The sequence below is a fragment of the Pseudolabrys sp. FHR47 genome, from assembly GCF_005153485.1.
In the GTDB taxonomy this organism is placed as follows: domain Bacteria; phylum Pseudomonadota; class Alphaproteobacteria; order Rhizobiales; family Xanthobacteraceae; genus Pseudolabrys.
This window is the reverse complement of the sequence record NZ_CP039740.1, coordinates 1,617,833-1,674,262: the sequence shown is the minus strand read 5'-3', so window position 1 is coordinate 1,674,262 and position 56,430 is coordinate 1,617,833. Positions and strand designations below refer to the sequence as shown.

Sequence of the window (56,430 nt, the reverse complement as noted above, 5' to 3'; positions counted from 1 at the left end):
GCCTCGCTGTGGTTTGCTGTGCGCGCCTGGATGGAATTCGCCAGCGAAATTCCGCTGTACGGCTATTTCGCCATTATCGGCGGCGTGTTTTTCTCCCTGCTGATCGGCGGCGGCCTGATGGCGCTGGCCTTCTATTCCGACCGCGCGGGCTATGACGACGCGCACGGGCACAACGTCAAGAAAGACTGACGGCGCGTTTGTAGCGCTTTTGGAAAAGCTGTCGCCGCAAAAGTGACATTTCGCCGCCGGGCGGAACCAGCTATGTAGGCACAAGTTCCCCCAGCCTACGGACGCCAGCCATGACCAAGACCCTGGTCCAGGAACAGTTCGGCAAGACCGCCGCTCATTATTTGACATCGAAGCCGCACGCGCTCGGCAAGAGTCTGGAGCGCCTCGTCGCCCTCACCTCTCCCCAGAAAGACTGGCGCGTCCTCGATATCGCCACCGGCGGCGGCCACGTCGCCTATACCTTTGCGCCGCATGTCGCGCGCGTCTGGGCCACCGACATCACCCAGGAAATGCTGGACATGGTCAAGCTCGAGGCCGCCAAGCGCGGCCTCGGCAATATCCGCACCACCTACGCCAAGGCGGAAGCCCTGCCCTTCGACGATGCCAGTTTCGATCTGGTCACCTGCCGCATTGCGCCGCATCACTTCGACTCGATCCCCGACTTCCTCGCCGAGGCCCATCGCGTATTGAAGAACGGCGGCACGCTCGCGATCGTCGACAACGTCGTGCCGGAAGGCCCGGTCGGCGATTACATCAATGCCTTCGAACGCTTTCGCGATCCGAGCCATTTGCGCGCATGGGCGATGGCAGAATGGCGCGTTGCCATCAAGGACGCCGGCTTTACGCTGGGGCATGAAGAACAGATCTACAAGATCATGGAGTTCAAGAGCTGGGCTCAGCGCTACGACGACACGATGAAGCGGTTGCTGCGCGCCATGCTCACGGAGACGACGCCGGCGGTCAAAGCGGCGCTGGAGCCGCAGGACGAAGGCGATGCCTTCACGTTCCGCCTGTGCGAAGGCGTATTCATCGCGGCGAAGAACTAGGGCGATAAACAGCCTGTCGGAAAAGATAACGCCGACGCCGCTATGACAGCGACGCCGGCGTTTCTGTTTCAGTCCGATCGGCTGGACTTACTTCTTCTTTTTCTTCTTCACGACCGCCGGCTGCGGCTCCCACTGCGGGTTGGCGTCGTAGGCAGCGTTGACCAGATAGCCGCCGATGATCGGAACCACGCAGGAGCCGATCATCACATGGCCTTCGCGCTGGGTCAGCGGACGGTTGACGACGACGGTGCCAACCATGGTCGAGACCGCGGCGCAGCCCAAAGTGGTGCCAGCAATGGTGCCCCACTGGGAGAACACGCTGCCGTGCTGCCACTTCCACTTCCATTCGTTGACCGCGAAATAGGTCGCGGTCGCGGCCGCACCCGTGGCCACCGCGACGACCTTGAGGCGGTTATCGAAGTGCTTGCGGCCGCCGGCCTCAGCGGTCTGCAGGGTGAAGGTCGTGGCCGCGATCAAGGCAGCGGCCAACGCAACGAAACGTTTCATGTCGATTGTCTCCCCGGGGAATTCTTGAAAGTGAAGCCTGCCCTTGTCCGCTGCTTCGCCCGACAAGTCGAGCGGGCCACAGATGGACCGCCGGCCTTATTCACAGGCCAGATGGCGCGGCGCAAGCCAATTAGCGGTACCCGGCCAGCAGCGCCACCGAAATTTAGACAGCGCCCCAACCCATTGATCAAAATAAGAGATTCTGGCACCACCGCGCTTCGTTAACCCCTCGTTTACCCTTCGTCGTTCACACTCTGTTAGGAATAGTAAACGATTTGATTCGTGCGTCGCTTTGGCCGGGCGGATCGGCGCATCAGGGGAATTCAATGAGCAAATTCGGGGGGTTGTTCGGCCGCAAGTCGAGTGCGGTGTCGAGCGCCATCGATGCCTTGGCGCAGCCATCGCCGACCGAAAGCGAGGCCATCGTCACAGTCGCCAACGGCCCGCTCGAACTCGACGAGGAGCTGTTCTCGGCGCTCGGCGCACAGATCGGCGGCGATAACGAAGCGCTGCGCAACCTGCTGCTCGATGCCAATGCCAAGATCGGCGAGCTCGACGCCATCAAGGCCGCCGTGGGCAAACTGGCCGATCCGGTCAGCAAGACGCTGCGGGCCCTCGAAGCCGAGAAATCCGAAAAGCTCAGCCTGCAGACGGTGCTCAACAACACTCGCACTGCCTACGGCAAGCTGCGCAACGAAGCCGCCGAAATCGAAAAGCGCCTGGAGATTGCCGAGCAGGACGCCGCGGCGTTGCGCCAGGAATTGACGGCGACACAGAACGTGCTGCGCTCGGTGGAAGCCACCAAGGCCGAGATCGCCATCGACATCGCCGCCCGCCGTGCCCAGATCGCCGATCTCGAAGGCAGGCTGGCGCATGAAGCCGGCGAGAATGCCGTGCTGCGCGACGAGAACCGCCGGCTCGACGAACGCGCCACCACCCTGAGCAAGCGCATCATCACGCTGGAATCCGACCTCAACGCGGCGCGCCAGCGCCTGATGATGGCCGACGACGAAAAGCGCGCCCAGAACGCGACGCTCGACAAGATGAGCGTCGAGGCCGCGCGCCTCACTCGCAAGATTTCCGAGACCGAGCAGGCGCTAAACGCCGCGCAAAGCCGGCTGCGCCAGGTCGAAGGCAATTTCGCCGAGCTCAACAATGAACGCGGCCGGCTCGCCGCCGCGCTCGACGAGGCGCATGAACGGCACGGCCACGAGAGCACCAGCCAGCGCATGCGCTACGAGGCGCTGCAGGCCCGCGCCGCGGCGACCGACAGTCTGCTCATCGAGGCACGCGATCATCTGCAGAAGCGCGCCGAGGACATGCGCGAACTCGACCGCCGCTTTGCCGACATGGCCAGCGAGCGCGACACGCTGCAGGCGCGCGTCGCCGACCTTGAAGCCGAGCGACTGCGCCGCGAATCCGAGTTCAAGGAAACCGAGCAGATGCGCGCCACCTTGATGGAGCGCAGCGGCGCGCTGACCCGGGCCTTCAATTCCAAGGAAGCGGCATTGGCCCGCGCCGAAGAGACTGTCGCCGCGCTTCAGGCTCAGATGGCCACGGTTGCCAAGGAGCGCAGCAACGACCGGGCCACGGCCGAGCAGGCCATCGAGGAACTCAAGGCCGCGCTCCAGCGCGAGAAGCTGGACCGTGCGGTGGTCGAAGGCGCGCTGGAAACCGCCCGCAAGGACTTCGCCCGGGTCATGCGCGAGGTGATGAGCCTGCAGCGCCAGCAGCAGGCGGCCGAGGAACACACCGACCCCAAGGCGGCCAACGCCGCCTGAGCACAAATCTTTCGGATTGCGATAAAGCGCCGGGCTCCCCGGCGCTTTTTTATTGCGGGAACTGAAACTTAAGCCCCCCTTACTTGATTTATCGCAAGGAGCCGCACCCGTCTTTCTCTAGCTTTCTTCGATGCGGCGGTAGTCCCGAAACCGCGAGCGAGTTCGCTTATGCCTTACCGCGCCAATCATGACCTGCCGCCTTCGGTCCGGTCGCACCTGCCCGATCACGCGCAGGACATCTATCGGGAAGCGTTCAACAACGCTTTCCGGGCGCATGCGGGTGATGCCGAACGCGAGCGCCGTGCGCACATGATTGCCTGGGCCGCCGTCAAGAAGAGCTATGTGAAGGACGGAGATCGATGGGTTCCCAATCAGCGCCAGAAGCTCGTGTCCTGAGCGGCGCGCTTGCGCTCGCCGAGCGTAATGTTCCGCGTTACACGTCTTATCCATCGGCGCCGCATTTCTCCGCCGCGGTCGGCCCGGCCGAGTATCGCGCATGGCTCGACGCACTGCCGCGCGGCTCGCGCGTGTCGCTCTATATCCACGTGCCGTTCTGCACCGAGCTGTGCCACTACTGCGGCTGCAACACCCGCGCCGTGCGCCGCGTCGAACCGGTCGATGCCTATGCCGAGCACCTGATCGCCGAACTCAAGCTGATCGGCTCGCTCAACGATGCGCGGCTCACGCACTTGCATTGGGGCGGCGGCACGCCATCGATCCTCGGCCCGCAATGGCTCGAAACCATCGCCGCCGAACTCGCCTCGCAGTTCGATCTTTCCGAAATCAAGGAGCACGCCATCGAACTCGACCCGCGGCGGCTGGATCGCAGCATCGTCGCCGCGCTGAAGCGGATCGGCGTCAACCGCGCCAGCCTCGGCCTGCAGGATGCTTCGCCGCACGTGCAGCAGGCCATCGGCCGCATCCAGCCCTTCGAGGACACCGAACGCGTTGCCTCTTGGCTGCGCGAGGCCGGCATCGAGAACCTCAATCTCGATCTGATGTACGGTCTGCCGAGCCAGACCGTCGCCGACGTCACGCGCACCGCTAAACTGGCCTGCGCGCTCAAGCCGCAACGGCTCGCGCTATTCGGCTATGCCCATGTGCCGTGGTTCAAGACGCACCAGCGACTGATCGACACTGCCTCCCTGCCCGGCGCCGCGGAACGCCTCGAACAGGCCACAGTCGCAGCCGACGTGTTCGCGCGCTTCGGCTATGAGGCAGTCGGCCTCGATCACTTCGCTCTGCCCGGCGACGAACTCTCCATCGCAGCGCGAGAGGGCCGGCTGCGCCGCAATTTCCAAGGCTACACCACGGATGATGCCGACGCGCTGATCGGCGTCGGCGCCTCCTCCATCGGCAAGCTGCCGCAGGGCTTCGTACAGAACGCGCCTGATGTCGCCGGCTATTCCCGCAGCATCGCGCACGGCACGCTCGCCACGGTCAAGGGCCTGGCGCTCAGCGAGGACGACCGCCTGCGCGCCGCCATTATCGAACGGCTGATGTGCGATCTGTCGCTCGATCTCGACTCGTTCGGCGGCGTCGCCGACTTTGCCGCCGAGATGACCGCGCTCAAGGACCTGGCGGCGCAGGGCCTCGTCACCATCGACGGGGCGCGCCTTAAGGTGACCGGACCCGGCCGCCCCTTCGTCCGCATCGTCGCCGCGGTATTCGATACCTATCTGGCGGCCGCGCAGAAGCGGCATTCCATCGCGGTCTGATGTCCCAAAGAAAAAGGCGGCCCACAGGCCGCCCCGGCGCGCGTGCTCTTGGTATGCGCGTTAGCCCGCGTCCACGGCGGGCTGGGGCTTCGTCTCGATTATCGGATCATAAATAACGCCGGGCCCGGAACGATCACTGACAACAGCCCGCGCGAGCAGCGGCCCGCTCGGCCACGCCGCGCGGTTGATCGCGGGCGGCTCGCCGGACTGCTTCAGCGGGGCTATTTCAACCCGCTTGTCCCGAATCGCGTTGGTGAATTGGCATCCCATGTTTTTAAAATAGAGAGCCGGCCATAATCCGCATTGATCCAGCACAATGGATGCGGGTACCGGGCGGCCGCGCGGCACGGTATGGCGATGCGATCTAGCCAGTGGTAGCCCGCATGGAGCGAAGTGCAATGCGGGGACGGCCGCTCCCGGATTTCGCTTCGCTCCATCCGGGCTACTATTTACCTCACCAACTCCCGCATCGCCCGATCGAGCCCATCCAGCGTCAACGGATACATCCGCCCGCCCATGAGCTGGCGCATCATGCCGATCGAATGCGTGAAGTCCCATTCTCGCTCCGGCACCGGGTTGAGCCACACGGCGGAGGGATAATTGCGCAGCACGCGGTCGATCCACACCGCGCCCGCCTCCTCGTTATTGTGCTCCACTGAGCCGCCCACCGCCGCAATCTCGTAAGGCGACATCGAGGCATCGCCGACGAAAATAACTTTATAGTCGTGTGGATAGGTGTGCAGCACATCGAAAGTCGGCGTCGTGTCCTGGAAGCGGCGGCGGTTCTCCTTCCACACCTTCTCGTACAGGCAATTGTGGAAGTAAAAATGCTCCATGTGCTTGAACTCGGTGCGCGCCGCCGAGAAAAGCTCCTCGGTCGCCTTGATGTGCCAGTCCATCGAGCCGCCGATATCGAAGAACAGCAGCACCTTCACCGCATTGTGCCGCTCGGGCCGCATGTGGATGTCGAGATAGCCCTTGTGCGCGGTGCCCTGGATGGTGCCGTCGAGATCGAGCTCTTCGGCCGTGCCGGTGCGCGCGAACTTGCGCAGGCGGCGCAGCGCCACCTTGATGTTGCGGGTGCCGAGTTCGACCTGGTCGTCGAGGTCCTTGAACTCTCGCTTGTCCCAGACCTTGACGGCGCGGCGATGCGTTGACTCGCCGCCGATGCGGATGCCTTCCGGGTTGTAGCCACCATTGCCAAACGGCGACGTGCCGCCGGTGCCGATCCATTTCGAGCCGCCCTGATGCCGGCCCTTCTGCTCGGCGAGACGCTGCTTGAGCGTCTCCATTAGCTTGTCGAGACCGCCGAGCGCCTGGATCTGTTTTTTCTCTTCTTCGGTCAGGAATTTGTCGGCGAGCTTCTTGAGCCATTCCTCGGGGATGTTGGCTTCGATCCCCGCCTCGCCCATGAATTCGAGGCCCTTGAACGTGTGCCCGAACACGCGGTCGAACTTGTCGAGGTTGCGCTCGTCCTTCACCAGCGCGGCGCGGGCCAGATAATAGAAATCCTCGACGCGCCGCGAGGCGAGATCGGCGTCCATCGCCTCCATCAGCGTCAGGTATTCGCGCAAAGTCACCGGCACGCCGGCGGCTTTGAGATCGTGAAAGAAATTGACGAACATGCCCCGCCTTATAGCACAGGCGGGGCCGTCGTCTGCTGGCTCCAGAGCCGGCCTATCGCGCCGCGGCCATCCCCGCTGTCGGCGGCAGTGCGTCGAACTTGTAGGTGAGCTGCGCTAGGATCGTGCGCCGAGAACCGAAGAAGCAGTCGCCGCGGCTCAGACACGCCGTGTAGTACACCTTGTCGGTCAGGTTGCTGCCGTTGACCTGGAAGCGCCAGTTCTTGTCCTCCCAGGACACCATCGCGTCCACCAGCGTGTAGCCGGGCGTCTGGATCGTGTCGGTGCCATCCCATACCGAGCCGACATAGCGCACGCCGCCGCCGACCGAGAAGCCGTCGATGCCGAACGCCGAGAAGCGGTGCTTGGCCCACAGCGAGGCCTGATGCTCCGGCACCGTATCGATGTGCTTGCCGGCGTTGTCGCCCTCCTCCACCTTGGCGTCGAGATAGGTGTAGGCGGCGATCAGATCGATATCGTGCGGCAACGTCGCCAGTACTTCGAGCTCGGCGCCGCGGATGCGGGCCTTACCGATCTGCGTGTAACCGAGATTCGAGGCGTCCCAGGTCTTGCGGTTCGTCTGCGTGATGTCGAACAACGCACCGTTGACCGTCAGGCTCTTCGACTGCGAGTACTTGAACCCGACTTCGTACTGCTTGCCATAGACCGGCTTGCATAGGCCGCTCGAGGAGTCGATGCAGCGGTCGTTGCCGTATGGCGCCGAGCCGAACTGCGGATCGAAAGAGCGCGCATAGGAAACATAGGGCGTCAAGCCGAACGGCAGTTCGTACATCAAACCTGCGCGCCAGGTGGTGGCCTTGTCGGTCTGCGCGTCCAGCCCGGCAATGTCGCTGGTCGCCGTATCCTGGCGGACACCGAAAACACCGATGAGCTGCCCCCAGCGCATCTGGTCCTGCGCGTAGAAACCGGTCTGCCGCTGCACCAGACGCGCCGTCGGCGTCATCGTCGGCTCCGTGATCGCCGTATAGGTCGGCGAGTAGAGGTCGAACGGCGTGGTATCGAAATGGCCGCCGGTCGAGCCGGTTTCGTGCATGCGGCGGTAGTCGAAGCCGACGAGAACCTTGTGCGAGACCGGGCCGGTATTGAGTTTCACTTCCGCGTTGGTGTCGGAGGTGAAGGTCTTGCGATGCGAATCCCACCAGTCGACATAGCGCGTGACGGTGCGCTGCGAGGCGTCTAGATAAGCCCAAGGATAGACATAGGCCGTGTGATATGTTCCGTCGATGTCCGAATAGCGCATGTTGTGCGAAACCTTGATGGCGTCGCCGAAGCGGTGCTCGAACAGGCTGGCGATCGAAGCCGTCTCCGTCTGGTAGAGATCGGTGTTGGGATCGCCGGCGAAACGGTTGATCGGAATCTGGCCGTTCGGATTGGAGAAGATCGTACCCGAATGCGGGTAGAAGCCGGTCGACGAGCCGGTCTTGTCCTTCTGATAGGTGGCGATCACGGTCCAGTCGGTCTGATTGGTCGGCTTCCACGTCAGCGACGGCATGACGACCAGGCGATCGTCTTTGACGTAGTCGGTCTGGTAGTCGCTGTCGCGCACGATGCCCACGAAGCGGTAGAGCCACTGGCCATCGGCGGTGAGCTTGCCGGTGTGGTCGGTTTGAAACTGCTTGCGGTTGAAGCTTCCGTACTGAACGCCGAGCTCGTGATGTTCCTTTTCCTGCGGGCGCTTGCTGACCTGGTTGAGCAGGCCACCCACGGTCGTGCTGCCATACAGCACCGATGACGGACCGCGCAGGACCTCCATGCGCTCGAGCATGTAGGGATCGAGACGCTGCGAATTCCACCACGAATTCGTGGTGCGCATTCCGTCAAGATAAGTGTCGGCCGAGATGCCGCGGATCGTAAATGAATCGACGCGGGAATCCGGGCCGTAGGCATCGGCCATCACGCCGGGCGTATAACGCAACGCCTGCTGCACCGTCGTAACGCCCTGGTCCTTCATCTGATCGGCGGTGATGACGCTGATCGATTGCGGCGTCTCTTTGAGCGGCGTGTCGGTCTTGGTGCCGGTGGCAGCACGTTTGGCGGCGTAGCCCTGCACAGGCCCGGTGGCGGTCTCGCCTTCACCCTCGACCGTGATCGTATCGAGTTGCACGGCCGTGGATTGGGCGTAAGCCGGCGAAGCGAACCAGGCTGCAACGGCAGCAATCACGAATCCACGCTTGAAAAACTTCCGACGCTCGACACGATCCAGCATGCGCACCCCAACAACTTTGTTTCTTCGTCGGCCGGAGTTTTTCCGGCCGCGTTTTGTTGGTGTCGTTATGGGTGGCGGCGTTATGCGATGAAAACTCGAAAGTGATCGCGATCGCGGCGCGTGAATTTCAGTTTTGAATTGGTATGGTTGAACGCATTCCGATACCGGACATGGCTTCAAATGCTTCCGGGACCTTTACGGCTGAGACTAATTCAAAACTGTAGAAGATGCGGCAATATGTCGCTAGTTTGGCTCCGAAGCCGTTGATCCACCATGGGTTCTACACCGGACCACTGGAGTTCCCGGGCCTCACAGCCGTAACCCCAAAGCGGCCATAGATCAGCCCTAGTCCGGCTCCGGGGGAGCCGGTAAAAGCCGGTGCCGGAGATTTCCTCGCATGCGCAGCCGCGATCGCGCCCTTTGGGCGTTGAGTATCGTTCTTTCGACCCTGCTCTTGATCGCGCCCGCGCTCTGGAACGGCTTTCCGCTGCTCGAATATGACACTGGCGGCTATCTGGCGCGCTGGTATGAGGGCACGCTGCTCATCAACCGGCCGCTGATCTACGGCCTGTTGCTCACCGCCAATGTGCCCTTCGCCTTCTGGCCGGTCATTATCTTCCAGTCGCTGCTGACGTTCTGGATCCTCGCTGTCGCGCTGCGCACGCATGGATATGGCGGCCGGCCGATGCTGGTGTTCGGCATGATCGCGGTGCTGTCCGTCGTCTCGACGCTGCCCTGGATCACCGCGATCCTCCTGACCGATATCTATAGCGGTCTCGCCATCCTCGCCTTCTACATGTTGCTCGCGCGCTCGGAGCAGCTCACGCGCTTCGAGCACTGGACGTTCGTCCTGTTGATCGCCTGCGCCTGCGCCAGTCACAGCGCCACGCTGGCGGTGATGATGATGCTCTCGGCCGCGTCGATCGTGCTGACCTTGTTCGATCGCGTCCGGCTGCCGCGCATCCGCGTCGCGCAAGGCGTGCTCGCCATCGCGCTCGGCGCCGTTATCGTGCTCGGCACCAACTTCATGCTTGTGAAACGCCTGACCTGGACGCCCGGCGGCTCATCCATGTATTTCGGCCGCATGCTGCAGGCCGGGATCGTGACCAAGTATCTCAACAAAAACTGTCCCGATCCTTCGATCAAGCTATGCGCGATCAAGGACCGCCTGCCCGACAATGCAGATGACTGGTTTTGGGCCAATAAGGACTTCGACGCCCTCGGCCGTTTCGCCGGCATGACTGCCGAAATGCAAAAGGTCGCGTTCGGCGCCGCCGCCGAGTTTCCGCTCGACGTCCTTACATCGACCGTCGAGGCCACCGCCGCACAGCTTGTCGCCGTGCGCAGCGGCGAAGGTGTCGTCAACTGGATCTGGCACACCTACTTCATCGTCAAGGACTGGGCGCCGCAGTTGCAGCCAGCGATGTGGGCGGCGCGCCAGCAGAAGGGCGAAATCTCATTCACGGCGATCAATGCCGTGCACTACCCGGTCGCGCTCATCTCGATGGCGTTCCTGCCGGTGATCCTGATCATGGGCTGGAGCGGCCGCCTGCCCCGCGCCTTCGGCGACCTCGCTTTTGTCTGCATTCTGGCGCTGCTCGCCAATGCCTTCGTCTGCGGCGGGCTGGCCAATCCGCACGACCGCTATGGCGCCCGGATCGTCTGGCTGGCGGTATTTATCGCCGGTTTGGCCTTGCTTCGCCTTCACGAGCAACGCGCCGGATCGGCGGCACCTGCTACCGCCCGCGACATTCTGGCCACCTGATTTCCATAACGCCGTCGAACCAATTTGTTCGGGCCGCGTTCATGTCGCGGCCCATATTTTGCTTTTCATCAAGGATCGCGAGACAGGCGGGGACGTATCGTCGTTTCCGCTCTTGCATGGATCGCCGGCGTTTGGGGGCGTCTATGGCCGATATTCAGATCGCACGACCGGGGCCCCTGGCCGCGCGACGCCCGTTCGCCGGCACGTCGACCGGCGCGTGGATCGTCGCCACGGCCGGCATGATCGCCGCCATGCTGGCGCCGGCGATCTGGAACGGCTTTCCCATCATCTTCCCCGATACCGGCGGCTATTTCACCGCGCCGATGGTGCAGCATATGGCCAATGGCCGGTCGGCGCTGTACGGATTGTTTCTAATTCTCGGGATACCTTTGGCGTTCTGGCCTCCCGTCATCGCGCAAGCGGCGTTGATGGCATGGCTCGTCGTCATGACCTTGCGCGTCAATGGACTGGGCGACCGGCCTTATCTCGCGCTCGGTCTCGTCGCGCTGCTTTGCATCGGCACCAGCCTGCCCTGGTTCGCCGGACAACTGATGCCGGACATCTTCTTTCCAGCGGCGGCACTGTCGCTTTATCTGCTCGCCTATGCCGATGCTGCCGTGGCCCGTTGGGAGCGCTGGCTCCTCGGTGCGGTGATCGCTTTTGCCATGGCGAGCCACATGGCGGCGGCCGGCATGGCCGTCGCAGTGGTCGCCGCCATGGCGCTGACGCATATCCGTCGGCTCGCCTTGCCGCGCGCGCGGCTCGCTTTGGCCGCGGCATCGATCGCCGCCGGTATTGTGCTCGGTCCCGTATCCAATGCGCTGCTCACCGGCAGCTTTGCCTTCACGCCCGGCGGCTCGAGCTTCCTGTTCGGGCGCCTGGTCGAAGACGGCATCATCACGCGTTACTTGAACGAGAACTGCCCCGATCCGACGATCAAGTTGTGCGATTACAAGGACGAAATCCAGGAGGACGCCGATTCATGGCTGTGGTGGGGCGGCTCGCCCCTCTACAAGATGGGCGGTTGGCAGGCCTACGAGCCCGAGGCCAATCGCATCATCCGCGACACGCTCCGCGAATATCCGGCAATGCACATCAAAACCGCCACCGAGGCGGCCGTCGCACAGTTCTTCTCAATCCAGACCGAGGTCGGCATTGACGATAACGGTCCGACCCGCTGGGCTTTCGAAGAGTTTCTCCCCAGGCTCTACCCCATACTCCTCGCCGCCCGCCAACAGGCCGAGCCATTCGATGTTGAGCCGCTGAACTGGCTCCATGTGCCGGTCGGCTATGTATCGATCGCGCTGATGGTCCTGGCGATGATCTTCCGCCGCCGGCTCGGCCTGTCGGAGCGAACCTACGCGCTGTGCCTGACGCTACTTGCCGCGCTCGCCGCCAACGCCGTCATCTGCGGCGTGTTCTCGCATCCGGTCGATCGCTATCAGAGCCGGCTTGTGCTGCTCGCGCCCTTCGTCGTCGCGATCATCGCCGCGCGGCGCTTCATCCACAGCCCGCAGCCAGGCTGACACGGGCATGATATAAACCCCGGTCTTTCGGGGGTATTTCCATGTCGGTTTTTCGACTCGCATTCATCGTGATGCTGACGGCGCTCTTCATCGCGCCGGCCGCCGCGCAGAATTACATTCGCGAAGATTTGCGGGTGCCGAGAGACGGCACCAACGGCAAGGGCCTCGAAACCCTGTTCATCCGGCCCGCCGAAGCCGGACGTTATCCGCTCGTCATCATCAGCCACGGCTCACCGCGCAAGGCCGAAGAGCGCCCGACGATGACGCCTGCCGGTTTCTACATTCCTGCGCTTGAGTTCGCGCGCCGCGGTTTCGCGGTCGCCATCGTCATGCGGCGTGGCTACGGCGATTCCGGCAGCGATATGGCTGAGCACTCAGGCCCCTGCAACAATCCTGATTACATCAGGTCCGGCCGCGCCGGCGCAGCGGATATCAAGGCCGCCATTGTCGCGCTTGGCAAACGATCCGACGTCGATCCGACGCGCGTCATCGCTGTCGGTCAGTCGGCCGGCGGCCTCGCCTCGGTCGCACTCGCCGCCGACCCGCCGCCCGGCCTGGTTGCGGTCATCAATTTCGCCGGCGGCCGCGGCTCGCGCGCCGATTTCGACGTCTGCAAGGAAGAGCGGCTGATCGCGGCCTTCGGCGCCTTCGGCAAGACATCGCGGCTGCCGATGCTGTGGATCTACACCGCCAATGATCACTTCTTCGAACCGAAGCTGGCCGAGAAATTCCATGACGCGTTCAAAGCAGGTGGCGGTCGCGTTCAATTCATCCGCGCGCCGGCCTACGGCAAGGATGGCCATGGTCTATTTTCGATATCAGGCATTCCGCTCTGGACCCGTTACGTCGAGGGTTTCCTCGCCGACCACGATCTCACCCAGCGCGCCACCCCCGCGCCGCTGCCATCTTTGCCGACTCTCGCGGCGCCGCCTCAGTTCGGCGCACGGGGGCGGGAGGCTTTGGCTCAATATCGCCGCGCGCTGGACCCCAAGGCCTTTGCAGTGTCGAGCGATGGTGGTTATTTCGGCTGGCGTTCGGGCCGCCGAACGATTGAGGAAGCGCGACGCGACGCCCTGAAATCCTGTGAAGCCGACAAGAGACAGTGCCACATCCTCTACATCAACGACACCGCGGCGCCGTAGCGACTAAGCCTGCTTCTCCGGCGTGCGCACAACGAGGCCGTCGAGTTCGTCGCTGACCTTGATCTGGCACGACAGCCGCGAGTTCGGCCGCACGTCATAGCCGAAGTCGAGCATGTCCTCTTCCATCGGCGATGGCTCGCCGGTCTTTTCGCGCCACGCTTCCTCGACATAGACATGACAGGTGGCGCAGGCGCAGGCCCCGCCGCATTCGGCCTCGATGCCCGGAATGTTGTTACGGATCGCCGTTTCCATCACGGTCGCACCGTTGTCGGCATCGACGGTGCGCGCGGTGCCGGAGAAATCAATAAACGTAATCTTGGGCATGGGACGAATTCGAAACGCGTTGGGGGAAGCGCCCTGAGAGCGGGCGCGCCCCGTATATAGTCAATCCGGAATGAATGCCAGCCGTAGCCCCGTTACGCTTCGGCACGCTGGCTGAGCAGCTCGGCGATCATGGCGCGGGCCTTGTCCACGGCATCCGCCAGCCGGTCGATCGCGGCCGAACACTCCTCGGCCGAACCCTTGGCGGCACGTTCGGTCAGCTCCGCGGCGCGAGCGACTTCGGCGGCGCCGATACCGGCGGCCGATCCCTTGAGGGTATGAGCCAGCGCGCCGACGCCGGCGCCGTCACTTTTGCGCATGCGCAGGAGCAGGATTTCGGCCTGACGGTCGAATAGCCCGAGCACTTCCTGCTCAAGGCTGTGATTGCCGAGCGTCATGCGGGACAGATGCCCACGGTCGAGCACCACGTCGTTGACCTGCGCCGCGCTTTCCATGGCTGCCGCCTCCCTGACCATGTCGGCGCCAGCTTGCCGGCTCCTCGCAAAGGTCCGGTAAATGCCGGCCCTCGTCTCGGCCAAAAAAGGACGGAACCCGGCCCGGTGGTTAAGGCCAGCGTAACCGTCGGGCGAGCCTGGAGGCGGTTAGCCACGCCGCCGCCGCAATGCCGCTTCAGGTCGTCCTTGATCGACGATGGGAGGGCCGCCCGAGGTATCGCGAAAATCCCTGTCCGGTCCGCACCTTGGCACGTTCCGGGACACCGCCCGGACTGTGGTTAAGGCCCATTAACGATGATTAAAACATCCTTAGCGGTCCGGTTTCTTTCGCTTTGCCAATACGATAGGATGAATTTCTGGCGATTGAGGGGAGGCGGATGACGGTTCCGCCCCGGTATCTCTTGGCCCCGGCTCTAGGCCCCGGCGCGAACATGCGGCGCGGGTCTCAAAACATTGCGGCAAATTCGTCCGAATGGGCCGCAAGCTGACGTTTGAAGTGCGGCGTAAAACGAGGCGACCCGAAATGGCGAACAATCCGCAGCAGTCCAAGACGGCAACGGACCAGGCAATGGCCGCTCTCGAGGACGCGCTCAACGTCCATATCAGCGCCCCGCGCAAGGACACCGTCGCCGAGGGCCCTGCCCCGGCCGCCCCCGACAAGTCCGATACCTTCGAATTCGACGCGCCGCCGGTCACGCCGGACCTGTTCCGCGAACCCGAGCCCGCGCCGCAGTGGGCCGGCGAAGGCGTGCCGCGTCTGCCGGCCAATGACGATGCCGCCAGCATGGGCTCGATCCTGCAGACGCTGCGCGGCCGACGCGCCCGCGCGCCGTATGCCATCGCTACCGCCGCCGCCTTTGCGTGGACCGCCGGCGCCGCCGCGCTGGTCTATCTGTCACGCGCCGAACTCCTGCCGATGCTCGATGCGCCGAACCTCGGCGTTGCCACCGTCGCCGGCATCGCCAGCGCCGTGATCGTGCCGGTGATCTTCTTCTACGTCCTCGCCCACCTGTTCAGCCGCTCGCAGGATCTGCGCCTTGTCGCCGAGTCGATGGCGGAAGTCGCGATGCGGCTTGCCCAGCCGGAAACCGCCGCGCGCGACCAGATCGTCTCGGTCGGCCAGGCCATCCGCCGCGAAGTCACCGCCATGGGCGACGGCGTCGAGCGCGCGCTGGCGCGCGCCGCCGAGCTCGAGGCGCTGGTGCACAACGAAGTGTCGGCGCTGGAGCGCGCCTATAACGACAACGAAGTGCGCATCCGCGACCTGCTGTCCGAACTGAACAACCAGCGCGAAACGCTGGTCAGCCAGGCCGATCAGGTGCGCAAGGCGATCGGCGCCGTGCACCTCGATCTGTCGCACGACATCACCTCGGTCGGCGATCTGGTCGCCGAGAAGGTCAACGACGTGGCGCAGCGCGTCACCCGCTCACTCACCGAGAAGGGCGAACACATCACCTTGGCGCTCGGCCATGCCGGCGATTCCATGATCGACGCGCTCGGCGAGCGCGGCTCCACTTTGCTCGAGCGCCTGGAGACCACCAGCGACCGCGCCACCTCCGCCATCGCCTCGGCCAGCGACCGGCTGTCGGAGAGCTTGACCTTCAAGTCCGACCACATCCACGACGAATTCGCCGACATGGCGGCGCGCCTGCAGCAGATGATGGCCGCCCGCCTCGATCAGGTGGCGCAGGGATTCTCGCAGAAGACGCAAGGCACCATCGACGCTATGGCGACCCGCTCGCAGCAGCTCACCGATGCGATGTCGGCGCGTTCGGAGCAATACGCCGCGGCGCTGGCGAAGAATTCGGCCGAGATCGCCGATCAGCTCGCCGCCCGTTCCGAGCAACTGGTCGAGGCCATCAGCACCCGCGGCGGCGACGTCGTTGCTCGTATCGAACAGACCGGCACCGTCACCAACGAGACCTTGGCGGCACGCAGCCAATCGATCGCCGACACCTTCCGCCGCAATGCCGAGCAGCTTTCGGCGACTCTCGACAATCGCAACGAACAGACCGAAGCGATGCTCATCGAGCGTCTCAAGGCCTTCGAAGCGGTGTTCGATCAGAACGGCACCGCGCTGTCCGAAAAGATCGCGCGCGATTCCACGGCGCTCGGCGGCCTGATCACACGCCACGTCGCCGAGTTCGACCACACCGTGAAGACCTACGGCAGCGAACTCATCGAGCGCCTCGGTCAGCGTACCGACGATGTCGCCGCGGCCATGCGCGCCTATCTCGACTCGTTCGACGACCGCGTCACCGGCCGCACCGACGCCCTCTCCGCCACGCTCGACAAGCGCCTCGTCCAGTTCGAAGACCTGCTCGGCGTGCGCGTCACCGATCTCGCCAACACGCTCAACGACGGCGGCAACGAGATCGTCGCCGCGCTCGACAAGCGCATCGGCGACATCACCGGCACCATCAACACCCGCGGCGCCGAAGTCGCCGACGCCATCGGCGCCAAGATCGGCGAGATGGACAAGACGCTCGGCACCCGCGCGCTCGAGGTCACCGAAACGCTCGACGGCCGCATCAACCGCATCGAAGAGCTTCTGGTCGACCGCACTTCGGCCGTCTCCAGCGAACTCGAAAGCCGGGCCACCGCCGCGGCCGAGACGCTGCAATCCCGCGTCGAGGCGCTGTCGAACACCATCCGCTCCAACACCTCGGAGGCGGAGGCCGCGCTGACCTCGCTGTCCACCTCCACCGCCGACGCCATCCGCGACAGCGCGGCGAGCGCCGAAAAGACCCTCACCGGCCTGTCCGACGAGGTGGCCCGCAACATCACCGCGCGCACCGAGGAAATTGCCGAGACGGTTGGCAAGCGTACCGCGGAAATCACCGAGACCGTCAGCAAGCAGACTGCGGAGATCGCCGAGACCGTCAGCAAGCAGACCGCGGAGATCGCCGAGACCGTCGGCAAGCGCACCCACGAAATGGCCGAGGTGCTCTCGGATCGCAGCAGCGGCGTGCTCAGCGCCCTCACCGAGAAGAGCGAGCAGTTCGCCGCCGACATCACCCGCGCGGCCGATCAGGCGCTCAGCGAGATCAGCGACAAGGGCTTGGCTTTCAGCCGCACCGTCGCCGAGAACGGCGCCGAGATCACGCGCATGATCAACACCGCCGGCGAGACCGCGGCCAATTCGGTGAACCGCACGCTGAACGATCTGCAGGAGACCGCGGCCAAGGCCATCGAGCGCTCGCGCGAAACCGCGACCTCGACCGTCACCGAGATGATGGAAGCGCACAACATGCTGCGCTCCGACACCACCGCTTTGTTCGAGCGCCTGCGCGAAGCCAACATCATGCTGCAGGAAGTCCTGTCCGGCTCGCACGAGAACATGAGCGCGCTGGAAGACACCTTGATGCGGCGCGTTTCGGAGTTCGTCGACGCGATGGAGCGCGTCAACGGCTCGACCACCGACGCCACCGATCGCATCGAGACGACGATCTCCGGCTTCCGCGGCCTCACCGCCGACGCGCTGCGCGATCTCGGCCAGCTCGCCACCCAGTTCGATGCGCACGGCCGCGATCTCGCCAAGGCCGCCGCCATCATCGACGACAGCAACCGCAAGACCGAGGAGCACGTCAACGAACGCCGCGTGCAGCTCGACTCGCTGGTCGCTACCCTCGACATCCGCACCGAGGATATCGAGCAGCGCCTCAAGCGCTTCTCGGGCCTGCTCGACGAGTCGCTCGAAGCCGCGTCCGCCCGCGCCCGCGAGGTCGCGCGTCTGGTGTCGGAATCGAGCGCCGATGGCACCCGCGCCATCACCGAGCAGTACGAAATCGTGCGCGAGACGGCGGAAACCGAGCGCCGCCGCACGGTCGAGACCATGAACCAAGTCTATGCGCAGACCTCGTCGGAGGCGGAATCGATGTTCCGCGGCCTGCAGGACCGCTTCGCCGACGCCGCCAAGGGTGTGCGCCGCATGTACGAGCAGTCGTCAGAAGATACCGAAAGCTACTTCCGCGAGGCTGCCCAGCGCTATGCCGACACGGTTCAGGAAATGAAGCAGATGGCGTCGGAGATGCAGCGCGAGCTCGAGGCCACGCGCACCGAGCTCCGCCGCGGCGTATTCGAACTGCCGCAGGAGACCGCCGAGAACGCTGCGCAGATGCGCCGCGCCATCGTCGATCAGATCGAGGCACTGGCCGAACTCAACCGCATCGTCGCCCGCCATGGCCGCAATCTCGATGCCGTCGAGCCGGCCCAGCGCCGCTTCCGCGACGAACCGACGCTCGCTGTGATCGGCGGCCGCGAACAGGTCGCCCGCGCCGAACCGGCGCCCCGCCCGGCCCCGCCGCGTGACCTCGGCTACACGCCGTCGCAGGCGCCGCGCCGCGCCGAACCGGCTGCGCCGCCCAGCGCCGCGCCGTCATCCGGCGGCAAGACCGGCTGGCTGAGCGATCTCTTGTCGCGCGCCTCGCGCGAGGACAATGAGCCGCAAATCCGTGAGCCTGCCCGCGACTACGGACGGGAATCGGCCCGCGAGCCGGCGCGCGAGACCGGTCGCGACCGGGACAGCGCTCGCGGCGAGGACCGCTCCGCCCGGCATTCGATCGAGTCGCTCGACAGCCTGTCGGTCGATATCGCGCGCATGATCGATCACGAAGCCGCGGCCGATCTGTGGGACCGCTACAAGCGCGGCGAACGCAACGTGTTCACGCGCCGCCTCTACACCCTGCAGGGCCAGCAGGCCTTCGACGAGATCCGCCGCAAGTATCGCGCCGACCGTGAGTTCAAGCAGACGGTCGACCGCTATATCGGCGAGTTCGAACGGCTCCTCGAGGAGGTCTCCCGCGACGACCGCGGCCAGGTGGTGGCGCGCACCTACCTGACTTCGGAAACCGGCAAGGTCTACACCATGCTGGCGCATGCGGCGGGCCGCTTCGACAACGCGTAAACGCGGCGCACTGATCGCAAATCAAAACGGGCGCCCTCACCGGCGCCCGTTTCTTTAGATCGGTACTCGTTCTTTCTTCCCCTCTCCCCTTGGAGGAGAGGGGAGGAAGAGACTCAGCGCACCGCCGGCGTGCGCGGCTGTACAGGCTTCTTGTCGGCGTCCGGCGGCTCGCCGCCCCAGATGATGCGGCTCGGATTGGCGTCGAAGTTTTTGGCGGCCTTGTCGATGGTCGTCAGCGTGCGCGTGCCGGTCCGCGCCAGCCGCGCAATGTCGAGCGTCAGCGCCTCGGTGCGCTTGTCGAGATTGTCGGCCAGCGTCTTGATCGAGCGTGCCGCCTCGTTGATGTCGCCGCCCTTGCCGTCCGGCCCGCCGGTCAATCCTTCGAGCCCCTGCGCAATGCGGTCGATACGATCGGAATTGCGGCCCAGCGCGCCGGTGAAGCGCTCGATATTCGCCAGCGTCTTGTCGATGTTGTCCGAATTGGCGCCGAGCGCGGCGGTGAACTTCTCGATATTGGTGAGCGTCTGATCGATCTTCGCCGAGTTGTTCGCCAGCGTGCCGGTGAACTTCTCGATGTTCTGCAACGCCGCATTGAACGACTGCTGGTTTTGGGTGATGAATTCGTCAACCTTGCGCATGACGTCGCGCGCGACCTGTGTCACGTCTTGCGTCGCGCTTGCCGGCGCCACCATCACGGGTGGCGTTTCGCCGGCGTTGGCGCCGACGAGTGCCTTCGCGGCCGAACTGCCGCCGATCAGCGACACCGAAGCGATGCCGGTCAGGCCCTGAAATTCGAGACCGATCCGGGTGTCCTCACGAACCGTCACGGATTTGTCGACCGACAGCGTCGCAACCACCTGCTTGGGCTTCGACGGGTCGAGCTGCAGCCCGGTCACCTCGCCGACGCGGATGCCGTTGAACAGCACGGTCGCGCCGGTGCGCAGGCCGGACACCGAGCCGTCGAACACGATGCTGTAGCGAAGCCGTTCGCCGGTGCCGCCGATGTTCTGGAACCAGTAGATGAAGCCGAACACGCCGGCGACCACGGCCAGCGTGAACGCTCCGATCAGTACGTAGTTCGCTCGCGTTTCCATCCAACCCGCTCCAGTTCAGCCATTTCCCGACAGCGCCGCTTCGCGGGCGCCGATCGCCGCGCGCGCGCGCTTGCCACGGAAGTATTCCTTCATCCACGGATGCTCGGACTTGAGCATCGTTTCCATGGTACCGGCCGCTATTACCTTACCGTCGAACAGGACCGCGATGCGGTCGCAGACCGTGCTCAGGCTGTCGAGATCGTGGGTTACCATGTAAACGGTAAGGCCCAAAACACGCTGCAGCGTGGCGATCAAAGTGTCGAAATCCCCGGCACCGATAGGATCAAGGCCCGAGGTCGGCTCGTCCAGAAACACAATTTCCGGGTCAAGCGCCAAGGCACGCGCCAAAGCAACTCGTTTTGTCATGCCGCCCGACAGTTCCGACGGATACTTGCCGCAGACGCTGGCATCGAGGCCGACCATTTCCAGCTTGGCCACGGCCAGTTCGTCCATCAGCCGCTGCGGCAGATGCAGGTTTTCGCGCACGGTGAACTGCAGATTCTCCATCACGGTCAGCGATGAAAACAGCGCGCCCTGCTGAAACAGCACGCCCCAGCGTCGCTCGATGGCGCGGCGCTCTTCGTCGCCGAGCTGATCGAGATCCTGGCCCAGCACCTTGATGGTGCCGGCGCGCTTGCCGATGAGGCCGATGATGGTGCGCATCAGCACCGACTTGCCCGCACCGGAGCCGCCGACGAAGCCGAGGATCTCGCCGCGATAGACATCGAGATCGGCGCCCTTGAGTACGAGGCGGTCGCCGAAGCCGACTTCGACGCCGCGCGCCTCGATGATCGTTTCGCGTTTTCCGTTGCCGGCGGCCATCGCTCACATCCCGATCGAGGCAAAGAAGATGGCGAACAGGCCGTCCATCACGATGACGAGGAAGATCGCCTCGACCACCGACGCGGTGGTCTGGCGGCCGAGCGATTCCGCGGAGCCCTTCACCGCGAGGCCCTCGACGCAGGCGACCACGCCGATCACCAGCGCCATGAACGGCGCCTTGATCATGCCGACCTGGAACGTATTGAGCGCGATCGCTTCCTTCAGGCGCGACAGGAAGATGTCCGGCGCGATGCCGCCATAGAGCCAGCATACCAGTCCGCCGCCGTACAGCGCTGCCATCGAACCGATGAAGGTCAGGATCGGCACGCCTATGATGAGCGCGAGGATGCGCGGCAAGATCAGCACCTCGGTCGGATCGAAGCCCATGGTCTTGAGCGCGTCGATCTCCTCGCGCATTTTCATCGAGCCGAGCTCAGCGGTGTAGGCCGAGCCGGAGCGGCCGGCGACCATGATGCAGACGATCAGCACGCCAAGTTCGCGCAGCACCAGGATGCCGACCATGTCGACGACATAGACGTCGGCGCCGAACTTGCGGAAATGAAACAGACCCTGCTGGGCGATGATACAGCCGATCAGGAAGGTGATGAGCAGGATGATCGGCACCGCCCGCCACGCCACCATGTCGAGCTGATGCACCAGCGACGTCATGCGGAAAGTCTGCGGCCGCGTCAGCACGCGCAGGATCGCGGTGACCAGCGCGCCGAACATGTTGACGATGGCGAGCAGCGAACCGCCGACCGCGCTGATGTTCTCGCCGATCGACGACAGCGCATAGACGAAGGAGCCGGCCGCGTGGCGCTTGCGCAGCGGCTCGAGATCGACCTGGTGCATCTCGTCGATCAGCGCGCTGTAGTCCGCCTTGAGGCCGGTGACTTCGGCCTTGGCGCCGTTCGCCTGCGCCTCGCGCACAAGCTTTTCGAGCAGCCAGGCGCCGAAGGTGTCGAGCTGTTCGACCTGCCCCATATCGATGGAGACGGTCTTCACGCCGCGATGGCGACGGGTGAGTCCGACGATCTGCGAATCCAGGACGCGCGCATGGGCGGCCGTCCAGGCGCCGCCGCCCGTGACGGCCAGCCTGTCGCCTTGCAGGGTTTCCTGCAGGAATGGGTCGCCTCTCAAACTTCTCGCTCCTGCGCCCGCCAATGCTCAGATAGAGACGCCAATGGGCATCGGCCAGCCCCGATTCTCAAGGATTTAGGCTGCCTTCCGGGTTTGACCCCGCCCCTACAGCCCGGATATCCCCACCTGCGTCCGCCGTCTCCGCCCAAAGGTTATTCGCGTGGCCGTCACCCTCAGCATCGCCGTCGAACGTTTCCCGATTGCCGGTACGTTTTCGATCAGCCGCGGGGCAAAAACCGAGGCCATTGTGGTCGTTGCGACGCTGTCCGATGGCGCCGTGGCCGGTCGCGGCGAATGTGTTCCCTACGCGCGTTACGGCGAATCCACCGACAATGTGACAGCCGCGATCGAGGCGGTGCGCGGGGCCCTGGCCGATGGCCTCGACCGCATTGGCCTGCAGCGGGCCATGCCGCCGGGCGCGGCACGCAACGCGCTCGACTGCGCCTTCTGGGACCTGGAAGCCAAACGCAGCGGCCGCCGCGTTCATGAACTCGCCGGCCTCCCCGCGCCGAAGCCGCTGACCACCGCCTTCACGATTTCGCTGGCCGATCCGCACACCATGGCGCAGGCGGCTGCGCGGGCCGCGCATCGTCCGTTGCTGAAGATCAAGCTCGGTGGCAGCGCCGACAATGGCGGCGATCCGGCGCGTATCGCCGCGGTGCGCGCCGCCGCGCCGAGAGCGACGCTCATCGTCGACGCAAACGAAGGCTGGGCCGAGGCCGACCTTGCCGCCAATCTCGACGCCTGCGCCAAGGCTGGCGTCACGCTGGTCGAGCAGCCATTGCCCGAGGGCCGCGACGCGGCGCTCGCGCGCATGCCGCATCCCATTCCGATCTGCGCCGACGAAAGCGCGCATGACCGCGCCTCGCTCGCGGCCCTGAAGGACAGATACGATGCGGTGAATATCAAGCTCGACAAAGCCGGCGGCTTGACCGAGGCGCTGGCCATGGCGGAGGCGGCGCGCGCCTCAGGACTCGCGATCATGGCCGGCTGCATGGTGGCGACGTCGCTGTCCATGGCGCCCGCCGTGCTGCTGGCTCAATCGGCACAGTTCACCGACCTCGACGGCCCGCTCCTGCTGGCGCACGACCGCGCGCCGGGCCTAAATTATGACGGCAGCCTGGTCTTTCCGCCAGAACCCGCGCTTTGGGGCTGAGTTCACACCCGGTATTTGTTTGATCGGGATCAATGCCGCATTTTCCCGTCTTGGTACGAATGTATCCAAGGGACAACTTTTCGTGTCAGGGAGCGAGACGTGGCACAATCGAAGGTGGCCGAGCGCTTGATGGCTCATGCCCAGCTTTGTCGGAAGCTGGCCGATGCCAGCCTCGACGAGAGCGTCGGGGCCAACCTTTTGCGCATGGCCGAGGAATGCCTTCAGGCCGCGACCGCCAGCGGTAAGCCTGTGGCGGAGCTTCGTGCCGTCGCGATACATGTTCCGGTACGGAACTCTCGTTTTGAGACAAAAGACTGAATTCTTTCGCCGTTTTCTCCGAAAAGTAGTTAACCAAACCTTTCCGTTCTGCCCCGATTAGGCTTAGACTTTGCCAGTATGGCGCGTGGGGACTTGTCGCGCCGCAAACTGGGGTTCGGGGATGAGGTTCAGGAGCACGTTGCTCTGTGCGGTCGTGGCAGCCTCGACGGCGGCCGCGGCGATGGCGACACCCGCGTCGGCCACCATGCGAATCGCCGAAGACCGCGGCGGCCAGATCGGCCATTACCTCCAAGCCTTCGCCATGCTGCGCTCGTCCGGCGAGAAAGTCATGATCGACGGCAACTGCCTGTCGGCCTGTACCCTGGTGCTCGGCCTCATCCCGCGCTCGCGCATTTGCGCAACACCGCGCGCCCGCTTCGGCTTTCACGCGGCGTGGATGCCGGATGCCGATGGCGCGCCGGTGACGAGCCAGCTCGGCACCCAGGCCTTGTGGAATATCTATCCCAGCGATGTGCGCCGCTGGATCAATCGCAACGGCGGCCTGTCGCGCAAGATGATCTACCTGCAGGGCAACGCCATGCATTCGCTCGTCTCGGAATGCGGCTCAAAGCCCGCGCAAACGCGGCGCGCCGATGCTGCCACGAAGCGCCAGGTCGAACGACGCGCCGACAGACGTTTCGAGCGTCAGATTTCAAAGCGCGTTGCCAGCAGCACGACGCGCCGCGCGGTCCGCTACAGCGCCATAAGCACAGCCAACGACCGCCGCTAGCGCCATCGCGGCGTAGGCCTTGGTGCCGAACAGTCCGTAGAGCCAGCCCGACAGCGCCATCGCCGCGGCCATTGTCACGCCGAGGCTGATCGCGAGATAGCCCTGAGCGGTCGCCGCCTGCCCCGGCGGCGCATGACGGCTGGTGAAGAACAGCGCACCCAGATAGGTCATGCCGAAGCTGAAAGCGTGCAGCATCTGCAGCGCCGGCAGGAGATAGACAGGCGGATCGAAGGCCATCGCCAGCCAGCGCAAGCCGCCGCCGGCGCCGCCGAGCACCAGCATCATGCTCGGTGTCAGAAAGGCCGGCAGCCGGGCCGCGACCACGAACAGGACGATCTCCGCGACCACGCCGACCGACCACAACGCGGCGATCGCGGTGCCGTCGAGACCGGCATTGCGCCATTCGAGCGACGAGAAGCCGTAATAGACGGCGTGGCTCGACTGCGTCAGACCGGCCGACGCGGCAACGACGAGAAATGCCGGGTCGCGGAGCAGTCGCTTGGGCTGCGCTGCCGCGACCACGCCCGGCTCGTGCGGCGGCAGCGGCCGCAGGCTGATCGCCATGACGAGGGCGACGGCGCTGGCGGCCACGATCAGCCAAATGAGATCGCGCGGCGGAACGATGTCGGCGACATAGCCGGTGCCGAAAACGCCGGCGATGAAGGCGACCGATCCCCATAACCGCACCGAACCGTAGGCGCGGCCGCGCATGCCGAGACCGCGCAAGGCGTAAGTCTCCAGCACGGGCATGATCGGCGTCGTTGCCAGCGATGTCAGCGCGTAAGCGGCGAGAATCAGGAGCCCGCCCTCCGCCACGGACACGGCGCAATAACCCGCAAGTGCCAGCGCGCTCAGCACGACGAGCGTGCCGCGTAGCGCATCGCGACGGTCGGCCTGCCGGGTGACGACGGGAATCGCGAGGACGCGCAATATCTGCGGCGCCGCCAGCGTGATGCCGATCAGGGCCGCATCGACGCCCTTGGCTTTGAGCCAGACCGGAAAGAACGGCAGCACGATGCCGCTGAGCACGAACAGCGCAGCGTAAAACGCCGCGATCCGCGCCGCAAAGCCGGTATCGTTCGATTGAAAAGGCGGCCGCATCGTGCGGACTCGGGCTCCGGCAGCCCTGATTTCAGGCCGAATCAACGGTGGTTCGCCGTTACCTAAGGCTGGCCGAATCAGGTTCGTTGATTGATAAACGCGGGAACCGAAATTGCCTATGGCCACGAAGCAAAACAGGCGTCGTCGATGGTTGGGGAAAGCGTCAGCAGACGGCAGGAGATGCCGGCCGAGCAGGTTGCCGAGAGCGACTATCAGTCGTTCTGCGAGGCCTTGAGCGCGACCGCCCGCGGCCGCGCGTTTCTCGAGGAGTTCGCCCGCCGCAATCGCCAGGCCGATACCCAGGTCGTGCTGACGGCGCTGGAACGGCTCGAGGCCACCGCGCGCGCGCATTCGCCCGAGGCCGACCGTATCCGGCAGGACCTGCGGGCGCTGCTCGACACCTTGCGCAGCGCGCGTCCGCAAACCGAGAACACGCCGACCGCCATCAAGGCGGCGACTTTGGCCGCGCTCATCGATTTCACCCAGGCCCGTATAGAAGCGCTTGTGCTGCCCGCGGCAGCGCGCGAAGGCGAGACCTTGTCCGCCGTACCGGTGCAGGAACAGCCTGAACTGCCGATCCCGCATCCGACCGCCGCCGCGCCGTTGATGGCGCTGGTACCGGTCCCGCTCCACATCGAACCGCCGGTTGCCAGCGCGCCGCAGGCGTTCATGCCGGCCCAGGCCAAGCGCAAAACGGCGACCGTCATCCCGATCGTCGAATTCGACTACCGGTCAAATCCGAACGGACGGCCGATGCCGACGCGCTCCGCGCCGGAGGAAAGCTGGACCACGCTGACGCCGCCGGCTGTCTCAACGCCGCCAATTACGCAACCAGTGCCGGATATCGACGCGCCCGACGCGCCATCACAGGTAGCCGAAGCCGCGCCTGAAGCCAGGTCGGAAACCAAGTCGGAAGCCAAGATCGAAATCGAAACCTACGAGCTCTGGCTCGACCCTCCGGCCGTGGCGATGGCCGAACCGGAAATGAGCATCGGCGCGCTGGTGGAAACCCATGCGCCTGAGGCAACGACAGTTGTCGAAGCAGTACAGGACAATGCTGTTCCACAGGCCGCGATGCCGGATATGACGGTCACCGAGACGGTCGTCGCCAAGGTGACCATGACCGAAATGGCCAGGGTCGATCTCGCGACATCTGATGCGAGCGCGGCTATGGCATCGCCCGCAGCGACGATGAGTACCATTAATGCCCTGATGGAGCAGATGGAGCAGGCCGCAACGCCCGTCCAGGCCGTCAAGGGTCACGCCGAAGTGCCGGACCCGCTGGCGCCGCTGATGGCGCTCAGCGAAGAAGAGCGCATCGCGTTGTTTACGTAAGCAGCGCGCATCGTCATCGCCCCCGAAAGCGGGCGATCAAGTACTTGCAAGTCTACAAGAGATTACTGGATGCCCCGCTTTCGCGGGGCATGACACGAGCTGATCACCCCGCGATCAGCTTGGCGAACATCTCGACGTCGACATTGCCGCCCGACAGGATGGCGACGACAGTCTTGCCGCGAATGTCGACGACATTGTCGAGCTTGCCGGCGAGCAATGAGGCAAGACCGATAGCGCCGCCCGGCTCGACCACCAGCTTCAGTTCCATGAAGGCGTAGCGCACGGCGGCGGCGACTTCCTCGTCGCTGGCAGCAATGCCCTGCCCGATCAGCTCCTTGTTGATCGGGAAGGTCCATTCGCCCGGCGTGTTGCTCATCAGCGCGTCGCAGATCGAGCCGGTGACCTTCTCGTTGGCGACGCGCTCGCCGAGTACGAAGGAGCGCAAGGTATCGTCGAAGCCTTCCGGCTCCGCGGTGAACAACCGCGCCGAGGCCGCGCGCGACTTGATACCGAGCGATACGCCGGCGGCGAGCCCGCCGCCCGATGCGCCGACCACGACGATCTCCGGCTTGAGCCCGAGCTTGTCGAGGTCCTCGACGATCTCGACGCCGATGGTGCCCTGCCCGGCGATGATCATCGGATCGTCGTAAGGCGGCACCAAAGTCGCGCCGCGCTCCTTGACGAGACGCTCGGCGATCAGCGCGCGGTCTTCGCCGCCGGCCCGATCGTACAACACCACTTCGGCACCGTGACCGCGCGTGCGTTCGATCTTGGCCTTCGGCGCATCGTTCGGCATGACGATGGTGGCGCGCATGTCGAGCAATTTGGCCGCGGCGGCGACGCCCTGCGCGTGATTGCCTGAGGAATAAGCGACGACGCCGGCACCACGCTTGTCGGCCGGGATCTGCGACACGCGGTTATAGGCGCCGCGAAATTTGAAGGAGCCGGTGCGCTGCAGGATTTCCGCCTTGAGGAAGACGCGTGCGCCGAGGCGTTCGTCGAGCACCGGCGCATTGATCAGCGGCGTGCGCACCGCGACGCCCTTGAGGCGCGCCACCGCGCTTTCGACGTCGGCGGCGGTCGGGAGCAGTTTCTGGTCGATGAGGCCCATGGCGAAAGGCTACGCCCGGGCCGGTGACCGGGCAAGCGCGCCTTTGGGGTGTGAATTGCGACGGAACCGTTGCGTTATGCCGCCATCCGGTCGCGATCGCGTCGCCTTCGCGGCTTTTGCGTCGCTTCGGTGACGTGCGTGACGAAAGTGCGTGCCGTGGCCTCCCAGGTCAGGCCCTCGGCGAACGACCGACAGGCCGACTTATCGAGATCCAGGGCGCCGAGACAGGCGCGCCTGAGATCGGCGTCGAGGCAACCGACCGGCGCGCTGCCAATCACGTCGCGCGGTGCATCGGCCGGGAACGCGGCCACCGGTACGCCCGAAGCCAGCGCCTCCAGCAGCACCAGGCCGTAAGTATCGGTCAGGCTCGGAAACACGAAAACGTCGGCCGAGGCATAGATATCGGCAAGTTCCTCGCCATGCTTGGCGCCGAGGAAAACCGCGTCGGGATATTTCTTCGCCAGATGATCCCGCGCCGGACCGTCGCCGACCACGACCTTGGTGCCCGGCAGATCGAGCTTGAGGAATTCCTCGAGGTTTTTCTCGACCGCGACGCGGCCGACGGTGAGAAAGATCGGGCGCGGCAGATCGAGGATGCGCTTGCGTTCGGGATGAAACACACGGCCATCGACGCCGCGCTGCCACAACTTCACGTTCTTGAAACCGCGGCCTTCGAGTTCCCCGACCAAAGTCGGCGTCGCCGCGAGCAGCGCGGCGCTCTGAGCATGAAAGCGGCGCAGCCACGCCCAGGTCAGATCGCCGGACCATTTCGGCGCCAAGGTCACGCGCTCGGCGACATAATCGGGAAAGCGGGTGTGGAAGCTCGTGGTGAACGGCAGACCGCGGCGGAAGCAGACCCGGCGCATGGCATGGCCGAGCGGCCCTTCGGTCGCGATGTGAATGGCATTCGGCTGGATGATGTCGAGGCGCCGCTCGATCGCGCCGGCACTCGCCAGCGCCAGCCGGATTTCCGGATAGCTCGGCATCGGCAGCGTGCGAAATTCCGCCGGCGTCAGGAATTCGACGGTGACGCCGAAGCCGGCCGCTTCGCGCGCGACTTGGCCGAGCGTGCGCACGACGCCATTGACCTGCGGGTGCCAGGCGTCGGTGACGATGAGAATTTTCATCAAGCCGCCTGCGCCCGCGCCGGCAGTTGCGCCGGGGCCTTGACGCGGCCGTCGTGGATCCAGGTGATGATCTCGAACGTGCCGTCCTGGTTCTCGGCCACCGCCGTGCAGCTCTCGACCCAGTCGCCGCAATTGATGTAGCGCAGGCCGAAATCGTCGTGCAGCGCCGCGGTGTGGATGTGGCCGCAGATGACCCCGTCGACCTTGTGATGCTGCGCCTCGGTCGCCAGCGCCTTCTCGAAGGCGCCGATATAATTGACGGCGTTCTTCACCTTCATCTTGGCCCACTTTGACAGCGACCAGTACGGCGCGCCGAAGATGCGCCGCATGGCGTTGAAGACGCGGTTGGCCTTGATGGCAAAGTCGTAGGCCTTGTCGCCGAGCAGCGCCAGCCAGCGCGCCTGCGTCACGACGAGATCGAACATGTCGCCATGGACGACGAGATAGCGCTTGCCGTCGGCGGCTTCATGGATCGTGTTCTCGACCACCTCGATGCCGCCGAAATGCGTGCCGTAGTAGTCGCGCAGGAATTCGTCGTGGTTGCCGGGGATGTAGATCAGCCGCACGCCCTTGCGCGACTGGCGGAGCAGCTTCTGCACCACGTCGTTATGCTGCTGCGGCCAGTACCAGGACGAGCGCAACGCCCAGCCGTCGACGATGTCGCCAACGAGATAGATGGTATCGGCTTCGTGGTGGCGCAGGAAATCGAGCAGTTTGTCGGCCTGGCAGCCGCGAGTGCCGAGATGGATATCGGAGATGAAAAGCGCACGAAAGCGCCGCGTGGCGGGTTCCGTCACGGCGTCTCCTTACGTCGGTTGTGCTTCATGTCTCGGCCCATTAGCAGAAGTCCATGACAGGGATGTGACAGCGCCTTCCTCTTCACCCTCCCCTGGAGGGGGAGGGTCAAGGAAGATTACGCCGCCGCGCTTTGCCTTTCGGCTCTCCGAAAACGCACCAAAGTATAAACACCGAACGGCTTGACCTTGCGCCGCTCGATGAGTTCGGCGCCGCCATGGCTGCGCGCCCAGTCGGCCAGCCGCTGGAACGGGAATTCGGGGCGCAGGCCGAGCTTGCGGGCGTGCTGCGCCAGCAGCCGCTCGACCGCGGCGGCGATGCCCTTCTCCGAGTAAAGGTGATTGACCAGGATGATCTGCCCGCCGGGGCGCAGCACCCGCGCGCATTCCGACAGCACCTTCTCCGGATTGTCGACGAGCGTAATGACGAACTGGCCGACCACGCAGTCGAAGGACCCGTCCGGGAAATCGAGCGCGCTCGCATCCATCACGCGCAGTTCCTTGACGAACGGATAGCGGCCGCTCGCCACGCGCTCACGCGCCCGCGCAATCATCGGTTCGGAAATGTCGATGCCGGTGATCTCGGTCGTCGTATCGTAATCGTCGAAGGAAAGCCCGGTGCCAACCCCGATCTCCAGGATACGGCCGCCCACGTCATGCGCGGCTTTGGCCGCGGCGCGCCGGCCATTGAGAAACACCGGTCCGCACAGCACGTCGTAAACCGGCGCCCACTTGGCGTAGGCCTTTTCCATCACGTCTTTGGCGGGATCGCGCAGCATATCAAGCCCCCTCGAATCGAATGGTCCCGGTCGATTTCGGGGAGGTAGCAAGGCTGTGCGACAGTCAGGCGACAGGACGTCGCAGGGCGTTAACGCCTTCTTCTCCCCTCCCCCTTGTGGGGAGGGGTCGGGGGTGGGGGTAGTAGCGATACGGCGCTGACGATGACCTCCAACACGCCATCGATATTTGTCAGCACATCGTTGTTCCAAAACCGCAGCACGCGATAACCGTCCGCCTCGAGCCGCTGTGTTCTCACAACATCGCTATTGCGATTGGCATGCTGGCTGCCGTCGAGTTCAATAATCAGCTTCAACCGGTGGCTCGCAAAGTCCGCGATGTAAGGTCCGATACGAACCTGGCGCCGAAAATGGGTAGCTCGAAGTTCGATGCGGTGGCGCAAGTGCCACCACAGCTTTCGCTCTGCGTCCGTCGGATCAGCCCGCATGTGGCGCGCAAACTCGCGCTGAGGCGGCGATTTTGTCCGATCAACAACCGCCCAAATACGGTCGTCACCATTCTGGCGGCTCGCCATCTCCGACCCCCACCCCTAGCCCCTCCCCACAAGGGGGAGGGGAAAATCCTTGTGTGGCTTCGGCCTTGACCCTCTCTGACGGTATCCTATCAGTGTAGCCCCTGCTTCAAGTCGAGGAAAATCCCATGGATCTTGGTATCGCCGGCCGCAAGGCCATCGTCTGTGCGTCGAGCCGCGGGCTCGGCAAGGCCTGCGCCTTCGCCCTCGCCGAAGCGGGCGTCGAAGTCGTCATCAATGGCCGCGACGCCAAAACGGTGGAGGCCACCGCCGCCGAGATCGCCAAGGCGACCGGCGCCAAAACGCACGCCGTCGTCGCCGACGTTGCAACGGCAGAAGGCCAGAAGGCCCTGTTCGCTGCCTGTGCCGAACCCGACATTCTGGTCAACAACAATGGCGGCCCGCCGCCGCGCGATTTCCGCGAATTGTCGCGCGACATGATCATCGACGGCGTCATCGCCAACATGGTGGTGGCCATCGAGCTGACGCAGAAGGTCATCGACAAGATGGCGGAGCGCCGTTTCGGCCGCATCGTCAACATCACCTCGAGTTCGGTGAAAGCGCCGCTCCCCGGCCTCGATCTATCATCGGGCGCCCGTGCCGGCCTCACCGCCTTCTTCGCCGGCGTTGCCCGCACCGTCGCCGACAAGAACGTCACCATCAATTCGATTCAGCCCGGCGCCTTCGACACCGACCGCCTCAAGGGCATCCTGTCGGGCGCGGCCGCACGCACCGGCAAGTCGGTCGATGAAGCGGCCGCCGCGCGCAAGGCGACCATTCCGGCCAAGCGCTTCGGCACGCCGGAAGAATTCGGCGCCGCCTGCGCCTTCCTGTGCTCGGCGCAGGCCGGTTACATCACCGGGCAGAACCTCCTGATCGACGGCGGCACCATCCCGACTGCGTTTTGAAGGTCTTCAAGCTCGCACTTCAAAAAAAAGGCCGGCGTCACCGCCGGCCTTTTCATGTCGAGAACCGTGAAGCGTGTTCGTTACTTCAGATAGACCTGCTTCACCGGCGCCGGGTCGGCGCCGAACTGGTAGCGCAACGCGACCGAGATGATGTTGATGTAGGATTTCACCGAGCCGTTATAGGCGAGCGTCGCCGACGACCACGGGTTGCTCGGGCAGCCACCGGCAGCGGTCGGGCCCATACACACCGTGGCGCTCTTCACGTCGATGAAGGAGTAGCCGAGGTCAAGCGTGACGCCCTTGATGAAGGCCGGCTTGTAACTGGCGCCGACCGAGTACCACATGCGGTCGGCGTCCGGGATACGGGTGGTGCGCACCGCGTCCGTGATCGGGCTCTTCTCGTAACCAATGCCAGCACGCACCGTCCAGGCCGGATTGATCACATATTCGCCGCCGAGCGAATAATAGTAACCGTCCTGATACTGGAACGGGAACGTCACCGCGGCGCCGCTCAACGTCACCGCATTGCCGTTCGGCTGCAGCAGGCGCGAGGTACCGATGCGGCTCCAGTTGGCCCACTCAAAGCCGGCGAGCAAGGTCAGACGATCGGTGAGGCCATGGCGCAGACCAACCGTAACCGTATCCGGCAGCTTGAGACCAAGATTGACCGAGCCCGGCTGCGTCGCCGGCGCGACCGCGGCCGGCACGTCCCAGGTACCGCTGAGGGTGTGATCGATCGCCGAGCGATAGCCGATACCGATCGTCGTGCGCGGCATCGGCGTGATCGTGACGCCCGCGGTCCAGCCGAAGCCCCAGTCGGCGCCGTTGAGCGTGCCGATGCGCGGCTGCGTACCGAGGAAGGCATCATAAGACGCCTTGATGTACTGCGCCTGGAAACCCAATGCGACGCTGATCATGTCGTTGAACTTGTAAGCGATCGACGGATTGAAATTGTAGGTCTTGACTTCGGCGCTGTTGCCGCTGCCACTCGACGCGGCGTTGACCTGCGGAAAGTGCACGCCAAGGCCGAACGGCGCGTTGACCGCCAAGCCGAGCCAGACGTTCTTGTTGAGTTGGATCGATCCGTACGAGTTGGGCACCAGCGCATCCAGGCCTGAATCGCCCGGCGTGCTGAATGCTGCCAGCGACGACCTCGAGTAGCTGTGCGACGCATTGGGCATGATGCCCGACAGGCCAAGTTCGACGTTCTTGCCACTGAACTGCGTCATCGTCGCCGCGTTCCAGTACATCGACGACAGCGCACCGCCGGCGGCAATGCCGGCGAACGACGCGCCCTGCCCATAGGCGCTCTGCTCGCGTAACGCGAAACCGCCGGCATGGGCCGCAACCGTCGCCGTCAAAACCAGCGCGACGCTCGAGCAGCCGAGCAGCAGCGACTTCATCCCACCTTTTACTTTGATCATTCCCGTCCCCCAGTGCTGCGCCTTAATTCTGTGGCGCTTTCGTAGGCATGATGGTGCCGAGAGTCCGGTGGGCTGGCAATGCGGCCGACGGAACGAAAGCCCACTTACAGGCGAGTTTTTGCCACAAATCTCCCCGCTGTGGCATTCACGTCACAGAGTGTACGCAAAAACTGGAACCCGGCACCGGGGGGGACCCGAGGGCAACATTGCGTACCGCAATGTTTTATAACGGGAACGCGCTTGTGCAGCGCACAAGACTGCTCGGCTAGGGACGGCGCCTGAACGGCCACGCCAGTTGCTGCAGGAAGCCCGCCGGCATCTCTTCCTGGATACCGATATCGACCGGTGGCCGGTAGTCCCGCGCGTTATAAAACGTGCCGAAGACATGATCCCAGAGCATGATGTTCTCGGAGTAGTTCTTGTTGCCTTCGCGCAGATCCTTGCTGTGATGCCAGCGGTGCAGCTCCGGCGTGTTGAACCACCACGACAGCGGTCCGAACTTCATGTCGACATTGCAGTGGGTCAGCATGCCGACGAAGGCGGTGATCGCCGAGAGCCAGATCAGCACTTCCATCGGCGCGCCGAGCGCGAGCAAGATCGCCATGCCAAGCCCGATGCTCTTGAAGCTGTCGACGAAGTGAAAACGTCCGGTGTTGACGATCCAGAGCCGCGTCACGCTGTGATGCACGGCATGGAAGCGCCACAGCCACGGCCACTCGTGCGCTATGCGATGGCCCCAGTAGAGACCGAACTCGGCGGCAGCGATGGCGAGGATGACCTGCGTCCACATCGGCCAGCTGCGCGGCCAGATGCTGTAGCCCGGTTCGGCCGCCGGCGTGACGTAACTTGAAATGCCGATAACAGTCGAGAACACCACCGCGGCCTGCACCACGCCCTTGCTGGTCAGCGTATGGGCGATGTTGGCGAAGGTCTGCCCGTCATTCTCGTTCCACACCCGCTCGTGCGGCATCCACTGTTCGAGACCATAAAGGCACAACGCCAGCAGCAGATAGGCGATGTTGAAGAACAGCGCCGGCATCTCCACCGTGAAGCCATAGGCCATGATAGCGATCGAGATCGTCAGCAGCCCAGGCCAGGCAAGCCAGGAAATCGCGTTGCGCAGGGGGCTGAAAGTGTCGGCGGGCAGGGTCGAGTCGGACATGGCTATTTTTTAGTGCGACGCACCCCTCAGCGCCAGAGCTTCGGCAGGCAATTCAAATATGAATAGCTGCATGACTGCTGGCCGACGCTTCGATGACAACCCTGTTGCGCGGCCTGGCAGCCGGGCACCTGGCTATCGCTCAGCCGGCCCGCAGCACCGCAAGGTAGCCATTGACCCGCGCGGCGGCCTCCTGCCGGATCACAACCGGCTCCAGTTCTTCGACGGAGAAGCCGCTCGCCTGCGCCAGCCCACGGATATAGGCGGCGGAATGCGCAAAGTGAAACGTCTCGCGGTATGCGACGTTGGCATCCTCAGAGACCTCGACCGAGAATAAGAACAGGCCATTCTTTCTGAGCGCGCGGCGCACGCGTTCGAACACAGCCTCGAGGTCGCCAATATAGATGAACACGTCGGCGGCAACGACGACATCGCAGCTCGTCTCCTGGCCGTCGAGAAACGCCACCAGTTCGCCGCACACGAGTTCATCATAGATGCCACGCGCCCTCGCCTTCTCCAGCATCTTCGGCGACAGATCGACACCGATCATCTGGCGCCTGAGCGACACGATCTGCTCGCCGACCAAGCCCGTGCCGCAGCCGAGATCGAGGATATCGAGGTCGCCCGTCGCACCATGGCGTTTCAGCGCATCGGCGATCGCCACCGGAATGGCGTATTTCAGGTCCTCGACAAGATTACGGTCGAAGGTCTCGGCATATTGGTCGAAGGCCGCGACCACACTCGCTGCCGGAGTAGCTGTTGGCGGCGGTGCGGCGCCGAGCGCCGCCAGATGCAGCGCGACCTGCCCCTGATCCACGCCATGTCGCAACGCATCGCGATAGGCGGCAATGGCTTCGTCCTTGCGCTTGAGTTGCGCCAACGACAGCGCGCGGCCGAGCCACGCTTCCGGCAGCTTCGGGTTCAGCGCCAGCGCCTTGTCATAGGCAACAAGCGCCTTCTCGCTGTCTTTCGCCAGCGACAGGATGCTGCCGAGCCCGAGCCATGCCTCGACCAAGTCAGGCTTCAACCCGGCCGCGCGGTTGAACGACTGCAACGCATCGTCGAGACGGCGCAGCGTGTGGAGCGCCTTGCCACGCTGGTTCCAGCTATCCGCGGCATTCGGATTGATGGCAATGGCGCGGTCGAAACATGCGACGGCTTCCCCCGGACGCGCGAGCGCTTGAAGAACCATGCCGAGATTGTGGTGCGTGGCGTCCGAATTGGCGTTGACGGCGATGGCCGCCTTGATGGTGCGTTCGGCGTCCTCGAACTTTCCGGCGCCGGTCAGCACCATGCCGAGCAGATTGAGCCCGGCCAGATGTTGCGGGCTCTGCGCCAGCAGGTCCCTGAACTGCCGTTCGGCATTCTCCAGTTGGCCGGCCTGGAACGACCCTATGGCTTGCCGCAGCAGATCGTCATCGCTCGGCATTGTTGTTTCCGCGATGACCGGCGCCGAAAACCTGCTCCACGAACTGCGGATAGAGCGCTTCGAGTTGCGGCGCCACCTTCTCGCGCATCAGCGCCAACGTTTCCGGCGTCGGCGCCGGCGTCTCCGGCACAACCGCCGGGCGGTCGAAGTCGAAGCCGGTGTGCTCGATCACCTCCTCCACCGTATGCCCCGGATGCACGCTCTTGAGCGTAAACCGGCCATTGGCGAAGGAGAACAGGCAGCGGTTGGTGATGAGCGCAACCGGGCCACCGGTGCGATAGACATTCGGCTCGCTGTGGCCCGCCGCGCTGATGAAATCCACCTTCGGCACCAGAGTGCGGCGCGAATGCTCGGTGCGGAACAGGATCACCTTGGGCACGATGTAATAGAGATGCGCCGATCCATAGGAGCCGGGAAAGCGCACCTTGGGATGCGCGTGATCGCCGATCTCGACGAGATTGATGTTGCCTTCGCCGTCGATCTGCCCCCCCGAGAGAAAGAACACGTCGATGCGGCCCTGCCCGGCGCAGTCGAACAGTTCGCGGCCGCCATCAGTCCAGAAGGTGTGCTGCGAACTGCCGAGCAGCGACACATAAGGCCGGTTCGTGCCCGTGAGCTTGCCGCGCTCGCGCGCCAAAAGCGCGGCCGTCGCCGGGATCGGCGAAGCATTGCCGACGGCGACATGGCGCACATCGCCGATGGTGTTAGCGATCTGATCGGCGAGGAGTTCTTCGGGGAGGAAGGTCATGATGTCTACTCGTCGTCCCCGCGAAGGCGGGGACCCATAATCCCTGTGCTCACGAAAATTCGGTGGCTATGGGTCCCCGCCTTCGCGGGGACGACAGAAAGATCACACCGCGACATTCTCATGCACATACTTCGCGACATACTCCCCAAACCCCTCCTCGCTCGCCGCCATCTTTGCGTACAGCTTGAGATGCTCGACATCGGCGCGGTAGCGGTCCGGCAGCGGCAGCGGCCAGGCGCCATTCTCGGCGACGGCTATGGCATCGACATAGAAGCCGGGCAAGGTGCCGGCGGCATACAAGGGATCGTCGAGCAGATTGCGGTTCTCGATCTTCTCGACGGTGACGATGGTGCGCTTCGACGCATGCGCCATGGTCACGAGCTCGCGCTGGCGGCCGATCCAGACATTGCCGTGTTCGTCGGCGAGCGGCGCGTGGAACAGCGCGACGTCCGGGTTGATCGCCGGCAGCAGCACGATCGGATCGGAATTACCGAACGGTGAATCGATCACCTTCCAGTCGTCGCGATATTTCAGCACGTCCGAGCCGATGAGCCCGCGCAGCGGCATGAAGGGCACGCCCTTCTCCGCCGCCTGCAAGGCGGCGTGCAGCGCCGGACAGGTAGCGTCCTTCATCTTGATCGCGCCCGACAAAACCGCGGCGGTGAAGCGCGGCGCCGGCCCGAGTTCGCCGAGGCTGACGGCGCTGGTTTCCAAGGTCGCGACGCAGCCCGCCCCGATCAGCATATCGGCCTGCATCGACGAGGTCGGCAGCGCGACGAGATGCAGGTTCTTGATACCGCGCCGGATCAGCGCCCGCGTCGCCGCCATCGGCACGCCGCAGACTTCGCGCGGCACGATCAGCAGCGCGCCGTCGGCAATAGTGGATACCGCCTCATCGACGGATTGCAGCAATGACATGTCAGTGTCCCGGCGTTGTTCGGCGGGCATACTTGCAAGCTTTGCGCAATTCTGCGAGAGGCAAAACCGCATGGAAACCTTGCAGCAAAAACTCAGCCACGGGCGCTTCGTCATCACCGCCGAGATCACGCCGCCGGTGTCGTTCGATCGCGCCGATCTCGTTGCCAAGGCGGCGCCGCTCAAGGGTCTCGCCGACGCGGTCAATGTCACCGACGGCGCCGGCGCCCGCTCCCACATGGGCGCGCTGGCCGCCGCCGCGATCCTGATCCAGGAAGGCATCGAGCCGATCCTCCAGCTCACCTGCCGCGACCGCAACCGCATCGCGCTGCAGGGCGACCTGATGGCCGCCGCCGCGCTCGGCATTCGCAATCTCCTCATCCTGCGCGGCGACGATCCGTCCGCCGGCGACCAGCCCGACGCCAAGCCGGTGTTCGACCTCGACGCTCGCGGCCTTCTGGAAACCGCGCGCAAGCTGCGCGACACGAACGAACTGCCGAGCGGCCGCAAGGTCGCCGGCACCGCCGCCTTCTTCCTCGGCGCCGCCGATGCGCCGATCGATCCGCCGCCCGGCTGGGAGCCGAAGGGCCTCACCGGCAAGGTTGAAGCCGGCGCGCAATTCGCGCAGACCCAGTTCTGCATGGACCCTGACGTCGTCGCCCGCTACACGGCGCGGCTCGCCGAGCACGGGCTTGTTGGCGAAGGGTCTGCGGACCTCAAGCTCATCATCGGTATCGCGCCTTTGCGCTCGGCCAAGTCGGCGCGCTGGATGCGCGAGAAATTGTTCGGCACCATCATCCCGGACGCGACCGTCGCCCGCCTCGAGGCCGCCGCCGATCCGGCCGCGGAAGGGCGCGCCATCGCCGTGGACCTGATCGCGGCGCTCGCCGCCAATCCTCAGGTCGCCGGCGTGCACATCATGGCGCCCAACAATGACGAGGCCGTGCCGGACGTCATCCGCGCCGCGCGGGCGCGGCTCAAGCGCTGACCCTGCGGGCGCAAGTCGGCCGCGCGCACCTCCCCGTCTGCCTCCCCTTGCCCCGCGCCTTGCGCCATCGCATAGTCCCGCCCCTCTTTCGCCAAACGGCAATAACGACAAACTGATCAAGGGAGACCTAAGTATGAAGCTCGTCCGCTACGGCGCACCCGGCCGCGAAAAGCCCGGCATCATCGCGGAGGACGGCAAGATCCGCGACCTGTCGCGCGTCGTAAAAGACATCGACGGCGACATGATCGCCGCGGGCGGTCTCGCCAAGATCAAGAAGCTCAATCTCAAGCGCATGAAGCCGGTCTCCGGCAAGCCGCGCCTCGGCGCGTGCGTCGGCAATGTGAAGAACTTCGTCGCCATCGGCCTCAACTATTCCGACCACGCCGCCGAAGCGGGCCTGCCCGTGCCGAAAGAGCCTGTGATTTTCTGGAAGCACACCTCGTCGATCTGCGGCCCGAATGACGACACCATCGTGCCGAAGGAATCGCTGAAGCTCGACTGGGAAATCGAACTCGGCATCGTGATCGGCAAGCGCGCGCGCTATCTTGACAAGGCCAAGGCGAAGGACGCCATCGCCGGCTACTTCCTCGCCAACGACGTCTCCGAGCGCAATTTCCAGATCGAGCGCTCCGGTGGCCAGTGGGGCAAGGGCAAGAGCTGCGAGACCTTCGGGCCGATCGGCCCGTGGTTCGTCACCAAGGACGAGATGAAGAACCCGCAGAACCTCAACATGTGGCTCGACGTCAACGGCGAGCCGCGCCAGCGCGGCAACACCAAGACCATGGTGTTCGATTGCGAGTTCATCGTCTGGTACTGCTCGCAGATGTTCGTGCTCAATCCGGGCGACATCATCATCACCGGCACGCCGCCGGGCGTGGGCCTCGGCATGAAGCCGACCCCGCAGTTCCTGAAAGCGGGCGACGTCGTCACCCTCGGCATCGACGGCCTCGGCGAGCAGAAGCAGAAGATCGTCGCGTTTAAGAAGTAAGCTTGCTTACTTCACCTCTCCCATAGGGAGAGGTCGGATCGCGAAGCGATCCGGGTGAGGGGTTACAAACCATCGGGCTCACTTGCCCCCTCACCCCAACCCTCTCCCCCATAGCTCGCCGAACGGCGAGCGTCCGCTCGCCTATGGGGAGAGGGAGCGCGCCGAGCAAGTCACTTCTCCGGTCATCCCCGCGTAAGCGGGGACCCAGTCAAAAAAAGCAAAAAACCCCGGGCGACGAGCCCGGGGTTTTTGCAAGCGGAGCAGACGCCGGAATATTGACTCATCTCAAGGGGCCACCCGGCGCAAGCGTTAGACTTCCGATAGAAGGAAAAAAGCGACCGGCGCGGCCGGACTCGGAGAACCACCATGCTCGAATACGACGTCGTCGCAAAGCGTATCGATGCGCACGGCAGCGCGGCCCACTGTAAAGACGCCGAGATCATTCTCGACACCGACGTCAACGGCCGCGCGGACGCTTTCAATCCGGCCGAGTTATTGCTCGCGGCCATCGCCGCCTGCATGATCAAGGGCATCGAGCGCATCGCACCGATGAATCATTTCACGTATCGAGGCGTACAGGTTCGCCTGCATGGCGTGCGGCAGGACTCGCCGCCCTTCATGGCGTCGATCAGCTACGAGCTGATCGTCGACACTGATGAGGACGATCGCCGGCTCGAGTTGATGCACACCAATGTGCGGAAGTTCGGCACTGTCTCGAACACCGTGGCGGCGGCGACCAAGCTCGAAGGTCGGATCGTTCGCGCCAGCAAGGCATGAGCTCATATTCTTCGTGGCAAATTGATGCCGCGGCAACACCAAGACCATGGTGTTCGATTGCGAGTTCATCGTCTGGTACTGCTCGCAGATGTTCGTGCTCAACCCGGGCGACATCATCATCACCGGCACGCCGCCGGGCGTCGGCCTCGGCATGAAGCCGACCCCGCAGTTCCTGAAAGCGGGCGACGTCGTCACCCTCGGCATCGACGGCCTCGGCGAGCAGAAGCAGAAGATCGTGGCGTTTAAGAAGTGAGCTTGCTTACTTCACCTCTCCCATAGGGAGAGGTCGGATCGCGAAGCGATCCGGGTGAGGGGTTACAAACCATCGGGCTCACTTGCCCCCTCACCCCAACCCTCTCCCCCAAGGGGAGAGGGAGCGCGCCGAGCAAGTCACTTCTCCGGTCATCCCCGCGCAGGCGGGGATCCAGCACTTAAAAACAAAACCCCGGGCTTATCGCCCGGGGTTTTTGTTTGTTGCACCAAACAATCTTAGCGACACCCAACAATTAATAATCTAAGGCAACGCAAGACTTCGAAGCAAAGTTGGGACTTTCCCAGCCGGAACAAGTTTTTCCCAAGCTGCTAGATACTGATCGAGGTCAGGATTGAGCGGCACCTCGATAAGCATTCGATTGTCAAATATAAAACTTCCATCGGGGCACGCATCTAAGATGGCAGCCGCAATTTTAGCAGTGAGAGAAGTTTCGCCCGAAGATACAAATATAGAGGCAGAATTTGTGGCGAACCACTCTGGTGTAACACCAACAGACGAATAGTCTAAACCCGGGTTGAGCAGATAATTTTGAGCCCCGGCCTCAAGGGCCTCCCCTCCCTCTTTTGCCATGCGCCGCAACGCATATATCGACCCAGCCCCGCAAAGAGCTTCTTCAATCCACGAATGGCGACCGCTCTTTCCAAATCGCAAGTCACTTCGCGCTGCGAGGTGCGTCAACTCATGACCGAATTGGTAGGAGAATTGCCACGGCCTGTTCACTCCGCAATTCAGTAGAATCAACTCAAACGGAGCGCCAACTACATGCATCGGCGTTGGACTGACTTCAGAATCCTCTCGAACCACCTGCACCGGGTCACTTCGCAGAGGGGGAAAGACATTGTCGGGAAAAAGGCTTTCAATGACATGCCTTGCAGCCGCCACGGATTCGTTTGCTACTACTCCATAAAACGCAAATGCGGGACCCTCGGTTGATTTCAACGTGAACATTGGCCGACCCCACAAAACGCTTCGATCCAGCACCATAACTTTAGATGCCTCTGACGATACGCATCGCTTCGGAATCACTTTCAATGGCGAGGTCTCGGCGACGCTTGTTGTATTCACCCCGCGTTATTCGTCCTTCGAGATATTCTCGACGAATCTTATCGGCTGTGAGCAACGATCGTTCTATGTTGGTGGCCAAGGCGTTTCCTTGTTTTTCATTGTACTGACGGTGCGCTGCCACAAGTCTGGCGTTGATAGCTGCCAGCTCCGCTTGCACCTTGGCCAAGACAGGTTTTTCGGCCGATGTAACTCTTGAACGATCAGCCAATTGTTCGGCCGTTGTTTCTCGTACCTGACACGGAGCCCACGAATAATAGGCATAAAAATCCGGATTTCTACACACTGCCCGCGCATCTTCATTTATGTCTTTTATGGCTGCAGCGTAAGAAGGAGAATCGGCGATCACGTTGTCGATCAACGCCCACCCTTTAGCTTCCATGCAGGCATTGTAGAGTCCGGCGTTGGTTGTCATCCCGCCAGATGCCGAGCCCCCGTAGCGACCTACATAAGCGGCTGAATATGGCTGCTGAACCTGTTGTAAGCAGGCATATCGAGTCTGATTGAATTCATCGACGCCCGCTCCCGGCTTCTGCCACGTTTTTTGCTGCTGCGCACAGCCGGACAAGGCAAGAATGCAAAACAAACCTACTAGTTGCAGTTTCACCTGTACCCTCCCCCACCACTTATATTTCTATTTATAGTTGAATACATCCCAAGTGCACAAGAAAATCTGTTGCGAAGGCATTCGATGCTTTGTGAGTGCTTTGCGTCCAGCCCGTGAACGGATAGCGATGCCCAGCATGCCAACTCGGTTACCCGCGACGAAATGCGCTTCGCTATTGCGCCCTGTCCCCCTTCACCACCTCCTGCTCAAAGTCCACTTCGGCCCCACCGGCCCGTCATAGAGACTCCTGATCCTCGGCCCCACCCACTCCCCTCTCCGCGTCAACTCCGTCACCGCCCACACCAGCGCGTCGAGCCGGTCCGGGCTGCCGCCGCCCGACAGGCCCCCCACACCGAAGTCGCACATCTGGTCTTCCAACTCGGCGAAGCCCGCGCCGACATGCTTCACCTTGCCTTGCGCATACATCGCCGCGATCGGCTCGGCGCGCAGATACTTGCCGCGCGTCGCATGCACCTCCTTCACCGGCACGTTGCGGTCGATCTGCTTGAGCACCGCCTTCACCATGTCGCCGCCCTGGTTGACCTCGGCGACGATCGCGTCGGCCTCGAGCCGCCTATACAAGGCCACCGCCCGCATCGCCCAGCCATCCGGGGCGAGGCCCTGCACGGTCGCGTCCTCCAGCACATAGACCATGCCGCCCTCGGCCATGCCGGCGGCGACAATGCCGCAGGCATCCGCGCCTTGGCGCGATGACGCCGGCGGATCGATGCCCACCACCACGCGCTGCAAAGCCGGCGCCGCTTCAACGCGCGCCGCCCCGATCACCGCGCGCGACCACAGCGCATCGGCGCGGTCCTCGATGATCTCGCCGTCGATCTCCTGCCGCCCCAGCCGCGTGCCGGCATAGCGGCCGATCACCGCCTCGATGAAATCCGGCGACAGATGCGCGGCATTGGCGTGCGTCGAGGCGCGCGTCACCGCGGTGCGCGGATCGGCGACGAGGCGCTTGATCAGCGGGATCGGCTTCGGCGTCGTGGTGACGAGCTGGCGCGGCCGCTCACCCAGCCGCAGGCCGAATTGCAGATTGTCGAAGGTCTCATCCGGCGCGCGCCATTTGGCGAGTTCGTCGCACCAGGCGGCGTCGAATTGCGGGCCGCGCAGTTGTTCGGGATCGTCGGCCGAGAATGTTGTCGCCACCGCGCCGTTCGGCCATTCGAGCCTGCGCCGCGTCGAGGTCCATTGCGGGCGCTCACTGCGCGGACAATGACGCAGGATGCCGGACGGCCCCTCGACCATCACCTCGCGCGCGTCATGCGCGGTCTCGCCGACGAGCGCGATGTTGAACGCGCGCTGCTCGGCGTAGGGCTTGGCGCCGAACACCTGCGCCCGCACCCACTCAGCCCCTAACCGCGTCTTGCCGGCGCCGCGCCCGCCCAGCATCAGCCATGTGGTCCACGGCCCGCCATTGTTGGCGTGACGCGGCGGCTCCTGATGCGTGTGGGCCATAACGATGAAGTCATCCGCCAGCCGCGTCCATTGCCGCAGCGGCGTCATTTCCACCTGCATCGCCAGTTCCAGTCCGGCTCGCGACGAAAGCTCTAATGCGCCGCGCAAGTTCGTTACGGAATTCATCGATATTCTCCGGCAAGTCATCGGCCCCGTCGGGCTGCGGTGTCGCAGCCGCCGTGACGCGATTGAGTTTGAGCATTGCTTCCGTCAGCGACACCAGCATGCGCGCCATGAGCAAGGCGCGCTCTTCGGTGATCGGCTCTGCCCGCTCCTGTTCACGCAGGCTTTTGACGATGCCGATCTGCGCGAGCAGTTCGCGTCGCAGCCACTCAACCAGCGCCGGATCGTCCGGCGGCAGATCGTGGACGGCTTCGGGAAGTTGCGACGGCGGAACGACGAGAGCGGTGGTCCCGGACGGCGCCGGTGCCGGATCGGCGCGCGTCGCGGCCTTCGGCAACGCCGCCGCCCGTGCGGCGAGCTGCGCCGCCGGTATGATGCCGCGCGGCTGCGGACGATAGCGGACCCAACCTTTCTGCTTCGCCATCTCGGCTAGCGTGGTGCGGGCAACACCCAGATCGAACGCCATGGTGCTGAGGATTTCCGGCGTCTGTTCAAAACGCCGCCGGATATCGGCCAGCAATTCGTCGGTAAAGATCATCGGCGATGGCGAACGCCGCTTGAGGCGCACCTTTCGCCTCTTGCCATTGGCAAGCAGGCGCGCGCGGCCGGCCCTTGTCATGACAGGCTCTCCGTTCGGTGGTGGGGATAGTGATGGCTTGAAAAACAAAGGCGGCCGGCCGGGGAGCGAAAGCTCGCACCGGGCGCAGGCCGCCAGACTGCAGGAAAACTAGCCTAGCAGCGTCACGCTGTCAAGGACTATGGTCCGCTCTTTCGCGGCACTCCCAATTCCCTCAGACAACTTATAATTTTGCCCGGCAGCATTACAATTTATGCTCGGCATCTTGCGTATCCACCATTATGGTGTATTTTGATGACGGAGAAGCGGACCGCGCATCACGATCTGGCGTCCATCCAGCGGGCCTTCGCGCAAGGACAAGGCCTGTTCACGAAGGTCGCCGCGCGGGACGCCGCCGCCCTGGGTTACGGCTCACGGGACATCGTCGCCGTCATCCAGACGATGAAGCCCGGCCAGTTCTACAAGTCCATGACGTCGCATTACGACGAGAGCGTCTGGCAGGATGTCTATCACGTGCCGCATGACGGCGCCGTTCTCTATGTCAAGTTCACCGACAATGCGTCGCTGATCGAATTCACGCTCCTGTCCTTCAAGGAGAAATAGAATGCCGAAACCGCCCGTTTGCCCCGAGACCGGAAAGCCCATGGTTCGCGACACGCGGCCGATGGAAATTTCCTACAAGGGGCAATCCGCGACCATCGACATGCCGGGCTGGTATTGCGACGAGTCCGGGCAGAGCCTGTTCACGGCGGACGACATGAAGGTCTCGGACGAAGCGCTCAAGGAGCTGCGCCTTCAGGTCGAGAACCTGTTGAAGCCGCAGGACATCAAGCGCATCCGCAAGAAGATCGGCCTGACGCAGCGGGAGGCCGGCGCCATTCTCGGCGGCGGCCCCAACGCCTTTCAGAAATACGAGCAGGCGACGGTGACGGTCAGCAAGCCGATGAGCAACCTGCTGCGTGTTCTGGAAAGACATCCGGAAGAAGTCGAAGAGCTCAAGAAGCAGGCGTGAGAGCGACGACGGCTTTCGAGAGCCTGCTGTGTACCTCAGCACCGGCCCTGATCGCCCTTCCCCTCTCCCCTAGGGGAGAGGGTGGCGCCCGAAAGCGCGCCGGGAGAGGGGCGACTGTCGGCTTTCCACTCCCTCACCTCAGTACTAAGTTTAATGCCTTCCACCGCGCTCCTTGGCGAAGCTCTCTGCAATCTCAATGTTCCGAATACCTGCTTGTCTCTCTGCATCCGTGAATGAGTTTGTGTCTGAGTAGATTTCCTTCGCTGCAAGATATTCTCCGGCTTCGATATGATACTGCGCCAAGGTCTCTAAGTAAGCGCGAAAGTTCGACCGTCGCTCGTCAGGGTTCTGTGAAGTCACCATCTCCCTCATAATAGAGATGGCTTCTTTCGCCTTGGTTTTGTTGCCCTCTTTCAAATAGATCAGCGCCTGTAAGCGGCGAGGCTCAAAAATCCTGTCTGTCTTCTTCACGGCTTCATCAATTAGCGCAACTGCCTTCTTATTCGATCCCCACAAGTGTTCAAACTCCGCGCGCCTCGTTGTATAAAACGAGTGGCCGCCCTCATCGCCCACTCGCCTTAGAACTTCGAACAAGTCATCAAGCTCGGCCAGGTCTTTCGATTGTCGACCGTGCTTTCTAATAAGCACAGAAATCAATGTATCGAGATGATACGGATTCGTCGGAGCGTGGCTGTAGGCCTCACGAGCAAAGTGCTCTGCATCGGGCAAATTGCCCCTCGCAAGGCAAACCTCGGCCAGCTCTCTGGCCGCGTGAAGATTTCCGGGTGAAAGTTCGTAGGCACGCCGGAAACTTTTCTCCGCTTCGGCGAGCTGACCTTTGAAGCGAAGATTGAATCCCTTAAGAAAGGCGAGATTGCTGCCACCCCATTCTGTGTTCGCCTTAGCTTCCAACTGGCTAATACCGTTATTGAAAGTTTGGTCGTCGCCCAGACGGGAAGCCGACAAGCAAAGATAGCGGCTTGCCCCGACAAAGCCCACATCCGACAGACGCCTGCCCCCCCGAAGTGCTTCGGTCGCAAAACGGATACACTCGCGCCAGTGCTTCTGATCGTAGTGCCGCTTCGCCAACCATACTTGGTGGCTTGGCAGCATAAGGGCAGCCGCAATCTCTGATGGCGCTCCGCCACTCTCCAACGTTGCAAGCACCGCCGAGTCAACAAGTGAGATCGGCGCTGTGCCTTCATCGAGGCGAATAGAAAGCGACTCTGCCAACCGCTTCATAACTAACGCTTGCAACTCTTTTGGAAGCCTGAGGCGTTTGTCGCGCTCAATAGCAATTTGCAGAGGCGGCGACAGTGAGAAACTATCACCGTTTGCTTCGACAATGTGCAGGTGGCTGAGATGGCTGAGATTTGAGCTGACCGCTTGCGGATCAGCATGAAGCGCGTCGACTATGGCACTAAAGTCCAATTCAGGGAGCTGCTTAAGTACCGCTAGAACATTTCGTTCGCCTTCCTTGAAATCAATACGGCTGATGTACTCGGATGACTGCCTGTGTTTCCATTCAATGAATTCGGTCGGATCGGCAAGAAAGGCGGCAACTCCTCTCTCTTCAATTTCTTCAACCATTCGATACACATTGAAGGGATGCGAGTCGGTCAGAGACACAAGGGCATTAAATGAAGCTTCGTTCGGGACTAAGCCTTTTGCCTTTAGCAAACCACCCAAAAGCCGAACCGTATCGTCTCGTTTCAGTGACTTTAGACCTAGATAAATTACATCATCCGCAGCTCGCCGAACGCGGCGTGGCACCATTCTGGGCGCTATCAGAATAGCGGGAGGATGTGGTCGATCCGTGAGCATAGAAATCACTTTATCGAATTCGGGAGCGAACGATCCAGAATCGGTCAGCATGCCGCCGCGATCAATAATTACGGCCGCCTCGCTCGACGGGACGAGCGAGTTGATAAGGTCAGCGATTTGGCGTGTCTTCTCAACCTCACTAGCAGCCGCGAATGCGTGGAATCGCGTCGTCGCTTCGCGTACGGGCATAGAAGGCCGTAACGCGCTGAGTACTCGTCGGAAAAGTTCCTCCAAACCGGCAAATGGATCGAGTTGTATCGTGGGAAATAGCTTTCCGACGTGTCTAAATTGCCGACCGTAAAATTCGGCAGCCAGGGAGCGTCGACCCACACCGAAATTTCCTGAGACAAAAACGGCTTTCGCATTGGGGCGAAGGTGATTAGTCGCATGCGCCTCCAATTCTGCGATTTCGTCTTGTCGACCAACGAACGGGTGGCCGCTTAGCCGCGCTTTTTCCGCTGCCGCAACCAAGTGACCTTGAATGAGACGCGCGGCACCGTCCTCATTGGCAACGCGGCGAACCACATTCCAAAGTTTCACATTGGCGCTAGCCTTCTCGAAGGCCTCTTCCTCAAGACAAACGGTGAGGAATTGACTGATCTTGCCGCTCGCGATCAACTCTGTCCCGATTAGCGTTTCAAAATTCACATACCCTGACGCCGCAGAGGCGTTCGAAAGAAAAAGGCAGAACAGATCACTACGCCGCAAGGCCTCAATGATCACCTGCGCATTCAAGGCACCTTTATCGAAGGTAAGAGAATCCAGCTCAAAGGTGCCGGGCTTGAGTAGGCTGGCAACGGCCTCGACGAAGCCTTTGTCTTTCGAGGAATGGGAAAGAAAGACTTTCATGGTCCCGCTGGTTGCTAGGGTCTGAAAATGCACGCAGGCGGTTATCAAAGCGCCTCATTGAACCGGCGTCAAACGAGGAGGCCTTACACCGGTCATGGCTCGCGCCGCCCGCCCCCAGGGTCAAGACAGCGTAAGGCGAACCCGCAGGCGTAGAACGCCGACCCCTTCCCTGAGCGTGACGCTTGGCCTTCAGCCATCAGGAAGGGATCATCGTCTTTACCGTTGCGGCAACACCCCCCACAAAAAAGCCCGGGGTTTCCCCCGGGCCTTTCGCTTGAGCGCTCTCGCGCCCTTTAGCTTCGCAAAGCTTAGAACCGATAGTTCAAACCGGCGCGAACGAGGTGCGACTTGAAGGTCACATCGTTGGTCGGCGTGCCGCCCGAAACGGTGCCGAGGTCGGCATAGAGATATTCGACCTTGGTGGTCCAGTTGGCGAGCAGCGCGTATTCGACGCCGCCGCCCACGGTCCAGCCGAGCTTGGTCTTCGACCAGTCGCCGCCGGCATTCGGCGTCGCCTTGATGTTGCCGTAGGCCGCGCCGCCGGTCACGTAGGGCAGCCAGCGGTCCCAGCCGGCATAGCCGAGGCGGCCGCGGCCGGTGCCGAACCAGGTCATCTTGGATTCGCAGCCCGCGCCGGTGCAGACGCCGGTGCCGGACGAGTCCGAAGCCTTCATGCCGCTGTACTGGAAGTCGGCTTCCAGGCCCCAGACCCACGAACCGGTCTGCAGGTTGTAGCCGAGCTGGACGCCGCCGATGAAACCCTTCGGCTTGGTCGAGCCGGTGCCGCCGGCGCCCGACCAGTCGGACTTGCCGAAGCCGTAGCCGGCGTTGATGCCGGCGTAGAAGCCGGTCCAGTTGTAATAGGCGGGCGCATAGATCGGCGCCTTGTAGGACGGGCGCGGCAGATCGGCGGCGAACGACGGCGCTGCCATCGTCGCGACGAACAGGCCGGCAGTCATGGCCATCGATAGACGCTTCATCTTCAACTCTCCATGTTGACCAGAGCCGGTTCTCGGCCCTGGCGCTTGAACCCCTGGACAAACCGCGCCGGCGCTTCGCCGATCGCGGGGCCAGCCCCCGGGCTGGCGAATAGCGATACGCGGGCGGTCGTGCCGCGTATGGTTAATAGAGATGGACCATGTGTGGTTAAGGGCGAGTTAAATGAAAAAAGCCCCGGTTTACCGGGGCTTTTTGATGGTGCTTTACGCGATTCCCGAAGACCAATGACGATTCGGAATAAACAACGCCGCCAAAGTTCCATCGTTAACGAATAATGAAATACCTCTACCCCACGCGCGCGCGCAGCACCGCCTCGATCGACACGCGCGACCAGTCGGCGACGCTGTCGCGGAAGCTCTTGTAGGATTGATGCACCTTGCCGGCCATGGCGTCACGCGACGCGATCTCGCCGAGCACATCGTCGGCTTGGCGGCGCGCGGCGGCAACAACATCGGCCGGGAACTGCGCGAGCTTGACGTTGTGCTCCTTGATCAGCACGCCGAGCGCCTGCGCGTTGAGCTTCTCCATCTCGGCCAGCGCGTAATTGGCTTCGGTCGCGCAGGCATGCGCGATCACCGCCTTGAGGTCCGCCGGCAGCGCCTCCCATGCTTTGAGCGACACGATGGCCTCGCCGGTGCCGTTCGGCTTGTTGAAGCCGGGATAGTAATAGAACGGCGCGGCGCGATAGAGGCCGAGCGCGATGTCGGTGCCGGGGCCGACGAATTCGGCGCCGTCGATGACGCCGGACTGGATGCTGGTGAGGATCTCGGCGGGCGACGTCGTCTGCGGCGTGGCGCCGAGACGGCGATAGACTTCGCCGCCGAGACCGAGCGAACGCAGCTTGAGGCCGCGCAGCTCGGCGAGACTTTTGACTTCGCGGCGGAACCAGCCGCCCATGCACACGCCGGTGTTGCCGCCCATGAAGGGCTTGACGCCGAACGGCTTGTACATCTCGTCCCACAGCGCCTGGCCGCCGCCGGCCTCGACCCAGGCGACGTGCTCGGCCGGCGTCAGGCCGAACGGCACCGTGGTGAAGAACGGCGCCGCCGCCATCTTGCCCTGCCAGTAGAACGCGGCGGTGTGGCCCATCTCGGCGACGCCGGTGCCGACGGCCTCGAGCACGCCGAAGGCCGGCACAACTTCACCCGCCGCCGACACGGTGATGTCAAGGCGGCCGTTGGACAGCGTGCGGATGCGCTCGGCGACGCGCTCGGCCGACATGCCGGGGCCCGGCAGGCGCTTCGGCCATGACGTCACCATGCGCCATTTCATCGTCTGCGCCTTTGCGATCGTGGGCGCAGCAAGCGCGGCTGCGGCGAGCGAGGTGCCGAGGGCGAACTGGCGGCGTGTCGTCATGGCGTACTCCAATATTTGTAGAAGTGATTGAGCGGGCCGTGGCCGTGGCCGATTTCCAGGTTGTCCGCGTGTTCGATGGCGTGAGTGACGTAGTCCTTGGCCGCGCGCACGGCAGCGGCGAGGTCCATACCCTTGGCGAGATTCGCCGCGATGGCGGACGACAAGGTGCAGCCGGTGCCATGCGTGTTTTTTGTCGCGATACGCTTGGCGGTCATTCTCGTCACCGCGCCATCGCTGCCGACCAAGAGATCGACCGCCTCCTCGCCCATACCGTGGCCGCCCTTGATCAGCACGGCGCGCGGGCCGAAGGCGACGATGTCGCGCGCCTGCGCTTCCATCTCACGCTCGTCGCGCGCGAGCGGTTTGCCGGTGAGCGCGGCTGCCTCGTGCAGATTGGGCGTAACGATCTCGGCGAGCGGCATCAGCTCGGTGCGTAGCGCGGCGACGGCATCGTCCTGAAGCAGCCGGTCGCCGGACGTCGCCACCATCACCGGATCGAGCACGATGTGCTTGGCGCCACGCCGGCGCAGTTCGGACGCGATGAGACGGATGGTCTCGGCGCGCGACAGCATGCCGATCTTCACAGCCCCGACATCGAAGTCGGAAAATATCGCCTCCATCTGCGCCGCAATGAACACCAGCGGCACGTCGTGAATGGCCGAGACGCCTTGCGTGTTCTGCGCCGTCAGCGCGGTGATGACGGACGTACCGAACACTTCGTTGGCGGCGAAGGTCTTGAGGTCGGCCTGGATGCCGGCGCCGCCGCCGGAGTCCGATCCCGCGACGGTCAGCGCGACCGGCGTCATGCCGGATTCCTTTCGGCGAGCGCGGCGTCGACCGCGGTGCGCATCTCCCGCGCCGCCGCCGCCGGATCGGACGCGAGCGACAGCGCGGAAATCACCGCCACGCCGTCGGCGCCGCCGGCAATCACTTCACCGGCGTTGCCGGCGTTGATGCCGGCGATAGCGCAGATCGGGTAGCCCGGCTTGCGGGCGCGAATGAACCTGACGAGATCGCGCAGGCCCTCGATGCCGATCGGCTTCGACACATTGTCCTTCGACGTCGTGGCAAACACGCCGCCGATGGCGACGTAATTCAGGAGGTCGAGCGGTGCCGCCGTGGCCTGCTCGGCCGTCTGGATGCTGAGGCCGATGATGGCGTCCTTGCCGAGCAGACGCCGCGCGTCGGCGACCTCCATGTCGTCCCAGCCGATGTGTACGCCCTGCGCGCCGGTGGCGAGCGCGACGTCGACGCGGTCGTTGATCAGCAGCGGCACACCGCGCGGCCGCAACACCGCCATGATATCGCGCGCCTCCTCGATCATGACGCGCGTCGAGCCGTGCTTATCGCGCAGCTGCACCAAAGTCGCGCTCTCTGCGACCAGCGCGGTGAGCGCGGGCAGCGAACGGCCGCCGGCGACTGCCGGGTCGACTAGCGCGTAGAGCCGAAGGTCGAGGGTCATCGGTTGTTACTCGTGCAAAGAAACGCGCGCCCGCGCCACGAGCGCGTCGCCGTCGATGGAATAAAGGGCATCGAGGATCGCCACCGCGAGACTGCCGGGACCGCGCGCGGTCTCCGCCGCCATTTCGCCGGCGACGCCGACGATCAGCATCGCCGCCAAGGTCGCCACGAAGGCATCCTTCTCGACCGCGAGGCAGGCAGCGACCATCGCCGAGGCAGCGCAGCCCATCGCTGTCACCCGGGCCATCATCGCGTCGCCATTGGCGACCGACGCGGCACGCCGGCCATCTGCAATCAGGTCACGCGCGCCAGACAGGCCGATCGCGATGTCACGCTGGCGCGCATAGCTGCGCACGTCGTCGAGGCCGTCGCCGGCGCCGGCAAGCGCCGCGAACTCGACGGCGTTGAGCCGCATCGCCGTCGGGCGGAGAAACAGCAGATCCTGGGCGTAGGTCGCGCGTGGCGGTGCGCGGTCGACAAAGACCGGATCGAGAACCCAGGGCAGCCCGCTTTGCACCACGGTATCAACGGCGATCGACGTCGCCTCGCGGCGCTCGCGGCCGAAGGTGCCGAGATTGACCAGCAGAGCATCGGCGCGGCCGACGAAAGCACCGATCTCGACCGGCGACAGGGTCATCGACGGAATGGCGCCCAGCGCCAGCAGCACATTGGCGGTGAAATTCTCCGCCACCGAATTGGTAATGCAATGGACTCGAGGCGATTTCCCGCGCACCCGCGAAAGCACGGCCGCCGCCGCGGAGACAAGCTCTGCGGGCAAGGCGAACTGGCGCAATGGGACTGTCGGTTCCTGCATCTCTCTCCCTCCGCCGGCATGACCCGGATCAGGTTCGTTGGGTTGACCGGACTTCCGGCCTCTCAGCCCGGCACGACGCCGGACACCCCACGAGATCGCTGCACGATAACTAGACCTGCAGGCGCGGCATGGCAAGAGGCGCCCGCGCAATGCCGGGTGGCGCCGGCACACGTGGCACCAAGCCCCGCCTTGCCAGGTCCGCGCGATTTTGCTGTGTTGCAGGAAACGCCCCGCCCGCCCGGAGACTGACCCGCGATGACCCCGTTCTTCGTCCAGATCAAATGCGAACTTGGCAAGGTCTATCAGGTCGCCAATGAATTGGCGGAAGCCGAGATCGCCTCGGAGATTTATTCGACGGCGGGAGATTACGACCTGCTGGCCAAGTTCTATGTGGACGACAAATCCGACATCGGACACTTCGTCAACGAGAAGGTGCAGACGATCCCCGGCATCAAGGACACCTACACGATCATCACCTTCAAGGCGTTTACGGCGTGAGCGTCATGTCATGCTCGGCTTTACGCCGGGCATTCAAGTCTTGGCCGGCGTGAAGGCGTGGATGGCATGGACATAGGCGTCCCGAAGAGACGCCGCTCTTCGAACGGCTATGCCGCGCATGACGAACAGATAAATTGCTGCCTTAAATCTCTGGCCGCCGCGGCCCTTCCTCCTCGGGCGCCCGGCTAATGCCGAGACGCCGCTCGCGCCACAGCACTGCGAGCCCAGCGCCGGCGACGATGGCCGCGCCGGCATAGACCAGCGTGCTCGGCAACTCGCCGAAGAACCAGTATCCCAGCAGCAATGCCCAGATCAGTGACGTGTAATCAAATGGCGCGATGACCGACGCGGTGGCGTGGCGGTAGCTCTCTGTCAGAAAGATGTGGGCGACCCCGCCGAGAATTCCGGTGGCGATCAGCGCCATCAGTTCCTCACGACTGGGCGTGTGCCATGCAAAGGGCAGCGTCAGCGCGCCGACGATGGCGCAGGACAGCGAGAAATAAACGACGATCGATGACGTGGTTTCGGTCTGCGTCAGGCGGCGCGTCTGGATTACCGCGCCGGCATTGCAGAACGCCGCGATGACCGCCAAGATCGAACCGATCGCCGCAGTCGCGCCGACCCCGGCGGCCGTGTATCGGCTCGCATCAAAATTCGGGATCAGCATCACGATCACGCCGACAAAGCCGACCGCGACCGCGGTCCAGCGGAAGATGCGCACGCGTTCCTTGAGAATGATGGCGGCTAGGGCCACGGTGATCAGAGGCGACCCGAACTGAATCGCGGTGGCGTCCGCCAGTGGCAGCCGCGCCAGCGCCGCGAAGTTCGAGAACATACCGCAGACGCTGACCGTGCCGCGGCCAAGATGGCCAAGAGCTCGGCTGGTGCGAACCGCGCTCATAAGCTCGCCACGGAAGGCGTAGATGAGCAGGACGGGCGGGATAGCGCAAGCGGATCGAAAGAACACGACCTGCCCGACCGGCACTGTGTCGCCAAGCTGCCGCACCAGCGCGGACATCGCGGCGAAGAGCAAGGCGGAGATGATCTTGAAGCCGATGGCTTTGAGGAGGTCGGGCGACGGCTCGTGCATGGAGAATCTCTCCATAACCCTCGCCGACGGCCTTGTCGCCCCTCTTTTGCGCGCAGGTGCTCCGCTTTTTACTTCTTCGCCGGCCGTGGCGGGCCCTCGACCGCCGGCAGGGATTTTATGTAGGTCGCCATCGCCAGCCGGTCGGCGTCGCTGAGTTGCGAGGTATTCCGGATGACCGCGGTCATGCTACCGCCGGCCGAATCGAACTCTGGCGTCATGCCCGATTTGAGGAACTCGGCGATATCCCCGACCGACCACGAGCCAAGTCCCTTCTGGGTGATGTTAGGCACCCAGCCCTGACCTTCCTGGTCGGGGCCGCCGGCGAAACGCTCGCCATCAAGGATGCCCCCGAGGGCGTTCCGCGGCGAATGGCATTCGGCGCAATGGCCAGGACCATTCACAAGGTATGCGCCGCGATTCCACTGCGCATCCTTGGAAGCATCCGGCGTGAATGTCCCACCGTTCAGGAACAGAAGCTTCCAGACACCCAGCGTGCGCCTGATGTTGAACGGAAACGGTAGTTCGTGATTGCGCGCCTTACCCTTCACCGGTGGTAAAGTTTTAATATAAGCGAACATGTCGAGCAGATCGCCTGTCGTCATGCGCCGATAGGATGTGTAAGGGAGCGACGGATAGAGATGCTCGCCCGCGGGCGATGTACCCTGACGCATGGCCGTGACGAACTGTGCCTCCGTCCAGCGGCCGATACCGTCCTCGTTGTCGGGCGAAATGTTCGGCGTGTAGAAAGTACCGAAAGGCGAAGCCAGCGCCACACCGCCGCCGAGTCGCGTTCGGTCTTCCTTGCTATCGGTGTGGCAAGACACGCAGCCGCCGATATCGAACATCGTCTTTCCGTTGACAAGATCGACCTTGTGCGGCGTGGCGAACGCGCTGGCCGGTTCGACCTTCGGCGCGGTCACGAGCCACAGCGTCACCGCAGCGACGACTCCGAGAACGATGACTAATGCAATAAGCTTGCGCGCCATGTGCGTGCTTTCCCGCCGGTCTTGAAACAGTTTAGCCGCCGCGCCCGGCAAAGAGAAAGAGCGGCGCGCTTGTGACGCACCGCCCTTCCCTGACTTCACGCCACGGCGGCGATCAATAAGGTCATCAGCTCTTCTTGACGCGGTAGGTCTCGTGGCAGCCACCGCAGTTGCGGGTGACATTGGCGACCGCCGCCTTGAGCGAATCCAGGTCCTTGATCGAGGCTTCGGCGGCCTTGGCATCGGCTTCGAATTTGACGAAGCGGGCCTTGAAGTCGTTCATGTTCTCCCAGATCGCCGGGGCCGCGGTGGTCTCGCCGCCAGTCTTGGAATTGTCGGGGAACAGCGCCGGCATCTTGGACGCCACATCCTGGTAGGTCTTCATCGACTTTTGCGCCGTCGCCAGATCGAACGGCGTCTCACCCTTGGTCATCTTCACCACCGCGGCGGTAGCCTGTCCAGATTCCTTCATCAGAGCCTTGCGGGCGGCGATCGGATCCTGCTGAGCGACGACCGCGGTCGCGGCGAGGGAAACAACGGCCACGGCAGCGGCCGCAAAGAAATTCGACAACTTCATCAAAAACCCCCTGATGGATGGCGCTTAGTTACATATGAAACGATTGCGCCGTGTCGTTCGACACGCGCTCTAGCTAACCCGGATTTGCGAAACATATTCCGGCGAAACTGGGCTCGCGCGTTGGGTCACCCAATCACGATGGCGTGAACGCCGTCGCGCGCTACGCGGCGCTCGCCTTTTTCGCTCGATCGATCAGGCTCCACACCTTCAGCGGCGTCGCCGGCATATCGATGTGGCGGATGCCGTAACCGCGATCCAGCGCGTCGATAACCGCATTTATGACCGCCGGACATGAACCGATGGCGCCGGCCTCGCCCGCCCCTTTGACCCCCAGCGGGTTGGTCTTGCACGGCGTGTTGCGCGTCTCGAACACGAAGGACGGCGCATCGGACGCGCGCGGCATGGCGTAGTCCATGAAGCTGGCGCTGAGCAGTTGCCCGCTATCGGGGTCGTACACGG

53 protein-coding genes, 1 pseudogene and 1 riboswitch (2 of these 55 only partly in view) are annotated in these 56,430 nt (G+C 63.7%); of the genes and pseudogenes, 21 read left to right on the top strand and 33 right to left on the bottom strand.

The window, feature by feature from the left end:
- Positions 1-189 carry the 3' portion of a hypothetical protein gene (locus E8Q40_RS08205; RefSeq protein ID WP_246663036.1) on the top strand. It extends 54 nt beyond the left edge of the window, so 189 of the gene's 243 nt are visible here — the last part of the coding sequence; its start codon lies off the left edge, out of view; its stop codon occupies positions 187-189.
- A gap of 110 nt (positions 190-299) precedes the next feature.
- Positions 300-1,055 carry a methyltransferase domain-containing protein gene (locus E8Q40_RS08200; protein WP_137043920.1) on the top strand — a complete coding sequence of 252 codons (756 nt, stop codon included), beginning with the start codon at positions 300-302 and terminating at the stop codon, positions 1,053-1,055.
- A gap of 87 nt (positions 1,056-1,142) precedes the next feature.
- Here the strand turns inward: E8Q40_RS08200 and E8Q40_RS08195 are convergent, their stop codons facing one another.
- A complete protein-coding gene (locus E8Q40_RS08195) occupies positions 1,143-1,562 on the bottom strand; it encodes a hypothetical protein (RefSeq protein WP_137043919.1) in 420 nt (139 codons plus the stop codon).
- A gap of 326 nt (positions 1,563-1,888) precedes the next feature.
- On the opposite strand from E8Q40_RS08195, the gene E8Q40_RS08190 reads away from it, so the two are divergent.
- The 3 genes from E8Q40_RS08190 to hemN all read left to right on the top strand — a co-directional run bounded on the left by E8Q40_RS08190 (position 1,889) and on the right by hemN (position 5,061).
- Positions 1,889-3,343: a hypothetical protein gene (locus tag E8Q40_RS08190; RefSeq protein ID WP_137043918.1), complete on the top strand. Its 1,455-nt coding sequence runs from the start codon at positions 1,889-1,891 to the stop codon at positions 3,341-3,343.
- A gap of 168 nt (positions 3,344-3,511) precedes the next feature.
- Positions 3,512-3,739, top strand: a complete 228-nt coding sequence (locus E8Q40_RS08185; protein ID WP_137043917.1) for a ChaB family protein — start codon at positions 3,512-3,514, stop codon at positions 3,737-3,739.
- Positions 3,703-5,061, top strand: a complete 1,359-nt coding sequence (gene hemN, locus E8Q40_RS08180; protein ID WP_137043916.1) for an oxygen-independent coproporphyrinogen III oxidase — start codon at positions 3,703-3,705, stop codon at positions 5,059-5,061. Before E8Q40_RS08185 ends, hemN begins: the two co-directional genes overlap by 37 nt.
- A gap of 449 nt (positions 5,062-5,510) precedes the next feature.
- On the opposite strand, the gene E8Q40_RS08175 is transcribed toward hemN, so the two are convergent.
- Entirely contained in the window at positions 5,511-6,686 is a 1,176-nt protein-coding gene (locus tag E8Q40_RS08175; protein WP_137043915.1) for a VWA domain-containing protein, read from the bottom strand.
- 52 nt (positions 6,687-6,738) lie between these two features.
- Positions 6,739-8,865 (bottom strand): TonB-dependent siderophore receptor, encoded by a 2,127-nt coding sequence (locus tag E8Q40_RS08170; RefSeq protein ID WP_246663035.1) that lies wholly within the window; start codon positions 8,863-8,865, stop codon positions 6,739-6,741.
- A gap of 442 nt (positions 8,866-9,307) precedes the next feature.
- Between E8Q40_RS08170 and E8Q40_RS08165 the strand changes: the two genes are divergently transcribed.
- The 3 genes from E8Q40_RS08165 to E8Q40_RS08155 all read left to right on the top strand — a co-directional run bounded on the left by E8Q40_RS08165 (position 9,308) and on the right by E8Q40_RS08155 (position 13,343).
- Entirely contained in the window at positions 9,308-10,675 is a 1,368-nt protein-coding gene (locus tag E8Q40_RS08165; RefSeq protein WP_137043913.1) for a hypothetical protein, read from the top strand.
- A 143-nt stretch (positions 10,676-10,818) separates the two neighbouring features.
- Positions 10,819-12,201, top strand: a complete 1,383-nt coding sequence (locus E8Q40_RS08160) for a hypothetical protein (protein ID WP_137043912.1) — start codon at positions 10,819-10,821, stop codon at positions 12,199-12,201.
- 41 nt (positions 12,202-12,242) lie between these two features.
- Entirely contained in the window at positions 12,243-13,343 is a 1,101-nt protein-coding gene (locus E8Q40_RS08155) for a CocE/NonD family hydrolase (protein WP_137043911.1), read from the top strand.
- A gap of 3 nt (positions 13,344-13,346) precedes the next feature.
- On the opposite strand, the gene E8Q40_RS08150 is transcribed toward E8Q40_RS08155, so the two are convergent.
- Both E8Q40_RS08150 and E8Q40_RS08145 read right to left on the bottom strand, forming a co-directional pair.
- On the bottom strand, positions 13,347-13,667 hold the full coding sequence (locus E8Q40_RS08150) for a 2Fe-2S iron-sulfur cluster-binding protein (protein ID WP_137043910.1): 321 nt from the start codon (positions 13,665-13,667) through the stop codon (positions 13,347-13,349).
- A gap of 92 nt (positions 13,668-13,759) precedes the next feature.
- Positions 13,760-14,119, bottom strand: coding sequence for an Hpt domain-containing protein (locus E8Q40_RS08145; protein WP_137043909.1), 360 nt, complete (start codon positions 14,117-14,119; stop codon positions 13,760-13,762).
- Between the two features lie 523 nt (positions 14,120-14,642).
- Between E8Q40_RS08145 and E8Q40_RS08140 the strand changes: the two genes are divergently transcribed.
- A complete protein-coding gene (locus tag E8Q40_RS08140; RefSeq protein WP_168197772.1) occupies positions 14,643-19,025 on the top strand; it encodes a hypothetical protein in 4,383 nt (1,460 codons plus the stop codon).
- Between the two features lie 113 nt (positions 19,026-19,138).
- Here E8Q40_RS08140 and E8Q40_RS08135 read toward each other — a convergent pair whose 3' ends face one another.
- Genes E8Q40_RS08135 through E8Q40_RS08125 form a run of 3 tightly spaced genes read right to left on the bottom strand, consistent with a single transcriptional unit; the run spans position 19,139 to position 22,081 of the window.
- Positions 19,139-20,119 (bottom strand): MlaD family protein, encoded by a 981-nt coding sequence (locus E8Q40_RS08135; RefSeq protein WP_137043907.1) that lies wholly within the window; start codon positions 20,117-20,119, stop codon positions 19,139-19,141.
- A 15-nt stretch (positions 20,120-20,134) separates the two neighbouring features.
- Positions 20,135-20,941 carry an ABC transporter ATP-binding protein gene (locus E8Q40_RS08130; protein WP_137043906.1) on the bottom strand — a complete coding sequence of 269 codons (807 nt, stop codon included), beginning with the start codon at positions 20,939-20,941 and terminating at the stop codon, positions 20,135-20,137.
- Between the two features lie 3 nt (positions 20,942-20,944).
- The gene (locus E8Q40_RS08125; RefSeq protein ID WP_137043905.1) at positions 20,945-22,081 is read right to left on the bottom strand and encodes an MlaE family lipid ABC transporter permease subunit; all 1,137 of its coding nucleotides are present in this window, start codon (positions 22,079-22,081) and stop codon (positions 20,945-20,947) included.
- Positions 22,082-22,241: 160 nt separating this feature from the next.
- Here E8Q40_RS08125 and dgcA point away from each other — a divergent pair, with 160 nt between their 5' ends.
- The 3 genes from dgcA (at position 22,242) to E8Q40_RS22125 (ending at position 24,285) form a co-directional block, all read left to right on the top strand.
- Positions 22,242-23,237: an N-acetyl-D-Glu racemase DgcA gene (dgcA, locus tag E8Q40_RS08120; protein ID WP_137043904.1), complete on the top strand. Its 996-nt coding sequence runs from the start codon at positions 22,242-22,244 to the stop codon at positions 23,235-23,237.
- Positions 23,238-23,336: 99 nt separating this feature from the next.
- Entirely contained in the window at positions 23,337-23,555 is a 219-nt protein-coding gene (locus E8Q40_RS08115; RefSeq protein ID WP_137043903.1) for a hypothetical protein, read from the top strand.
- A gap of 121 nt (positions 23,556-23,676) precedes the next feature.
- A complete protein-coding gene (locus tag E8Q40_RS22125; protein WP_205995729.1) occupies positions 23,677-24,285 on the top strand; it encodes a hypothetical protein in 609 nt (202 codons plus the stop codon).
- Here E8Q40_RS22125 and E8Q40_RS08105 read toward each other — a convergent pair.
- Positions 24,208-25,386: an MFS transporter gene (locus E8Q40_RS08105; RefSeq protein WP_168197771.1), complete on the bottom strand. Its 1,179-nt coding sequence runs from the start codon at positions 25,384-25,386 to the stop codon at positions 24,208-24,210. The genes E8Q40_RS22125 and E8Q40_RS08105 overlap by 78 nt on opposite strands.
- 147 nt (positions 25,387-25,533) lie before the next feature.
- Here E8Q40_RS08105 and E8Q40_RS08100 point away from each other — a divergent pair, with 147 nt between their 5' ends.
- Positions 25,534-26,721, top strand: coding sequence for a hypothetical protein (locus E8Q40_RS08100; RefSeq protein ID WP_168197770.1), 1,188 nt, complete (start codon positions 25,534-25,536; stop codon positions 26,719-26,721).
- A 103-nt stretch (positions 26,722-26,824) separates the two neighbouring features.
- Here E8Q40_RS08100 and E8Q40_RS08095 read toward each other — a convergent pair whose 3' ends face one another.
- The 5 genes from E8Q40_RS08095 to E8Q40_RS08075 all read right to left on the bottom strand — a co-directional run bounded on the left by E8Q40_RS08095 (position 26,825) and on the right by E8Q40_RS08075 (position 31,065).
- A complete protein-coding gene (locus E8Q40_RS08095) occupies positions 26,825-27,832 on the bottom strand; it encodes a threonine/serine dehydratase (RefSeq protein WP_205995727.1) in 1,008 nt (335 codons plus the stop codon).
- A gap of 74 nt (positions 27,833-27,906) precedes the next feature.
- Positions 27,907-28,959: a glycosyltransferase family 1 protein gene (locus tag E8Q40_RS08090; RefSeq protein ID WP_137043900.1), complete on the bottom strand. Its 1,053-nt coding sequence runs from the start codon at positions 28,957-28,959 to the stop codon at positions 27,907-27,909.
- A complete protein-coding gene (locus tag E8Q40_RS08085; RefSeq protein ID WP_137043899.1) occupies positions 28,959-29,756 on the bottom strand; it encodes a UDP-2,3-diacylglucosamine diphosphatase in 798 nt (265 codons plus the stop codon). The genes E8Q40_RS08090 and E8Q40_RS08085 overlap by 1 nt, the downstream gene beginning before the upstream one ends.
- Before the next feature lie 116 nt (positions 29,757-29,872).
- Positions 29,873-30,532, bottom strand: a complete 660-nt coding sequence (locus E8Q40_RS08080; RefSeq protein ID WP_137043898.1) for a class I SAM-dependent methyltransferase — start codon at positions 30,530-30,532, stop codon at positions 29,873-29,875.
- 89 nt (positions 30,533-30,621) lie between these two features.
- Positions 30,622-31,065: an endonuclease domain-containing protein gene (locus E8Q40_RS08075; protein ID WP_137043897.1), complete on the bottom strand. Its 444-nt coding sequence runs from the start codon at positions 31,063-31,065 to the stop codon at positions 30,622-30,624.
- 125 nt (positions 31,066-31,190) lie between these two features.
- On the opposite strand from E8Q40_RS08075, the gene E8Q40_RS08070 reads away from it, so the two are divergent.
- On the top strand, positions 31,191-31,970 hold the full coding sequence (locus E8Q40_RS08070) for an SDR family oxidoreductase (protein ID WP_137043896.1): 780 nt from the start codon (positions 31,191-31,193) through the stop codon (positions 31,968-31,970).
- Between the two features lie 80 nt (positions 31,971-32,050).
- Here E8Q40_RS08070 and E8Q40_RS08065 read toward each other — a convergent pair whose 3' ends face one another.
- From E8Q40_RS08065 to E8Q40_RS08045, 5 genes are all read right to left on the bottom strand, one after another.
- The gene (locus E8Q40_RS08065) at positions 32,051-33,394 is read right to left on the bottom strand and encodes an OmpP1/FadL family transporter (protein WP_137043895.1); all 1,344 of its coding nucleotides are present in this window, start codon (positions 33,392-33,394) and stop codon (positions 32,051-32,053) included.
- A 265-nt stretch (positions 33,395-33,659) separates the two neighbouring features.
- Positions 33,660-34,556, bottom strand: a complete 897-nt coding sequence (locus tag E8Q40_RS08060; RefSeq protein ID WP_137043894.1) for a sterol desaturase family protein — start codon at positions 34,554-34,556, stop codon at positions 33,660-33,662.
- A 139-nt stretch (positions 34,557-34,695) separates the two neighbouring features.
- Positions 34,696-35,982 carry a tetratricopeptide repeat protein gene (locus E8Q40_RS08055; protein WP_137043893.1) on the bottom strand — a complete coding sequence of 429 codons (1,287 nt, stop codon included), beginning with the start codon at positions 35,980-35,982 and terminating at the stop codon, positions 34,696-34,698.
- The gene (locus tag E8Q40_RS08050; RefSeq protein WP_137043892.1) at positions 35,969-36,730 is read right to left on the bottom strand and encodes a CoA-transferase; all 762 of its coding nucleotides are present in this window, start codon (positions 36,728-36,730) and stop codon (positions 35,969-35,971) included. Before E8Q40_RS08050 ends, E8Q40_RS08055 begins: the two co-directional genes overlap by 14 nt.
- Positions 36,731-36,832: 102 nt before the next feature.
- Positions 36,833-37,648 (bottom strand): CoA transferase subunit A, encoded by an 816-nt coding sequence (locus tag E8Q40_RS08045; protein ID WP_137043891.1) that lies wholly within the window; start codon positions 37,646-37,648, stop codon positions 36,833-36,835.
- A gap of 70 nt (positions 37,649-37,718) precedes the next feature.
- On the opposite strand from E8Q40_RS08045, the gene E8Q40_RS08040 reads away from it, so the two are divergent.
- The 4 genes and pseudogenes from E8Q40_RS08040 to E8Q40_RS08025 form a co-directional block, all read left to right on the top strand.
- A complete protein-coding gene (locus E8Q40_RS08040; RefSeq protein WP_168197769.1) occupies positions 37,719-38,633 on the top strand; it encodes a methylenetetrahydrofolate reductase in 915 nt (304 codons plus the stop codon).
- Positions 38,634-38,766: 133 nt separating this feature from the next.
- Positions 38,767-39,621 (top strand): fumarylacetoacetate hydrolase family protein, encoded by an 855-nt coding sequence (locus E8Q40_RS08035; RefSeq protein ID WP_137043889.1) that lies wholly within the window; start codon positions 38,767-38,769, stop codon positions 39,619-39,621.
- Between the two features lie 366 nt (positions 39,622-39,987).
- Complete coding sequence (locus E8Q40_RS08030) at positions 39,988-40,398, top strand: OsmC family protein (RefSeq protein WP_137043888.1); 411 nt, start codon at positions 39,988-39,990, stop codon at positions 40,396-40,398.
- A 31-nt stretch (positions 40,399-40,429) separates the two neighbouring features.
- Positions 40,430-40,651, top strand: a pseudogene (locus tag E8Q40_RS08025) (fumarylacetoacetate hydrolase family protein); the annotation flags it as partial.
- A 261-nt stretch (positions 40,652-40,912) separates the two neighbouring features.
- Here E8Q40_RS08025 and E8Q40_RS08020 read toward each other — a convergent pair.
- The 4 genes from E8Q40_RS08020 to E8Q40_RS08005 all read right to left on the bottom strand — a co-directional run bounded on the left by E8Q40_RS08020 (position 40,913) and on the right by E8Q40_RS08005 (position 44,550).
- Positions 40,913-41,620: a hypothetical protein gene (locus tag E8Q40_RS08020; RefSeq protein ID WP_137043886.1), complete on the bottom strand. Its 708-nt coding sequence runs from the start codon at positions 41,618-41,620 to the stop codon at positions 40,913-40,915.
- Positions 41,621-41,660: 40 nt separating this feature from the next.
- Positions 41,661-42,341: a hypothetical protein gene (locus E8Q40_RS08015; protein ID WP_137043885.1), complete on the bottom strand. Its 681-nt coding sequence runs from the start codon at positions 42,339-42,341 to the stop codon at positions 41,661-41,663.
- A 192-nt stretch (positions 42,342-42,533) separates the two neighbouring features.
- Positions 42,534-43,868 (bottom strand): DNA-packaging protein, encoded by a 1,335-nt coding sequence (locus E8Q40_RS08010; protein ID WP_137046634.1) that lies wholly within the window; start codon positions 43,866-43,868, stop codon positions 42,534-42,536.
- Positions 43,819-44,550 (bottom strand): hypothetical protein, encoded by a 732-nt coding sequence (locus E8Q40_RS08005; protein ID WP_137043884.1) that lies wholly within the window; start codon positions 44,548-44,550, stop codon positions 43,819-43,821. Before E8Q40_RS08005 ends, E8Q40_RS08010 begins: the two co-directional genes overlap by 50 nt.
- 252 nt (positions 44,551-44,802) lie before the next feature.
- On the opposite strand from E8Q40_RS08005, the gene E8Q40_RS08000 reads away from it, so the two are divergent.
- Both E8Q40_RS08000 and E8Q40_RS07995 read left to right on the top strand, forming a co-directional pair.
- Positions 44,803-45,111 (top strand): type II toxin-antitoxin system MqsR family toxin, encoded by a 309-nt coding sequence (locus tag E8Q40_RS08000; protein ID WP_137043883.1) that lies wholly within the window; start codon positions 44,803-44,805, stop codon positions 45,109-45,111.
- Between the two features lies 1 nt (position 45,112).
- Positions 45,113-45,520, top strand: a complete 408-nt coding sequence (locus E8Q40_RS07995) for a type II toxin-antitoxin system MqsA family antitoxin (protein ID WP_137043882.1) — start codon at positions 45,113-45,115, stop codon at positions 45,518-45,520.
- Positions 45,521-45,670: 150 nt separating this feature from the next.
- Here E8Q40_RS07995 and E8Q40_RS07990 read toward each other — a convergent pair whose 3' ends face one another.
- The 6 genes from E8Q40_RS07990 to E8Q40_RS07965 form a co-directional block, all read right to left on the bottom strand.
- Positions 45,671-48,193 carry a toll/interleukin-1 receptor domain-containing protein gene (locus tag E8Q40_RS07990; RefSeq protein WP_137043881.1) on the bottom strand — a complete coding sequence of 841 codons (2,523 nt, stop codon included), beginning with the start codon at positions 48,191-48,193 and terminating at the stop codon, positions 45,671-45,673.
- A 308-nt stretch (positions 48,194-48,501) separates the two neighbouring features.
- Complete coding sequence (locus E8Q40_RS07985; RefSeq protein ID WP_137043880.1) at positions 48,502-49,173, bottom strand: outer membrane protein; 672 nt, start codon at positions 49,171-49,173, stop codon at positions 48,502-48,504.
- A gap of 304 nt (positions 49,174-49,477) precedes the next feature.
- Positions 49,478-50,548, bottom strand: a complete 1,071-nt coding sequence (locus E8Q40_RS07980) for a TRAP transporter substrate-binding protein (RefSeq protein ID WP_137043879.1) — start codon at positions 50,546-50,548, stop codon at positions 49,478-49,480.
- The gene (thiD, locus tag E8Q40_RS07975) at positions 50,545-51,354 is read right to left on the bottom strand and encodes a bifunctional hydroxymethylpyrimidine kinase/phosphomethylpyrimidine kinase (RefSeq protein WP_137043878.1); all 810 of its coding nucleotides are present in this window, start codon (positions 51,352-51,354) and stop codon (positions 50,545-50,547) included. The genes E8Q40_RS07980 and thiD overlap by 4 nt, the downstream gene beginning before the upstream one ends.
- Positions 51,351-52,010, bottom strand: coding sequence for a thiamine phosphate synthase (thiE, locus tag E8Q40_RS07970; protein WP_137043877.1), 660 nt, complete (start codon positions 52,008-52,010; stop codon positions 51,351-51,353). The genes thiD and thiE overlap by 4 nt, the downstream gene beginning before the upstream one ends.
- Before the next feature lie 6 nt (positions 52,011-52,016).
- A complete protein-coding gene (locus E8Q40_RS07965; RefSeq protein WP_246663034.1) occupies positions 52,017-52,700 on the bottom strand; it encodes a hydroxyethylthiazole kinase in 684 nt (227 codons plus the stop codon).
- A 110-nt stretch (positions 52,701-52,810) separates the two neighbouring features.
- Positions 52,811-52,923, bottom strand: a riboswitch (TPP riboswitch).
- Positions 52,924-53,078: 155 nt separating this feature from the next.
- Here E8Q40_RS07965 and E8Q40_RS07960 point away from each other — a divergent pair.
- On the top strand, positions 53,079-53,321 hold the full coding sequence (locus E8Q40_RS07960; RefSeq protein ID WP_137043875.1) for an Lrp/AsnC ligand binding domain-containing protein: 243 nt from the start codon (positions 53,079-53,081) through the stop codon (positions 53,319-53,321).
- 142 nt (positions 53,322-53,463) lie between these two features.
- On the opposite strand, the gene E8Q40_RS07955 is transcribed toward E8Q40_RS07960, so the two are convergent.
- The 4 genes from E8Q40_RS07955 to E8Q40_RS07940 all read right to left on the bottom strand — a co-directional run.
- Positions 53,464-54,411: a DMT family transporter gene (locus E8Q40_RS07955; RefSeq protein ID WP_137043874.1), complete on the bottom strand. Its 948-nt coding sequence runs from the start codon at positions 54,409-54,411 to the stop codon at positions 53,464-53,466.
- Positions 54,412-54,479: 68 nt separating this feature from the next.
- Complete coding sequence (locus tag E8Q40_RS07950) at positions 54,480-55,397, bottom strand: cytochrome c (protein ID WP_137046633.1); 918 nt, start codon at positions 55,395-55,397, stop codon at positions 54,480-54,482.
- A 124-nt stretch (positions 55,398-55,521) separates the two neighbouring features.
- Complete coding sequence (locus E8Q40_RS07945; RefSeq protein WP_137043873.1) at positions 55,522-55,971, bottom strand: cytochrome c; 450 nt, start codon at positions 55,969-55,971, stop codon at positions 55,522-55,524.
- Positions 55,972-56,131: 160 nt separating this feature from the next.
- Positions 56,132-56,430: the final stretch of a xanthine dehydrogenase family protein molybdopterin-binding subunit gene (locus E8Q40_RS07940; protein WP_137043872.1), read on the bottom strand. It continues 2,002 nt past the right edge of the window; 299 of the gene's 2,301 nt are visible here — the last part of the coding sequence; its start codon lies beyond the right edge, outside the window — the gene reads right to left on this strand; its stop codon occupies positions 56,132-56,134.

Bases quoted from the DNA above. Each gene is read 5' to 3' on its own strand.
- E8Q40_RS08200 (WP_137043920.1), top strand. From the start codon at position 300: ATGACCAAGACCCTGGTCCAGGAACAGTTCGGCAAGACCGCCGCTCAT.
- E8Q40_RS08195 (WP_137043919.1), bottom strand. From the start codon at position 1,562: ATGAAACGTTTCGTTGCGTTGGCCGCTGCCTTGATCGCGGCCACGACC.
- E8Q40_RS08190 (WP_137043918.1), top strand. From the start codon at position 1,889: ATGAGCAAATTCGGGGGGTTGTTCGGCCGCAAGTCGAGTGCGGTGTCG.
- E8Q40_RS08185 (WP_137043917.1), top strand. From the start codon at position 3,512: ATGCCTTACCGCGCCAATCATGACCTGCCGCCTTCGGTCCGGTCGCAC.
- hemN (WP_137043916.1), top strand. From the start codon at position 3,703: ATGGGTTCCCAATCAGCGCCAGAAGCTCGTGTCCTGAGCGGCGCGCTT.
- E8Q40_RS08175 (WP_137043915.1), bottom strand. From the start codon at position 6,686: ATGTTCGTCAATTTCTTTCACGATCTCAAAGCCGCCGGCGTGCCGGTG.
- E8Q40_RS08165 (WP_137043913.1), top strand. From the start codon at position 9,308: ATGCGCAGCCGCGATCGCGCCCTTTGGGCGTTGAGTATCGTTCTTTCG.
- E8Q40_RS08160 (WP_137043912.1), top strand. From the start codon at position 10,819: ATGGCCGATATTCAGATCGCACGACCGGGGCCCCTGGCCGCGCGACGC.
- E8Q40_RS08155 (WP_137043911.1), top strand. From the start codon at position 12,243: ATGTCGGTTTTTCGACTCGCATTCATCGTGATGCTGACGGCGCTCTTC.
- E8Q40_RS08150 (WP_137043910.1), bottom strand. From the start codon at position 13,667: ATGCCCAAGATTACGTTTATTGATTTCTCCGGCACCGCGCGCACCGTC.
- E8Q40_RS08145 (WP_137043909.1), bottom strand. From the start codon at position 14,119: ATGGAAAGCGCGGCGCAGGTCAACGACGTGGTGCTCGACCGTGGGCAT.
- E8Q40_RS08140 (WP_168197772.1), top strand. From the start codon at position 14,643: ATGGCGAACAATCCGCAGCAGTCCAAGACGGCAACGGACCAGGCAATG.
- E8Q40_RS08135 (WP_137043907.1), bottom strand. From the start codon at position 20,119: ATGGAAACGCGAGCGAACTACGTACTGATCGGAGCGTTCACGCTGGCC.
- E8Q40_RS08130 (WP_137043906.1), bottom strand. From the start codon at position 20,941: ATGGCCGCCGGCAACGGAAAACGCGAAACGATCATCGAGGCGCGCGGC.
- E8Q40_RS22125 (WP_205995729.1), top strand. From the start codon at position 23,677: ATGAGGTTCAGGAGCACGTTGCTCTGTGCGGTCGTGGCAGCCTCGACG.
- E8Q40_RS08105 (WP_168197771.1), bottom strand. From the start codon at position 25,386: ATGCGGCCGCCTTTTCAATCGAACGATACCGGCTTTGCGGCGCGGATC.
- E8Q40_RS08100 (WP_168197770.1), top strand. From the start codon at position 25,534: ATGGTTGGGGAAAGCGTCAGCAGACGGCAGGAGATGCCGGCCGAGCAG.
- E8Q40_RS08095 (WP_205995727.1), bottom strand. From the start codon at position 27,832: ATGGGCCTCATCGACCAGAAACTGCTCCCGACCGCCGCCGACGTCGAA.
- E8Q40_RS08090 (WP_137043900.1), bottom strand. From the start codon at position 28,959: ATGAAAATTCTCATCGTCACCGACGCCTGGCACCCGCAGGTCAATGGC.
- E8Q40_RS08080 (WP_137043898.1), bottom strand. From the start codon at position 30,532: ATGCTGCGCGATCCCGCCAAAGACGTGATGGAAAAGGCCTACGCCAAG.
- E8Q40_RS08075 (WP_137043897.1), bottom strand. From the start codon at position 31,065: ATGGCGAGCCGCCAGAATGGTGACGACCGTATTTGGGCGGTTGTTGAT.
- E8Q40_RS08070 (WP_137043896.1), top strand. From the start codon at position 31,191: ATGGATCTTGGTATCGCCGGCCGCAAGGCCATCGTCTGTGCGTCGAGC.
- E8Q40_RS08065 (WP_137043895.1), bottom strand. From the start codon at position 33,394: ATGATCAAAGTAAAAGGTGGGATGAAGTCGCTGCTGCTCGGCTGCTCG.
- E8Q40_RS08060 (WP_137043894.1), bottom strand. From the start codon at position 34,556: ATGTCCGACTCGACCCTGCCCGCCGACACTTTCAGCCCCCTGCGCAAC.
- E8Q40_RS08055 (WP_137043893.1), bottom strand. From the start codon at position 35,982: ATGCCGAGCGATGACGATCTGCTGCGGCAAGCCATAGGGTCGTTCCAG.
- E8Q40_RS08050 (WP_137043892.1), bottom strand. From the start codon at position 36,730: ATGACCTTCCTCCCCGAAGAACTCCTCGCCGATCAGATCGCTAACACC.
- E8Q40_RS08045 (WP_137043891.1), bottom strand. From the start codon at position 37,648: ATGTCATTGCTGCAATCCGTCGATGAGGCGGTATCCACTATTGCCGAC.
- E8Q40_RS08040 (WP_168197769.1), top strand. From the start codon at position 37,719: ATGGAAACCTTGCAGCAAAAACTCAGCCACGGGCGCTTCGTCATCACC.
- E8Q40_RS08035 (WP_137043889.1), top strand. From the start codon at position 38,767: ATGAAGCTCGTCCGCTACGGCGCACCCGGCCGCGAAAAGCCCGGCATC.
- E8Q40_RS08030 (WP_137043888.1), top strand. From the start codon at position 39,988: ATGCTCGAATACGACGTCGTCGCAAAGCGTATCGATGCGCACGGCAGC.
- E8Q40_RS08020 (WP_137043886.1), bottom strand. From the start codon at position 41,620: ATGTTCACGTTGAAATCAACCGAGGGTCCCGCATTTGCGTTTTATGGA.
- E8Q40_RS08010 (WP_137046634.1), bottom strand. From the start codon at position 43,868: ATGCAGGTGGAAATGACGCCGCTGCGGCAATGGACGCGGCTGGCGGAT.
- E8Q40_RS08005 (WP_137043884.1), bottom strand. From the start codon at position 44,550: ATGACAAGGGCCGGCCGCGCGCGCCTGCTTGCCAATGGCAAGAGGCGA.
- E8Q40_RS08000 (WP_137043883.1), top strand. From the start codon at position 44,803: ATGACGGAGAAGCGGACCGCGCATCACGATCTGGCGTCCATCCAGCGG.
- E8Q40_RS07995 (WP_137043882.1), top strand. From the start codon at position 45,113: ATGCCGAAACCGCCCGTTTGCCCCGAGACCGGAAAGCCCATGGTTCGC.
- E8Q40_RS07990 (WP_137043881.1), bottom strand. From the start codon at position 48,193: ATGAAAGTCTTTCTTTCCCATTCCTCGAAAGACAAAGGCTTCGTCGAG.
- E8Q40_RS07985 (WP_137043880.1), bottom strand. From the start codon at position 49,173: ATGAAGCGTCTATCGATGGCCATGACTGCCGGCCTGTTCGTCGCGACG.
- E8Q40_RS07980 (WP_137043879.1), bottom strand. From the start codon at position 50,548: ATGACGACACGCCGCCAGTTCGCCCTCGGCACCTCGCTCGCCGCAGCC.
- thiD (WP_137043878.1), bottom strand. From the start codon at position 51,354: ATGACGCCGGTCGCGCTGACCGTCGCGGGATCGGACTCCGGCGGCGGC.
- thiE (WP_137043877.1), bottom strand. From the start codon at position 52,010: ATGACCCTCGACCTTCGGCTCTACGCGCTAGTCGACCCGGCAGTCGCC.
- E8Q40_RS07960 (WP_137043875.1), top strand. From the start codon at position 53,079: ATGACCCCGTTCTTCGTCCAGATCAAATGCGAACTTGGCAAGGTCTAT.
- E8Q40_RS07955 (WP_137043874.1), bottom strand. From the start codon at position 54,411: ATGCACGAGCCGTCGCCCGACCTCCTCAAAGCCATCGGCTTCAAGATC.
- E8Q40_RS07950 (WP_137046633.1), bottom strand. From the start codon at position 55,397: ATGGCGCGCAAGCTTATTGCATTAGTCATCGTTCTCGGAGTCGTCGCT.
- E8Q40_RS07945 (WP_137043873.1), bottom strand. From the start codon at position 55,971: ATGAAGTTGTCGAATTTCTTTGCGGCCGCTGCCGTGGCCGTTGTTTCC.